This is a genomic window from Porphyrobacter sp. HT-58-2 (assembly GCF_002952215.1).
GTDB lineage: Bacteria > Pseudomonadota > Alphaproteobacteria > Sphingomonadales > Sphingomonadaceae > Erythrobacter.
The window spans coordinates 337,775-395,445 of record NZ_CP022600.1; the positions used below are offsets into that span (position 1 = coordinate 337,775).

Consider the following 57,671-nt stretch of genomic DNA (forward strand, 5'->3'; position numbering starts at 1 on the left):
CAGGCTCCACCATTTCGAGTACGCAGGCGATGTTCTGTTCCACCGTCATGCCGCGAAAGATGCTTGTTTCCTGCGGCAGGTAGCCAAGGCCCAGGATCGCGCGGCGATACATCGGCAGCTTGGTCACGTCCTCGCCATCCATCAGGATGCGGCCCGAATCGGGCTTCACCAGGCCCATGATCGAATAGAAGCAGGTGGTCTTGCCCGCGCCGTTGGGGCCGAGAAGACCGAGGACCTCGCCCTTCGCCACGGTCAGCGAGATATCGGTCAGCACCGAGCGCTTGTCATAGCTCTTGGCGATCGAGATCACCTCCAGCCCACTGCCTGTCGGCTGGGGGATGTCCTCGCGGGGCGGATTGGTGAGGGCTGCAGTGCTCATGGTGTTCCGGCTTCCTTAGCAGCCCTGAAGCCTCAGAAAAGGGGCGCAAGCCATTTGGCAGGATTTTTGCTTAATCAGCGCCTGCGACTGTGCCGCGCCCAAGCGGCTGATCAAAGCCCGTGCAATTCCCGTGCCTTGCAGTGCGCCTGATGCGTGCCGCGCAACAAAATGGCGGATTTCTGCGCCTTCTTGCAAGACTGTGTCAGCTTTGCGATAGTGCCGTCAAACACAGCAGACCGTTGGGGAGCGGCAGAGATGGTGAAATCGGGCGAAAGGGCCAAAGCCGAAGTCCTGTCGGCGGGTCGCACCCGCGACTGGCGCAAATCGATGAGCGACCACGTCGCTTATGGCCTGCTGGTCTATACCGGGCTCCAGATCTTCGTGACGATCAAGGCCCTGTCGGAAGGCTCATCGACAGCGCTGCCTTATCTGGCACTGATTGTCCTGGTTGCGGGGATCATCCCGGTGTGCCGCTGGTTCGAGAAACGCTGGGCCGACCTGGATGATGTACAGGCCGCCGACCGGACTTACGCCCCCGCTTTCAAACGCGATGTCATCACGCTGTGGGCCGTGGCGATCGGCCTGCCTTTCGCGCTGACGCTGATCTTCAAGATGCTTCTGAGCATTTTTTGAGTTCCGCACGCCATCCGGCGTGCGAAATCCTCGCTCACACGGCCTGAAGGCCGCATCGCTGCGGGCGGCCGTTTGGCCTTGCCGTCGCTACGCGACCGGTGTCAACGCATCCCGTAACTGTTAACACCGATCCGGCCCGCAGGGCCGCGAGCGCAAGCGCGCGAGCCGCAGGTGCCCCGTGGCGCACGCCACGGGAATAGCGCCGAGGATGCAGCCGCGGAGGCGGCTGCACTACTTGGAAGCGTACCGCTCGATCGCTTCAATGGTGATCCGCCGCGCCTCGGCTGCATCGCCCCAGCTGCCAACACGCACCCACTTTTCGGCTTCCAGATCCTTGTAATGGGTGAAGAAGTGCTCGATCTGCTGGAAGATGATTGAGGGCAGGTCGTTGGTTTCGACCACATCAGCGTAATACGGGAAGGTCTCGTTCACCGGAACGCAAACCAGCTTTTCATCGCCCCCCTGCTCGTCTTCGAGGTTGAGCACCCCGATCGGCCGCGCACGGACCACGCAGCCCGGAATGAAGGGCGAGCGCGAAATCACCAGCGCATCGAGCGGGTCGCCATCGGGCGACAGCGTGTGCGGGACGAAGCCGTAATTGGCCGGATAGCGCATCGGGGTGTGCAGGATGCGGTCAACGAACAGCGCGCCGCTTTCCTTGTCGAATTCGTACTTCACCGGCTCGCCGCCGGTCGGTACTTCGATAATGACGTTGAGATCGTTCGGCGGGTTCTTGCCGGTCGGGATCTTGTCGATGCGCATGGCTGTTCTCTTTTGTGGCTTGCGATTGAGAGAGGTAACGCGCCGCCCCTTAATCGGTGCCGCAGGATTGCGAAAGGGGCTCCTTCGGCCTAATCGCGCGAGCCTATGAGCAAGAAGACACCCCAAGCGATCAGAGGCACCCAGGACATCTTCGGCGCGGACGCCGAGGCCTTCGCCTTCGTGGTCGAAACATTCGAGCGTGTGCGGCGGCTCTATCGCTTCCGCCGGGTGGAAATGCCGGTGTTCGAAAAGACCGAGGTGTTCGCGCGCAGTCTGGGCGAGACCACCGATGTGGTGTCGAAGGAGATGTATTCCTTCGAGGACCGCGGCGGCGAGAGCCTGACCCTACGCCCCGAATTCACCGCCGGGATCGCGCGCGCGTTCCTTACCAACGGCTGGCAGCAATATGCGCCGCTGAAGGTCGCCACCCACGGCCCCCTGTTCCGCTATGAACGCCCGCAAAAGGGCCGCTACCGACAGTTCCACCAGATCGACGCCGAGGTGATCGGCGCGGGCGAACCGCAGGCCGATGTCGAGCTGCTGGCGATGGCGGATCAGCTGTTGAAGGAGCTCGGCATCAACGACGTGACCCTACACCTCAACACGCTGGGCGACGGGGCGAGCCGCGAGGCGTGGCGGGCGGCGCTGATCGAATACTTTCGTGCGGTGAAGGATCAGCTGTCCGAGGAATCGCAGGAACGGCTTGAGAAGAACCCGCTACGGATCCTCGATTCGAAGGATCCGAGGGACAAGCCGTTTCTGGCGGATGCGCCGAAGATCGATGCGTTTTTGTCGGAGGAGGCGAGCGCTTTCTTTGCAGCGGTGACCAGCGGGCTGGATGCGGCGGGCGTGAAGTGGGTACGGGCGGAAAGTCTTGTGCGCGGCCTCGACTACTACCGCCACACGGCCTTCGAGTTCATCCCCGACGAGGGCAGCGCCTCAGCAGCGGCCCTGGGGAGCCAGAGCACTGTGCTGGGCGGGGGGCGTTATGACGGGCTGATGGAATCTCTGGGGGGCGCGCCGACGCCTGCGGTGGGCTGGGCTGCGGGGATCGAGCGGCTGGCGATGCTGGTGGGGGCGCGGGAGGAGGCACAGGTCGATGTTATCGTCGTGGTAGAGAACGACAGCTTCGTTGCTCAGGGGATCACGGCTCTCCAGACCCTTCGCGCGAACGACTTTTCAGCCGACATGATCGCCTCGGGCTCACCACGGAAACGCTTTGATAAGGCGTCAAAAATCAATCCTAGGGCAATACTGTCAATTGGGGGGGAAGGAATCCGATCCGCACCAGTTCGAAGCAGCGAGGAAGACCTCACAAACCGGGTTGCCGACCTGATTTTTGGGTCTGGCATCCTCAACGAACGTTAGCCCCCCCGCCCCGGGCTTGACCCGGGGCCCCGCTTCCCTTTTTCCGCCGCTCGAGTAGATAGCGGGGTCCCGGATCAAGTCCGGGACGGTGAGTAAGAACCAGCACCATGCAAATCCCCCCCGAACGCCTCGAACAGATCGCGCACCGCTTTGCGGAGCTGGAAGCGCGCATGGCGTCGGGCACGCTGGAGGGCGAGGCCTTTGTCCGCGCTTCCCGCGACTACGCGGAACTGGAACCGGTGGCGAAGATCGCCGCCGAGGTGAAGGCCGCGCGTGAGGAGATGGCGGGGCTGCAAGAGATGCTTGCCGACCCGGAAATGAAGGCGATGGCCGAGGAGGAACTCGCCCACCTCAAGGCCACCCTCCCCGATCTCGAACGCCGCTTGGCCATCGCCCTTCTCCCCCGCGACTCCGCCGACTCCAAGCCCGCGATGCTCGAAATCCGCGCCGGCACGGGGGGCGATGAAGCCGCGCTGTTCGCCGCCGACCTCTACCGGATGTATGAAAAATACGCCGCCGAGCAGGGCTGGAAGGTCGAGCCGGTCAGCATCAACGCCTCGGACATCGGCGGCTACAAGGAGGTCATCGCCAACGTCACCGGCACCGGCGTGTTTGCCAAGCTGAAGTTCGAAAGCGGCGTCCACCGCGTCCAGCGCGTGCCCGTGACCGAGAGCGGCGGGCGCATCCACACCTCGGCGGCGACCGTCGCGGTGCTGGCTGAACCGGACGAGGTCGATGTGCAGATCGAGGATAAGGACCTCAAGATCGACGTCTACCGCGCGTCCGGAGCAGGCGGGCAGCACGTCAACACCACCGATTCGGCGGTGCGGATCACCCACCTGCCCACCGGCACCGTGGTGACATGTCAGGACGGGCGCAGCCAGCACAAGAACCGCGAAAAGGCGATGCAGGTGCTGCGCACGCGCCTCTACGACGCCCAGCGCGAGGCGACGCAAGGCGCCGAGGCCGAGGCGCGCAAGGCGATGGTCGGCAGCGGCGACCGGTCGGAGCGCATCCGCACCTACAACTTCCCCCAAGGCCGGGTGACCGATCACCGCATCGGGCTGACGCTGCACAAGCTGGAAGAAGTGCTCGCCGGGCCGGGGCTTGGCGAACTGATCGACGCCCTGATCGCCGAGGACGAGGGCAAGCGGCTGGCGGCGCTGAGCGAGTGAGGAACGATCCTCAAGCACCGTTCGTGTCGAGCGTAGTCGAGACACCTGCGCCAAGACCTCTCGACTACGCTCGAGGCGAACGGAGGACAGGATGACCGCAGGCGAAGCCATTCGCGCCGCCGCCGAGCGTCTCGCCTCCGTCAGCGACACCGCGCGGCTCGATGCAGAATTGCTGATGGCGCATCTGTTTGGAACCACACGCTCGACGCTGCTTTTGCGCCATATGCGCGAGCCCGCGCCCGAGCCATTTGCCGCATTGGTGGAGCGGCGCGCGAGCCACGAACCGGTCGCCTACATCACGGGTGAGGCGGAATTCTACGGGCTGACGCTGAGGGTAACCCCCGCCACCCTGATTCCCCGCAGCGACAGCGAAACACTGATCGAAGCGGCGCTGGATTGCATGGCCACGCAAGGTCGTGCGCTTGATCTTGGCACGGGCAGCGGGGCATTGCTGCTGGCAGTGCTGGGCGAGCAGTCAGGCTGGACGGGTTTGGGCATCGACGCTTCGGCGCAGGCGCTGGCCGTGGCGCAGGGTAATGCCGAAACGCTCGGGCTGGCTGATCGAACAGCCTTCGACCGGCGCGACTGGCGCACCCTCGGCTGGGCGGACGATCTCGGCACCTTCGACCTCGTCCTGTGCAACCCGCCCTATGTCGAAAGCGATGCGGTGCTCGACCGGCAGGTGGCCGCGTTCGAGCCTGCGACGGCGCTGTTTGCAGGCCCCGACGGGCTCGACGATTACCGCATCCTGATCCCCCAGTTGCGCGCGCTGATGAACGACACCGCGCTTGCGGTGCTGGAAATCGGGGCGAATCAGGCCGATGCGGTCAGCGCACTCGCGGATGCGGCCGGCTTTGGCGTAGAGCTGCGCCGCGACCTCGCGGGTCGCCCGCGCGCGCTGATCCTGCGCTAACCAAAAAGCGCAGCGGGGCTTGGCAAACGCCTTTAGCATCGCTACGTCGGTGGCTGGCCAGACGACCTGCGAAGGGCGCAAGTCGCTGGACCAAGCTCCTAAACTCAGCTGATCTGGCCGTCAGGGTAAGCCCCCGGCAGCCCGCAGCGCGGAGCGCGCGGCATGTTTTGGGCAAAGCCCGGCATCGCGCAAGGGCAAGGGGTCTGTGGGCCACGCGTGCAGTGATTTTATCGCGCGAGGCCGCTGATAAGGAACAACTTCCTTGAATAACAATCGCAACAACCGGCGTCGCGGTCGCGGCAACCGCAATCAGGGTGGCAATGGCGCCCAATTGAATCGGATCGACAGCCGGGCGCGCGGCAATGCCCCGCAGATGCTCGACAAGTACAAGAAGCTCGCACAGGATGCCCAGCACAACGGCGACCGGGTGCAGATGGAGTATTATCTCCAGTTTGCCGATCATTACTTCCGCGTGATCGCCGACAACAAGGCGCGGGCCGATGAACAGCGCGGCGGGCGTCGCAGCGACGAGCGCGAGCAAAGCGAGGATTTCAGCGACGACGATCTCGATTTCGACCGCGGCCGCCGTAGCGAACGCCCCATCCGCCAGCGGCAGGACGAAAGCGAGTCCTTCGTCGCTGGCGACGTCGAGGAAGGCGAGCCGGGGCAGGAGGGCGAGAGCTTCCTCGCCGATACGCCGGATGATGACCGCGACGACACGCAGCAGCGCTCGTCCGGGACCCGCCGGCAGCGCAAGCCCAGAGATGGCGGGCGTGAGGGCGGGCGTGACGAGAATCGCGGCGACCGTCAGGAGCGTGGCGAAAAGCGCGGCGACAAACCGGCACGTGGCCGCAAGCCGCGCAAGAGCGCCGATGATGGTGCTCCGACCGGCATCGATTCGTCGATCCTTCCGCCCTCGATCCGCGGGGATGACGCGGGCGGCGACAGCGGCGCGCTCGAAACCGTCGACTGATCGCCATGATGGAGCGGCTGGCGGCATTGCCTGCGCTGGCCCAGCGTCGCCCGGCGCTTGCGGCGATTGTGCTCGGCGCGCTGGCCGCCTGCGCCTACCCTCCGCTCCATCTCTGGCCGCTTGGGATGGCCGCGCTGGCAGGGTTCGTGTGGCTGATCCACTCTGCCGATAACTGGAAACAGGCACTGTGGCGCGGCTGGTGGTTCGGCTGGGCGCATCTGACGCTCGCCAACAACTGGATCGCCACCGCCTTCACCCATCAGGCGCAGATGCCCGAGTTTCTCGGGTGGGTCGCGGTACCGCTCCTGTGCATCTACCTCGCGTGGTATCCCGCGCTTGCCGCACTGGCGGCGCACCTGCTGGCCAGGAAGCGACCGCCATGGGCGTTCGGCATCGTGCTGGCGGGAGCATGGATCGTCACCGAATGGCTGAGGGGCTGGGTGTTCACGGGCTATCCCTGGCCGCCGCTCGGGCTGATGCTGCTGGGCGGGTGGGACACGCCGGGGGCAGCGATAGTGCTGCCGTTCATGGGAACCTATGCCTTTTCGGGTCTGACCCTGCTGCTGGCCGCAGCCCTGCTCGTCAACGCCCTCATCCGGCGTTGGGCCGGCGTGCTCGTGCCACTAGCCGGGATCGCCTTTGCCATGCACGCCCCGATCCGGCCTGCGATCATCGACAGCAAGCTGCGCTACACCCTCGTCCAGCCGCACATTCCCCAATCCGAGATCAACGACCCCTCCAAGTTCGAAGAGCAGTTCATCCGTATCGCCAACCTGACCTTGCCGGGACGGGATCAGTCGCGGCTTGTTCTGTGGCCCGAAAGCGCCATCCCCGACTACATCGAGGATGGTTATCCGCGGCGCTACTATCTTCAGATGACCGCGGGGGCTGATCCGGTGTTCGCCCGCGAGCGGATCGGGCGGGTGATCGGCCCGCAATCGACCGTGCTGACCGGGGTGGTGAACCTCAACATCGGCAAGCGCGCCGATGGCTCCCCTGGAGCGGTCAGCGCCCGCAATTCGGTCGCCGCGCTTGACGGCACGGGCGCAATCATCGCCGGTTACGACAAGGCGCATCTGGTGCCTTATGGCGAATACCTGCCGATGCGCCCGCTGCTGGAGCCGCTCGGCCTTTCGCGGCTGGTGGCGGGGAGCATTGATTACCTGCCCGGCCCCGGCCCGCGCACGCTTGAACTGGGCAAACAAGGCAAGGCCGGGATTCAGATCTGTTACGAGATCGTGTTTTCGGGCCATGTTGCTGACCGGACTAATCGCCCCGATTACATCTTCAACCCTTCGAACGATGGCTGGTTCGGCTGGTGGGGGCCGCCGCAGCATCTCGCGCAGGCGCGGATGCGGGCCATCGAGGAAGGCCTGCCGGTGCTGCGCTCCACTACTACCGGGATCAGCGCGGTGATCGACGCAAGCGGCGTGGTGCGCGGGACAATCGGCATGGGCAAGGCCGACAAGCTTGAAGGTTTTGTCCCCAAAGCTGCCCCTCCGACCCTGTTCAGCCATTGGGGGCACACGCTGACGTTGGCCTGGGCGGCGATTATGCTGGTGCTGGGTCTGGCTCTGCCGAGAGTGCTTGCGCTTGCCCGCGCGCGCGGCTAGGGCGGTCGGCAAGAAAGCGGGACATAAAGGTTTCCTTATATCTCTATAAGGTGCCGCATTCCTGCTCCGACCCGCCCATTCCAGCCCCCGGGGGACATCATGCGCACCAATTACCTGTTCACCTCCGAAAGCGTCTCCGAAGGCCATCCCGACAAGGTCTCCGACCAGATTTCCGATGCGATCGTCGATCTGTTCCTGTCGAAGGACCCCGAAGCGCGCATCGCCTGCGAGACCCTGACCACCACCCAGCTGGTGGTGCTGGCGGGCGAAATCCGTTGCAAGGGCGTCTACGAGAACGACGAATGGGCGCCCGGCGCCAAGGACGAAATCGAACAGGTCGTGCGCCAGACGGTGAAGCGCATCGGCTATGAACAGGATGGCTTCCACTGGGAGACCCTGCGTTTCGAAAACAACCTGCACGGCCAGTCGGCCCACATTGCGCAGGGCGTGGATGCGGGCGACAACAAGGACGAAGGCGCGGGCGACCAGGGGATCATGTTCGGTTATGCGACCGACGAGACCCCCGATCTGATGCCGGCGACGCTCTATTACAGCCACAAAATCCTTGAGCGTATGGCCGCCGATCGCCATTCGGGCGTTGCACCCTTTCTCGAACCCGACGCCAAGAGCCAGGTGACGCTGCGCTACGAGGAGTCTCTCCCGGTCGCGGCGACGGCGGTGGTTGTCTCGACCCAGCACAAGCCGGGTTACTGCCTGACCGGCGAGCACGCCGATCCAGCCAAGTACCGCGAGCTGGAAGCCTATGTGAAGCGCATCGTGTCCGAGGTGATCCCGCCGGTGCTGCTCCGCGAGACCAAGTATTACATCAACCCGACCGGGGCCTTCGAAATCGGCGGGCCGGACGGCGATGCAGGTCTTACGGGCCGCAAGATCATCGTCGACACCTATGGCGGCGCGGCCCCGCATGGCGGCGGCGCATTCTCCGGCAAGGACCCGACCAAGGTTGACCGTTCGGCGGCCTACATCACCCGCTATCTTGCCAAGAACGTGGTCGCTGCCGGCCTTGCCACGCGCTGCACCATCCAGATCGCCTACGCCATTGGCGTGTCAGAGCCGCTGAGCCTCTATGTCGACACGCACGAAACCGGCACCGTGGGCGACGACAAGATCGAACAAGCGATCCTAGGCATTGCCAAGCTGGGCGGGCTGACCCCGCGCAGCATCCGCACGCACCTTGGCCTCAACAAGCCGATCTATCAGCCGACCGCCGCCTATGGCCACTTCGGCCGCAAGGCAGAGGGCGATCTGTTCCCGTGGGAGCGGCTTGATCTGGTGGACGATCTGAAGGCTGCCTTCGCCTGACACTGAGCGGGGCGCAGGGCCGCATCAGCGGCTACGCGCCTCGCGCCAGCGCCCCCAGGATACGCCAGTGACCAGCCCGGCAAAAGCGCCGGGAATGGCGAAGAACAGCAGCTCGGCCTCCATCCTGCCGCCCAGCGCTCCGTTGATGACGAGTGGAACCAGCGCGCCGAGGATCAATCCCGTCAGCGCATAGGTGCCGCCGTGCTCTCGCCTTTGCTCGCTGAGGAAGAACGTCAGCGGCAGGCCGAACAGCAGCGCCGAACCCAGCACCATCGCTCCGGACAGGAACAAGGGATAGGCAAACAGCACGACGATTTCAAAGATGCTGGCTTCGGCCATGTAGCTGAAGGCCATCGGCACGAAGATCAGCGCCATATAAGGCGCCGCGCCCGCCAGCGTTCCCCAGCCCACGGCCCGCGCAAAAGCGATCATTGCGTCTTTCATCATTGCCTCCTGTGATGGGAGGGAGCGGCTCGAAAGCCGCTCCACCGGGGGGATCAGGCCTCGCCCGCTTCGGGCCTTGCCTGGGCTGCCCACTGCTCCTCGCGGAACCAGGTGCCGACCTTGCGGCCGAACTTGGCAATGGCGTTCATGTTGAAGAAGTGCATGATCCCGAGTGCCACCACGACGATGCCGAGCTTGGTCGAAAGGAAGCGGATCATGTCCGCTGCCGTTTCAGGCGATTGGCCAAAGCGCAGGGTCAGCAGGATCCAGCCGAGATTCACGAGATAGAAGCCCACCACCAGCAGGTGATTGGTCGATTCCGCCAGCGTCCGGTCGTGCCCGAAGCATTCCACAAGGAAGACGAGACCGTTCTTCGACAGGGTCTGCGCGACCCACACAGTCAGGCCGATGCTGACGATCAGGTAGGCGACATAGGCATAGATATCGTACATCTTTCACTCCTGTTCTTTCTGGAATTACCGAAATCAATTCATGCAAGCGTGCTCCAAGAGGGGGTTCTCCTTCGTCAGGGGTTCAGATCAGGACTTGTCGCCGCCACCAGGCAAGAAGCGGGCGATGCCACGGCCCAGCTTCATCAGCCGCACAAGGGTCGGCTTGGGCAGGTGGCGCACGTCGGCGTACCAACCGGTCAGCGTGCCGATGAATTCGTGCATCCGCCCGATCCGCTCGCGCACATGCACCGGCACCTCGCCGCGCGCCTTCACGCTGTCGGTGAGTTCGCCGAGCAGGCGGATGGTCGGATCAAGCTCGCGCTTCTTGCGCTCTTCGGCGAGACGCATCAGCACCTCCCAAAGGTCGGTTTCGGCAACGAAGTGATCGCGCCGGTCGCCTTCGATATGGACGCGGCGGACGATGCTGTAGCCCTGCAGTTCCTTCAGCCCGGTCGACACGTTGGAGCGGGCCAGACCCAGAACCTCGCAGATTTCCTCGGCATGGAGCGGGCGGTCGCTGAGATAGAGCAGCGCGTGGATCTGCGCGACAGAACGGTTGACGCCCCATGCCGTCCCCATCTCCCCCCAGTGGAGGATGAAGGCCCGCGCCTCGGGAATGTCCATCGGGTTGGTCACGACTCACCACTACCTTTCGCAATTTCTGAAAATACAGAAATTCGAGATGCGCGCAAGCGGAAAGCCTAGGGCGTGTCATTCCCGTGGATCGGCGAGGGTCGATCGAGCGCCAGTTCGGCGTCGGAGAAGGTGAAGGGGCTGCGTACCCCGGCCATCCCGCCCAGCTCCACCCTAAGGCCCCGCGCCACCACCTGCGGATCGGCAAACACCTCGTCCAGCCGGTTGATCGGCCCGGCGGGAACCCCGGCGGCGTGACAGGCATCGAGCAGGCCCTGCTTGCTCCACCCGGCGCAGGCCACTGCAATTGCGGCATCGAGCGCCGCCGCGTTGGCCGTCCGGTCGCCATTGGTCACGAAGCGCGGATCGGTGGTCAACGCCTCAAGCCCGAGCACCGTCATCAGCTTGTGAAACAACCCGTCATTGGCAGGGGCCAGGATCACGTGGCCATCGCTTACCGCGAAGACACCATAAGGCGCGACCTGCGCGTGGGCATTGCCCATCCGCGGCGGGTTGTGGCCGGTGGTGAAGAAGTAGGTCGCCTGATTGGCGAGCAGGCCGACGCTGCAATCGAGCAGGCTCATGTCGACCTGCTGCCCCCTGCCTGTCCGCGCCCGCATCAGCAGCGCCGCCTGCACGCCATTCGCCGCCCATACCCCGGTGGCGAGGTCGCTGATCGAAATGCCCATCTTGACCGGGTGCCCTTCCGGCTCGCCGGTCAGCGACATCAGCCCGCTCATCCCCTGCGCGACGAAATCATACCCTGCCTCATGCGCTCTCGGCCCGGTCTGGCCGAAACCGGTGATCGAGCAATAGACCAGTCCCGGATTGGCTGCCGCAAGGCTGGTGTAATCCAGGCCGAACTTGGCGAGGCTGCCGGTCTTGAAGTTCTCGATCACCACGTCCGCCTCGGCGCACAGCGCGCGCACTCGCGCCAGATCGTCCACGTCGGCAAAATCGGCGATGATCGAGCGCTTGCCGCGGTTGCAGGCGTGGTAATAAGCCGCCTCGCGATGAACTTTGCCGTTCGCGTCGGTGCGCTCGACCCAGGGCGGCCCCCACAGGCGGGTGCCGTCGCCTTCCGGGCTTTCGACCTTGATGACGTCCGCACCGAGATCCGCGAGGATCTGCCCGCAGAATGGCCCCGCCAGCACCCGCGCAAGCTCAACCACCTTCAGCCCCGCAAGCGGCGCATTGGCATTGCGGGGTTCCGCCAGCCACATCGCCTCAGTCCCCCAGATGGGTGTTCAGGAACGCGGCTGCATCGGCCAGCACCGGGCCTTTCTCGCGGAAGGGGGCGGAGAGCGCCATGACGATTTCCTCGTGATCGAGCGGGCCGTAATTTGTCACCTGTGCCGTCGCACCGAGAGCCGTCAGCCGCGCCCCGAGGTTGTTGGCGTTCTTCGGGCGCACCGTCTCGTCGCCGTCCGACGTCACCAGCAGTAAGGGCGGGGCGTCGATCCGCGCATAGGTGATCGGCTGGGTCTCGGCCGGGTTGGGCCATTCGCTGAAGGCGGCAATCGCGCGGTCTGAGGTAAAGGGGTGGAAGTCATAGGGGCCAGAGAGGCCCACGCCTGCCTTGATGAAGTCGGGCGCAACGCCAACCGCTGCCAGCCGCTTGGCATCCAGCGCCAGCATCACCGCCTGATAGGCACCCGCCGAATGCCCCATCACCGCCACTCGCTCAGGATCGCCGCCATGCTGCGCGATGTTCGCCTGCACCCAGGCGACGGCCTCGGCCCCGTCATCTAGGAAGGCGGGGAACAGCACCTTGGGCACCTTGCGATAATCGGGGATCACCACGATGAAGCCCTCGCGCGCCAGCGCCCGACCGGCGAAGGCATAGGAGCCGCGGTCGCCCTTGGCCCAGCCGCCGCCATACCAGAAGATCACCACCGGGAGCGGCGCTTTGGTCTGATCGTTGGGCGCCCAGATATCGAGCCGCTGGCCATGGCTACCGAACGGCACCCCAGTCGCTACGGGGTAGGAACCTGCGCGCCCGCCCGCCAGCCGGTCATAATGCGACAGCAGCCGTGGGGGCGAGATGAAGGCGAACATGCCGCCGCTTACCAGCACGAGCGCAAGAACGCCGAGCGCGAGCGCACGCAGCATCAGGCCACGTAATGTGCCGTGGTGCAGGCAGCGATATCAGCTGCCGTCACGCCCGGCGCGGTCTCGATCATCCGGAAGGGCGAGGCATGGTCGGCACGCTGGAACACCGCGAGGTTGGTGATGATCATGTCGACCACCCCGGCCCCCGTCAGCGGCAGTGTGCATTGCGGAATGAACTTCGGCGAGCCGTCCTTGGCGGTGTGGTCCATCACCACGATGATCTTTTTGACCCCTGCGACAAGGTCCATCGCCCCACCCATGCCCTTGATCATCTTGCCCGGGATCATCCAGTTGGCGATGTCGCCGTTCTCGGCCACTTCCATCGCGCCCAGCACAGTCAGGTCGATATGCCCGCCGCGGATCATCGCAAAGCTGGTGGCGCTGTCGAAATAGGCGCTGTGCGGCAGTTCGGAGATGGTCTGCTTGCCGGCGTTGATGAGATCGGGATCGACCTCATCATCATAGGGAAACGGCCCGATGCCGAGCATCCCGTTCTCGCTCTGGAGCGTCACCATCATCCCTTCGGGGATGTGGTTCGCAACCAGTGTCGGGATGCCGATGCCGAGGTTGACGTAATAGCCGTCCTTGAGTTCGCGCGCGGCGCGAGCGGCCATCTGGTCGCGGGTCCAGCCGGTGGGAAGCGTCGTCATCGCAATTACTGTCCTTTTTCGGTCAGCAACGGCTGGATCAGGAACCAGCCATCACCAATCAGAGGCTCGAGACCGGCTCCGGCCTCAGGGCTCCGCAGATACTTGAAGCGCATGTCGAAATCGGACCGCTCGTCCCCGGCGATCGCAATGATGCAGGTAATCCCGGCGAGGTTGTCCTTGCGCTGCTGCTTGGTGTCGCCCTCGTCGCGGCTCAGCGATATGATGTCCTGCCCGCGCGGGTCGAGACCCGCCCGCTCCAGCGCGGCGCGCAGCGCACCGGACTGATTGACCGGAAGATCGGAGAACCAGGCAATCTCCACCCCTGCCTCACGCAACACTGCCAGACCGAGCGCGAGGCCAGGTTGGCTGACGGGATTCGCAGGAGGGCTGAACGTGCCGCCTGCCGGATCAAGATCGATCAGCGCAACCATCTGCTCGCCGACAACGCAGCGCCGCCGCTTGCCATCCAGCGCGACCGGATCGCTGAGCACGGCCGAAAGCAGGTCGGCCCCACTCTGCGCTCCCCGCGCCGATGCCTGCCCATAGCGCACGAATCGGGCAAAGCTGCCCTGATCAGCCGGGATCGGGGTGCGGGGATCGGGATAGGCGGTGACCGGTGCAGCAACCGCCACAGGTGCCGTCACCGCAGCCGCCGGGCGAGGGGGCGCAGCGGGTGCCGATGCAACCGGCATGGCAGCGGGCGCGGATGGAGTCACGGGGCCAGTAACCGGAGCAGATACCGGAGCCGCCACCGGCGCAGGTGGAGGAGCGGAAACGGGTGCCGGTGCCGGCCTTGGGGCCGCGCTTGCAACAGGCTGCGGCGGCGCAGCAGACGGCGCGGCAACTGGGGGGGCAGTCGCCACTGTGACAGTCGGAACCGGTGCCTTGGCGGCGGGCGCCGGCACGGGTGCTGGCACAGGAGCAGCAACAGGCGCAGGGGCTGTGTTGGCAGGGGCCGGTCTTGCAGCCGGATCCTTGCCATCCAGCTGGCTACCCACAACCCCCGCACCGGCCAATGCCGGAATGGCTGCGGCCACACAGCCCGAAAGCGACGGTGCCGCAAGCACCAGCAGCGGCATCAAGGCAAGCCTCTTGTCCATCACGCAGTCTCCCTCTCCCTGACGGTGCGGAACTCGATCTTCTTGTCATAAGGCGCGCCGCAGACGATCCGGTTCACGAACACGCCTGCAAGATGAATCTGGTCGGGATCGAGCGCGCCCGCCGGCACCACTTCCTCGACCTCGGCGACACAGATCTTGCCGCAGGTCGCGGCCGGCAGGTTGAAATTGCGCGCGGTCTTGCGGAACACAAGGTTGCCGGTCTCGTCGGCTTTCCACGCCTTGATGATCGACAGGTCGGCGAAGATGCCGCGTTCGAGGATGTAGGTCTGCATCACCCCGTCACGATCGGGGAAATCCTTGTGCTCCTTGCCCTTGGCAACTTCGGTGCCGACGCCAGTGCGGGTGTAGAAACCGGGAATCCCCGCGCCGCCTGCACGCATGCGTTCAGCCAGCGTACCCTGCGGACAGAACTCCACCTCCAGCTCGCCAGCGAGGTATTGCCGTTCGAACTCCTTGTTCTCGCCGACATAGGAGCTGATCATCTTCTTCACCTGCCGCGTGCGCAGCAGTTTACCGATGCCCTCGTTGTCGATCCCGGCATTGTTGCTGGCGAAGGTCAGTCCCGTCACGCCGCTGTCACGAATCGCGTCCAGCAGGCGCTCGGGCAGGCCGCACAGGCCGAAGCCCCCGGCGGCGATCAGCATGTCGTTGCGCAGCACGCCTTCGAGCGCGCTGGCGGCGTCGGAATAAAGCTTGGTCATTGCAGCCTGCCTGCCTTGAATGGTGTCGCGCAATGGGGCGCCCCAAAGCGCGGGAACGGGCCTGTGATTAGAGCGTTACCCGGCCTCTGTCACGCCTGCGTGCGCCATCCGGAGCCATAAAGTCGAATCACCTTTCATGTTGCATCGCAACAGTTTCTTGTGGCCAAAATCTGCCCAATCTTTGAGCGACTGCCTCCAGTTTGGGCAGAAATTTGCATGATTTCGCACAAAATCGCACATTTATGCGGATTAGTTGCATTCTTTGCACTAAACTTTGGTGTTTTCGCACTTGCACAAAGGATCGACCTGCGCCATTTAGAACCTGCCTTTCAGGCATCCTCTCCCAAACTTTTCCAGCCCGGCACTCGTTGCCGGGCTTTTTTCTTGTCGGCACGAACGTCCGGAATGCGCAGGCAGCACCCCGTAGCGCTGATTGCATTCGTCTTTCGCGGTTCCTAGCTATCGGTTCAGACACGCTAACCACAGCTTCACAGGGATTGCCCGATGGCCGACGCCGAAACCGCCGCCACAGCCCGCACAGTCCGGCTTCAGGTCGCACCTGCCCGCCAGGAGGAATCGGGGGCTGGTATTGCCCGCATGCCGCGTTCCGCGTTCCAGAAGCTTGGCATCACCGAGGGCGATGTGGTCGAAATCCGCGGCAAGCGCGTCACCGCCGCCATCGCCATGGCCGCCTACCCTGAAGACGATGCGCTTGATGTCGTCCGGCTCGACGGGCTCCAGCGCGGCAATGCGCATGGCGGCTCGGGCGAGCATGTCGAGATCGCCCGCGGCGAATCCCGCCCTGCCACCCGCGTGGTCTTCGCCCCGGCCCAGCGCGAGATGCGCCTTCAGGGGCCGACCCAGGCGCTGAAGCGGAATTTCTTCCGCCGCCCACTGGTCGCTGGCGATCTGGTCGCCACCACCGGGCAGCAGCCGGTGCAGAACATGCCGGCCGACGTGCGCCAGCTGCTGCGCGCGCCCGCTTATGCGCTCACGCAGATCCGCCTCACTGTCGCCTCGACCACCCCCAAGGGTATCGTCCACATCGACGAGAATACCGAAGTCGAACTGCGCGCCGAGTTCGAGGAGCCGCGCGATGGGCGGGCGGTCGTCAACTATGACGATGTCGGCGGGATGGAGGAAACCATCCGGGCCTTGCGCGAGATGGTGGAACTCCCCCTACGTTACCCCGAACTATTCATCCGCCTCGGGGTCGAGCCGCCCAAGGGCGTGCTGCTTCACGGCCCGCCGGGCACGGGCAAGACCCGCCTCGCGCAGGCGGTCGCCAATGAAAGCGACGCCGAATTCTTCACCATCAATGGCCCGGAAATCATGGGCTCGGGCTATGGCGAAAGCGAAAAGCGCCTGCGCGAAGTGTTCGAGGAAGCGACCCGCGCCGCGCCCGCCATCATCTTCATCGACGAGATCGATTCGATCGCCCCCAAGCGCACTCAGGTGCCGGGCGAGGCGGAGAAACGTCTCGTCGCCCAGCTGCTCACCCTCATGGACGGGCTGGAAAAGCGCGCCAACCTCGTGGTGATCGCCGCCACCAACCGCCCCGACGCCATCGACGAGGCATTGCGCCGTCCGGGCCGCTTCGACCGCGAGATCGTGATCGGCGTCCCCGACCAGCGCGGTCGGAGAGAAATCCTTGCGATCCACACCCGCGGGATGCCGCTGGAGAGCGCAGTCGATCTCGACGAACTCGCCCGCGTCACGCACGGCTTTGTCGGGGCGGACATCGCCGCTCTGGCGCGGGAAGCTGCGATTGAAGCCGTACGCCGGATCATGCCGCGCCTCGATCTCGATGAGCGCACGATCCCGCCCGAAGTGCTCGAAGATCTCTGCGTGACCCGCGACGATTTTCTCTCGGCATTGAAGCGCGTCCAGCCCTCCGCGATGCGGGAGGTGATGGTGCAGGTGCCGAATGTCGCATGGGACGATATCGGCGGCGCGGGCGAGGCGATCGACAAGTTGAAAGAGGGGATCGAACTCCCGCTCAAGAACCCCGACGCCTTCCGCCGCCTGGGCATCCGCCCGGCCAAGGGCTTCCTGCTCTATGGCCCGCCGGGAACGGGCAAGACGCTGCTCGCGAAGGCGGTTGCCAAGGAGGCCGAGGCGAACTTTATCTCGATGAAATCCAGCGACTTGCTGTCCAAGTGGTATGGCGAGAGCGAGCAGCAGATCGCCCGGCTGTTCGCGCGCGCCCGCGCGGTGGCGCCCTGCGTGGTGTTCATCGATGAGATCGACAGCCTCGTCCCCGCGCGCGGGTCAGGTCAGGGCGAACCGCAGGTCACGGGCCGCGTGGTCAACACCATCCTTGCCGAGATGGACGGGCTGGAAGAGCTGCAATCGGTGGTGGTAATCGGCGCGACCAACCGGCCGACGCTGGTCGATCCGGCACTGCTGCGCCCCGGCCGCTTCGACGAGCTGGTCTATGTCGGCACCCCCGACAAGGCGGGTCGCGAGCATATTCTGGGCATCCACACCGGCAAGATGCCGCTCGGGGACGATGTCGATCTGGCTGGGATTGCGGCCCAGACCGAACGCTTCACCGGGGCCGATCTTGAAGATTTGGTGCGCCGCGCCGGCCTTGCAGCGCTGCGCCGGGTGGGCGGCGAGGTGCGCGCGGTCGAGGCCCGCGATTTCGACACCGCGCTCAAGGATTCGCGCGCCACGGTGACGCCGGAGATGGAGAGCGAATACCTCAAGATGCGCGGCGAACTGAAGAAACGCGCGGCGGCGGTGCAGCCGATCGGGTTCCTCTCGCCCGACATGCTGACCCCGACCCGGGAGAAGAAGCACGATTGACGCTCGCCGATTGTTTCACGTGAAACATGCGCGCGGCGTGTGCGATTTGTGGCTCGCCAAGGCAGTGCGAAGGCGCGCAGAGACGGGTCTAACCGCGGCCAGAGAAGGGTCTGGAGCGACCTGACCCCGCTCTGGTCTAGTGTGCCGCGTCCCAGCTCAGCCCGGTGCCGATTTCCACGCCCAAAGGCACCGTCAGCTCCACAGCAGGCAAGGCCGCCTCGGCCATCACCTGCCGAATGATCGGGGTGGCCGCTTCGACGCGGGCTTCGGGCAGTTCGAACACCAATTCGTCGTGCACTTGCAACAGCATCCGCACATCATCGAGGCCCGCATCCGACAGCGCCGGAAGCATCCGCGCCATCGCGCGCTTGATGATGTCCGCGCTGGTGCCCTGAATCGGCGCGTTGATCGCTGCGCGTTCTGACCCCTGCCGTTCGGCTTGGTTCTTGGAATTGATCCGCGGGAACCACGTCTTGCGGCCGAACAGGGTTTCCGAATAGCCTTTTGCCCGCACGCTTTCGAGCGTCTCGTGAATATAGCGCTGGATGCCCGGAAAGCGCTGGAAATAGGTGTCGATCATCGCCTGCGCTTCCTCTGGCGTGACTTCCAGACGACCCGCCAGACCCCAGCGACTGATGCCATAAAGGATTGCGAAGTTGATCGTCTTGGCCCGCGCACGGGTGTCGCGGGTGACTTCGCCGAACATCTCGGTCGCGGTGCGGGCGTGGATGTCCTCGCCATTGGCAAAAGCCTGCTTGAGCGTATCGACCCCTGCCATATGCGCGGCAAGCCGAAGTTCGATCTGCGAATAGTCCGCCGCCAGCAGCACATTGCCGGGCTCGGGCACGAAGGCCTCGCGGATCTGGCGGCCGATTGCGGTGCGCACCGGAATATTCTGCAGATTCGGATCGGTCGAGGACAGGCGACCGGTCTGCGCACCGACAAGGCTGTAGCTGGTGTGAACCCGCCCGGTATCCGGGTTGATCGCTTCCTGAAGCGCATCGGTATAGGTCGACTTGAGCTTCGCCAGTTGCCGCCATTCGAGCACCTTGCGGGCAATGGGCGCACCTTCCTCCACGGCCAGCTTTTCCAGCACCGACACATCCGTCGAATATTGCCCGCTCTTGCCCTTCTTGCCGCCCTTGTAGCCGAGCTTGTCGAACAGGATTTCGCCCAGCTGCTTGGGGCTGCCGACAGTGAATTCCTGTCCGGCAAGGGCGTGGATTTCGCCCTCCAACCGCCCGATCTCGACCGCGAATTCCTCCGACAGCTTGGCCAGTCGCGCGCGGTCAACCTTGATGCCTTCGCGCTCCATGCGGGCGACCACCGGGATCAGCGGGCGGTCGACGCGTTCATAGATCCGGCTCCCGCCCTCGACCGACAGGCGCGGCTTCAGGTGAGCGTGCAGCCGCCAGGTGACATCCGCATCCTCGGCGGCGTAGGCCGTCGCGCGGTCGAGCGGCACTTCGGCGAAGGAAATCGCCTTCTTGCCGGTGCCGCACAGTTCCTTGAACGGGATCGGGGTGTGGCCGAGGTGGCGCTGGGACAGCTCGTCCATCCCGTGGCCGCCTCCCATGCCTTCCTCGCCCCGCCCGGCGTCGAGCGCGAAGCTGATCACCATGGTATCGTCGATGGGGCTGACTGCGATGCCCTGCCGGGCAAGCACGTTGAGGTCATACTTGCCGTTCTGGAAAATCTTGAGAACGGCCTCATCTTCCAGCAGCGGCTTGAGCAGCGCGATCGCATCGGCCAGCGACACCTGCTGCGGCTTTTGCGCGAACATGTCGTCGCCGCCATGAGCCAACGGGATGTAGCAGGCATCATTGGGGCCGAGCGCGAGGCTGACGCCGACGAGATCGGCGCGGATCGCATCCAATGAACTCGTCTCGGTATCGACCGCGACAGCCTGCGCCGCGCGGGCGCGGGCGACCCAGGCTTCGAGCCGTTCGCGCGTCTGCACCGTCTCGTAGGCGGCGTGATCGACGGCGGGAAAATCGGGGAGGGGCTGGCGGTTCGCCTCGGCACTGCCGTTCGCGCCGGCGGTGCTGGGCTTGGGCGGGTTGAGATCAGTCGAGCGCGCTGGGCTGCCCGCCCCCGCATCCAGACGCCGCAACAGGGAAGTGAAGCCATGCTCCTCAAGGAAAGCGGCGAGCGGCCCCGGCGGGACGGGGCCAAGCTTCATCTCCTCCAGAGGCTGGGGGAGGTCGCAGTCCTCTTTCAGCGTAACGAGGACTTTGGAAAGCTCGGCATCACCGCGCCCTTCTATCAGGCGTTCCTTGAGCTTGCTCGCCTTCATCCCCGGCGCGGCATCGAGCGCGGCGGTCAGCGAGCCGTGTTCGGCGATCAGCTTGGAGGCCGTCTTCGGCCCGATCCCGAAAATCCCCGGCACATTATCGACCGCATCTCCCATCAGCGCCAGCACATCGCCGACAAGTTCAGGGCCAACGCCAAACTTCTCCTCGACCTCGGGCAACCAGATGCGCTGGTTTTTCATGGTATCGAGCATGTCGATCCGGGCGCCGTCCACTTCCGAGATCAGCTGCATCAGGTCTTTGTCAGAGCTGACGATGGTAACGTCCCAGCCCTGTTCCTGCGCGCGGCGGGCATAGGTGGCGATGAGGTCGTCCGCCTCCAGCCCCGGCACTTCGATACAGGGCAGGCTGAAGGCACGGGTGGCGTCACGGATCAGCGGGAATTGCGGGACAAGATCCTCGGGCGGCTCGGGGCGGTTGGCCTTGTAATGCTCGTAAATCCCGTTCCTGAAGCTCTCGCCGCTGGCATCGAGGATCACCGCCAGATGCGTCGGCCCATCGGCGGCATCGAGATCGGCCGCCAGCTTCCACAGCATCGTCGTGTAGCCATAGACGGCCCCGACCGGCGTGCCTTGCGGGTTCGTCAGCGGCGGCAGGCGGTGATAGGCCCGGAAGATGTAGCTGGAGCCATCGACGAGATAGAGGTGGTTCTTATCGGCCATGCCGCCTGCTAGCAGGCACCGCGCGCTGCGGGTAGGGGTTTGGCGCAGGCGGGGGCTGGCTATTCCTGCTGTGGCAAATGTGGCGAAAATGCGGCAGAATTGGGGCGCTGCGCCTTATTTCCTCTTGTGTTGAGGCTTTTCCATGCCTATTCAACGGCCCGAACCGGACGCAGAGACCGGTCTCGGCGCTCTTCTGGAAGGGGGGGCGTGTCATTCGCAGACGCACCAGGATTTCGAAAGGATTTCATACCATGCGCAAGATCATTCTCGCCGCCGCCATCGCCACCTCGGCTCTGGGCCTCGCCGCTTGCAGCGAAACCGCTGAAACCGAAGCCGGCGAAGCCGTCGACGCCATGGCTGCCGAAGCCGAAGGCGCTGCTGACGCTGCCGTTGAAGGCGCTGCCGACGCTGCTGAAGCTACCGAAGCTGCTGCGACCGAAGCCGCTGACGCCGCGACCGAAGCTGCCGACAAGGCTGCCGAAACCGCCGAAGCTGCTGCTGCCGCTGCTGCCGAGTAATCGGACGGCGTCGGCCCGCTCAGGCGGGCTTGGCCAAAAAAAGGGGCGGTGCCGCAAGGCGCCGCCCTTTTTCGTTGCCTGCGTGACGCGCGAGAAACCGATCAGCCGCCGGTGGCGTAAGGAGCGCTCACCCAGTTGCGCGTCGGGTTGGACTGCGCTCTTGCGGCAAAGCCGTCATACAGCGCGCGGGCGATAGCGGCGATGCGTTCCTCGCGGGCGAGCTTGGTGCCCTGCCCCGTCACATAGATCGCCACCGCAATCACCCGGCCATCGGGACATTCGATCAGCCCGACATCGCTGGAAGTGTTGTTGAGCGAACCGGTCTTGTGGCTTACCCGCGCTTCCAGCGGGATATGCGCCGGGATGCGGCGCTTGCCCGTCACCGTGCGGCTCATCGCGCCAAGCAGCACCTGGCGGCTCTGATCGGAGAGGTATTCGCCGCGATAGAGCCCGGCCAGCAGCTGCGCCATTGCGCGCGGGGTAGCGGCATCGCGGCTGTCGATGTGGGTCGCGGGGTTATATTCCCCATCGTCGCGCACCAGTGTCGCGATGTCGCGGTTGATCGAGAACTGGTTGATGCCCTGACGGCGCATCCAGTCATTGACCGCGGCAGGCCCGCCCACCGCCGCCAGCAGCGCATCAGTGGCCGGGTTGGACGAGCGGGTGATCATGATCTCAATGAGGTCGATCGCCTGCATGTACTGCCCTTCGCGCACGGGGGCGCGGGCGGATGAGAACTTGGCCGAGCGCACCGGCAGCAGCAGCGGGAATTCCGAGGTCAGCGAATAGCGGCCCTTCTCGACCAGCTCGAGATAGGTCGCAGCGACCGCAACCTTGCTGGTCGATGCCATCGGAAACAGCTGATCGCCCAGCACCATGACTTCCTCGCCGGTGGCAAGGTCGATTGCGGCAACACCGATGCGGCCCATGGCCGGATTGGCGAGTTCGGCGATGCGCTGTTCGAAGCTTGAAGCGTAGATCGCATCAAAGCTCTGCGGGTTGCGCGCCTGCGTGCCGAATGCGCTGTCGAAGCTCGCCTGCAATTCCTCCTGGCTGGCCGCGGCAGGGCTGGCCGCAACCGCAAACGAAGCAGCAAAGCCAGTGACCAGACCAAGGAGCCGGCGGGGAAAAATGCGGGGGCGTGCCATGCTGACAAGCTACTCCATCAGGGTTGCGGCGGGCTTAATGCAGCACTTATCCACACCCGATTCGCCGCGACAACCCCTCATTTTGCCGCGTGCGGTGAAAGGTGCGCGCTGCACGACAGGGCCAGAATCCGGCCTGTCATGCGCCTGCTCGACCGGAATAGCGGTTTCGTCGAATGCCGTCTTGCAGGCGAACGGCCGGGCTTGACTGCCCGGCGCAGGGCGGCAGTCTGGGCGTCAAGCATTCCAACAGAGGGACTCCCATGACCGTTCTCGCCTCCCAGCGCTGTTCGCGCGCTGCCCTTGCCGCCTTGCTCCTGTCCGCATCGGGCATCGCCTACGCGCAAAGCACGCCGCAAGGCGCGCAGATCGTCCAGCCCGGCGCGCCTGGTCAGGCCTCGAAAACGCTGACCGCCGAACAGGCGACCAAACTGGCGCAGGCGAGCTACACCGCATCGGACGTCACCTTCATGCAGCACATGATCGTCCACCACCGTCAGGCGCTCGACATGGCGATGCTGGTCAAGGATCGCACCAACACCGAGGAACTCGTGCAGATCGCCGGACGGATCGAAGCCAGTCAGGCAGACGAAATCGCCTTCATGGAAACATGGCTGAAGGAACGCGGCGAGCCGCTCGAAGACCCGAAGATGAAGGGCCACGGCGCGCATATGCATCACATGATGGCCGGCATGGCGAGCCCCGATCAGATGAAGGCGCTCGCCGCCGCGAACGGCGTGGAGTTTGATCGGCAGTTCCTCACCCTGATGATCGCTCACCACGAAGGCGCGGTCGACATGGTCGAAAAGCTGCTCGATGAAGACGGCACAGCCGCCGACCCGGTGCTCTACCAGTTTGTCGGCGACATCGATTCCGAACAGACCGGCGAGATCGAGCGGATGGACAAGCTGCTGGCGGGCCTGTCGGACGATCCGCGCAGCGGGCTTGCCGCCGGGCATGACAATGCCGGGGAAGCGATCCTCAACCTCGTCAAGGTCGCCAGCCTGCCCAAGCCCGCAGGCTTCTTCAACCCCGCCAACCCGGCCGACCTGCGCCCGCCGGTGCCGCCCAAGAAGGGCAAAGACGACAAGAAGAACGAGCCCAAGGAAGAGGCGACGCCCGCTCCCGCTCCGGCAGAAGGCGAGGCCGATGCCGCCGCCACGCCGGCACGCGACGAGGAGGACGATCTCACCAAATTCGCCGAACGTTCCCCGCTGCTCGACTTCGCCAATACCGACATTGCTTTCTTCGACGACGTGATGGTGGCGGGTTCGTACCACGGGTTCAACATCTACAAGCTGGGGCTTGACGGCGTGCCGAACCTGATGAGCTCGGTCGTCTGCCCCGGCGGGCAGGGCGATGTCTCCGTGGTCGGCAACATCCTGGTCATGAGTGTCGAGCAAACCCGTGGCCGTATTGACTGCGGGCTGGACGGCGCGCCGGGCAAGGTCTCGGAAGAACGCTTCCGCGGCCTGCGCATCTTCGACATTTCCGATCTCGCGCGTCCGCGTCAGGTTGGCGGGGTGCAGACCTGTCGGGGGAGCCACACGCACTCGATCGTCAGCGCCGACGATACGCGCCTGATCGTCTACAATTCAGGCACGGCTGGCATCCGCGAGGAAGAGGAACTGGCAGGCTGCATCAGCGGTCGCCCCGGCGATACCCGCACCGCGCTGTTCTCGGTCGATGTGATCGAGATCCCGCTGGCCGATCCCTCCAAGTCACGCATCATCAAGAGCCCGCGCGTCTTTGCCGATACCGAGACCGGCGAGATCGCGGGTCTGTGGCGCGGCGGTGATCACGGCGATGGCACCCAGCGTACCTCGCCGACGGATCACTGCCACGACATCACCGTGTTCCCCGCACTCAAGATCGCGGCAGGCGCGTGTTCGGGCAACGGCATTCTGTTCGACATTGCCGACCCGCTCAATCCAAAGCGCATTGATGCGGTGACTGACACCACCTTCGCCTATTGGCACTCGGCGACCTTCAACAATGACGGCACCAAGGTGATCTTCACCGACGAATGGGGCGGCGGCGGGCGGCCGCGCTGCAAGGCGTCCGACCCCAAGACCTGGGGCGCCAATGCGGTCTATGACATCGTCGATGGCAAGCTGGTGTTCCGCGCCCACTACAAGATGCCCGCGCCGCAATCCGACAAGGAGAACTGCGTCGCCCACAACGGCTCGATCATCCCGGTGCCGGGCCGCGATCTGTTCGCGCAGGCATGGTATCAGGGCGGCCTTTCGGTGATGGACTTCACCGACAGCGCCAATCCGAAGGAAATCGCCTATTTCGATCGCGGGCCGATCGATTCCAAGCAGATGGTGCTGGGCGGCTACTGGTCGGTCTACTGGTACAAGGGCCACATCTACGGCACCGAGATCAGCCGCGGGATCGATGTTTTCGCCCTCGCCCCGAGCGAACACCTGACCGAGGCCGAGATCGCCGCCGCCAAGGCTGCGAAGTATGAAGACAACCGCTTCAACCCGCAGACCCAGACCCGCGTGACGTGGGATGATGCGGTGATCGAAGCGGCCGAGGCCAGCCGCAAGGGCGGATAGGCCTTCCGGGCATGGTCGCTGTCCGTCTCGCGTGTCGGGACGGACAGCACCTCCGGCAGCGGAAATCGCCCCCTATTGCAGGGTGACGATTTCCTCGCCGCCGTCGTGGCGGCCATAGAACTGCATCAGCTGCACCAGCAACTCGCAGCGATCCTCCAGCGTCTCGGCCTCCAGCAAGGCCTGCTTGCTGGCCGGATCGAAGGGCGCGATCTGCGATACGCCATTGATGAGCGAGCGATCATCAAGCCGCCCGACCGAGTCCCAGTCGACCGAATAGCCCTGCGCATCCGCGAAAGCCCGCGCCTCACGCTCAAAGCCGCCGCGCTGGGCGTGGGACAGGGTTTCGTCCTCGTCCTCGTCATAGACCTCGGCCTCGATCTGGCGATAGGCCGTGGTCACATCAAGCTCGCGCACCAGCCGGAAACGCGCGGCGCCTTCGAGGATGAGGTTGTAGCGGCCGTCATCCATCGCCTGAATCTCGCCGATCCGTCCGACGCAGCCGACCTTGTAGAGCGGCGCGCCTTCCACCGGGCGCTGCGGCTGGATCATCGCGATCTGGCGGTCGCGGATCAGCGCATCGGCCACCATCGCGCGGTAACGCGGCTCGAAGATATGGAGCGGCAGCTGCATCCCCGGAAACAGCACCGCGCCCGTCAGCGGGAAGATGGCAAGGCGTTTCGTCATCCGAACAATACGCGGGAAAGACGGCGGCGGACGCCGACCACCCATTCGTCCTCCAGCCCGGTCGCCTCGAAGATCTTGAGCAGCCTCGCCCTGGCCGCCCCCTCGTTCCATTCGCGGTCGGCGGTAATCATGGCGAGCAGCGTGTCGGCCGCCTCGTCGCGCGCGCCTGCGGCAAAGGCAGCCTCGGCCAAGGCGAACTGGGCGTCCATGTTGGCCGGGTCAGCCGCAGCAGCAGCGCGCAGGGCCGCAAGCTCACCATCGTCGACACGGGTTCCGGCAAGCTCCAGCGCAGAGCGGGCCGGGGCAATCGCGGGATCGGTGGCAAGGCGCGGATCTGAATCGATCACCTCCATGACCTGCCGCGCCTGATCGACTTCGCCCAACTGCAGCAGCGCGCGCACGAGCCCCGCATGGGCAGGTGCATTGCCCTCGGCAAATTCGGTGATCTGCGCAAAGATGCCCGCCGCGCGCTGCGCATCGCCGGCAGACAGCGCTTCTTCGCCCAGCTTGACGAACTGAGCCAGCTCTTCGGGCGAAGGCCCCTGCGGCGCGCCGGACGCGTCGGGCGGCATCACACCGCCTTCGACCGGCAACTGGCCAAGCAGCTGGTCGAGAATCCCCTTCAATTGCGATTCGCTGCGGGCATTGGTCAGATCGGCAATCGGCTGGCCCTGGAACATGGCATAGACCGTCGGGATCGAGCGCACCTGAAACTGCGCGGCAATGAATTGCTCCTCGTCGACGTTGATTTTCGCCAGCACCACGCCCTTGTCGGCGTAGTCGGCGGCGACCTTTTCCAGCACCGGGGTCAATGCCTTGCACGGCCCGCACCATTCGGCCCAGAAATCGAGGATGACGAGCTTCGTCTGCGAAGGCTCGACCACCGTCTTGCGGAACCGGTCGACCGCCTTCTGTTCATCGATGCTCAAACCCATGCTGGCCAAGATGTATGCTCCTGCTGTGTCTGCCCTGTCCGGGGCGCCTTTTGCCCCAATGTGGGGCGTGCTGCGCGGATGTGAAGCGCGCGATTGTGCTGGCGGTCAAACCATATGCGATCAACCCCCAATCGCGCCAATTTTGCGCTTGCAGGGTGTGAACGTCGCTGCTAATCGCGCCGCCTCTCCGGCAGGAACGCGGCGATTCAGCCCTTTCTGTCAGCGCCAGTGAGCGGGCGTAGCTCAGGGGTAGAGCACAACCTTGCCAAGGTTGGGGTCGAGGGTTCGAATCCCTTCGCCCGCTCCATTATTCTCGACATCGTCATACACAGGCCCGACGTGGGCAATCCTGTCTGGCGCTTCGCCGCCGTCCGTCGACCTGTCATCGCCATCCGCCAGATTTGCGCTTGCATTCATCGCACAGGACGCTAGGCGCGTGATACGTTATCTCATACATAGCGCGTCAACAGACCAACGGGAACACCCATGATCAACACCACTATCCGCCTCGCATCCTCTCGCTTGGCACTCGCCAGCGCCTTGGGGCTTGTCGTCACGGCTACACCGGCCCTCGCCGAAAACGCCGAAGCTGAAGCCGTCGCACAGCAACCTGCCGCAGGCGCAGCGGTGGAGGATGATCTCCACAACCGTCAGGCCGATGATCAGGGCAATATCATCGTTAGTGCCTCGGGCCTGAAGGAACTGGACGTGCTCGCCGGCACCAGCGTGCTCGAAGTGCGTGAAATTCAGCGCGACGCCGTAACCGGCCAGATCGGGGAACTGCTGACGAAGCTGCCGGGCGTATCGGCCACCAGCTTTGCCCCTGGCTCCTCGCGTCCGGTGCTGCGCGGTCAGCAGGGCGAGCGCGTGCGCGTGCTGGTTGACGGGGTCGGTACGGCGGATGTTTCGAACACCTCTGTCGACCACGCCACTTCCATCGAGCCGATCACCGTGGAACGCATTGAAGTGCTGCGCGGCCCGGCCGTGCTGCTCTATGGTAGCCAGGCAATCGGCGGCGCGGTCAATGTGATCGACAAGCGCATCCCGACGCGGATGCCGGATGAGGACTTTCACTTCGACGGCTTTGCCGGGATCGACAGCGCCACCAATCTGCGGACCGGTGCGGCCAGCCTTGATGTCGGCCTGACCAACAATCTGGTGTTTCATGTCGACGGCTCGTGGCGCAAGACCGGCAATGCCGACATCGGCGGCTTCCAGCTCTCCCCCGAACTGCGCGCCGAACTGCTTGAGGAAGCGGCGGAAAAGGACGCCGACGGCGAGCCGGACGAGGCCGCCGAATTCCGCGAGGCCGCAGGCCAGCGCGGCTTCATTCCCAACAGCGATGTCGAAAGCTGGACAGTCAATGCCGGGCTCGGCCTGATCCTTGGTGAGAGCACCTTCGGAGCATCGATCGGATATTACGACACCAATTACGGGGTCATCAAGCGTCCCGGCCTCAAGCACGAGCACGGCGGTGACGGCGAGGAAGAAGAGGAGAAGGAAGAAGAAAACGTCCGTATCGACCTCCAGCAGTTCCGCGCCGACTTCAAGGGCGATGTCTACCTCGGCGACGGGGCGTTTGAACGGCTCAAGCTGCGGGTCGGATACTCCGACTACACCCACACCGAATTCGAAGGGCCGGGCGAAGTCGGCACGGTGTTCGACAGCACCAGCGTAGAAGCCCGCGCCGAACTGGTGCAGAAGGCAAGCGGGATGCTGCGCGGTTCGACCGGCATTCAGTACCTTCACCGCGATTTCAGCGCCGTGGGCGCCGAAGCCTATGTTCCGCCGAACCTGACCGATCAGCTTGCCATCTTCACGCTGCAGGAATTCGGCACCGGCCCGATCCAGATCGAAGCCGCCGCCCGCGCAGAGTTCACCGATGTCGAGGCGCAGACGCTGGGCATTGCCCGCGATTACGAGACGTTCTCCGGCGCACTGGGCGTGGTCTATCAGGGCATCGACGGCGTACGCATCGGGATCAACGGTTCACGCGCCGAACGTGCGCCCTCGGCCGAGGAGCTGTTCTCGGACGGCCCGCACATCGCCACGCAGGCCTTCGAGATCGGTGATGCCGACCTGCGGACCGAGCGCGCCTGGGGCCTTGAAGCCTATGCCCGCGGCAAGATCGGTGCCGGTACGTTCAACCTTACGGCCTACAAGCAGTGGTTCGACAACTTCATCTTCCTTGAAGAAACCGGTCTGGAAGAAGATGACCTGCCGGTGTTTCAGTATCTCCAGCAAGATGCCGACTTCTGGGGCTTTGAGGCAGAACTCAACTACCCGATCATCGACACCGGCAGCTTCCGCCTGCTGACCGACCTGCGCGCCTCCTATGTCGAGGCCGAACTGGCCGATGGCACCGCCGTTCCGCGCATCCCGCCGCTGAGCCTGCTCGGTGCGCTGGAAGCCCAGACCGATGCCTTCGACGTGCGCGGCGAAGTGCAGTGGTTCGACGATCAGAACCGCGTCACCGGCTTCGAAACCCCGACCGAAAGCTTCACCCTGGTCAACGCGCTGATCGCCTGGCGTCCGCTGGCGGACAACCGCAACGTCACCGTGCAGATCGCGGCCGACAACATCTTCGATGTCAACGGCCGCCGCCATGCGAGCTTCACCCGGGACTTCGTGCCGCTGCTCGGCCGCAACTTCCGCGCGAGCGTGCGCCTGAGCTTCTGAGTCTCTCCGCATCCCGCTTCTGGCGAGGGTCGCAATCAGGGGCAGTCGGCCAGATATGTCTGGTGTCCGGCTGCCCCTTTTTTCATGCCCGCCCGATCAGTCCTCGACCGCAAAGGTCAGTTCGGCGTGTTCTTCCAGCCGCTTGACGAGATCTTCGCCAAGGAAGCTGCCCGGCGTCCCCACCCCGCCCGGCTTGGTGCAAGACAGCAGCGCGATCCCGGTCTCGCTCAGCATCCGGCTGGTCGAGCCATAGCCCGGATCATAGCGGCCCTTGACCCCATATTGCAGGCGCTGGCCATCAGCCATGTCGGCCACGAACACCACGTCATAAAAGCCGTTCTCGCGCTCCTCCTTGGTCGGCCCTTCGCCCGGCTTGGGCGGTTTGGCGCCGAAGGGGTTCTTCATGAACTCCACCGCCGCATTGGCCGCCGCCTTGCCGACATCGCCGGGGCTGGTCAGCATCATCTCGTCATATTGGAAATCGGCGCCATAGGGGTGGCCGAGCAGGAAATTGGTGCGGTGGACATTCTTGGTGTTGATCGGCGCCATCACGAAGGGCGCGGACCACTTGCCGAGATCCTCCTCATAGCTCGGGATCATGCCCGAGGGCTGGTCCGGCCCCTCGAAACCGGGCGTGAGCGCAAAGGGATTGCGCAGCACGTTGATGATCGAGACGTCCTTGGCCGCCGCCTTCATGGTCGCGCCGAGGCTCGCCGCCGTCCCGCCAGAGAACGTCCCCTGCATCGCGCGGACCCGGCCCCGGATGCGCGGAGCGGGCTTGCCGAAGCGTTCGACGCAAGCCTTCTGGGTCATCATCACGCCGAGATCGAAGGGGATGGAATCGAACCCCGACGAGAAACAGATGCGTGCGCCGCTCGCTTCGGCGGCGGCCTGATGCTCGGCGATCTTGGCCGCCATCCATGCCGGTTCGCCGCACAGGTCGGCATAGTCAGTGCCGGTCTTGACGCAGGCCGCCACCAGCTTGTCGCCATAAAGCTGATACGGGCCGACGGTGGTGAGGACGACCTTGGTCCGCGCGCACATCGCTTCAAGGTCGGCATCGTCATCGGCATTGGCGACCACCAGCGGGGTGGAAGCGGGCGCGCCGATCAGGTCGCGGACCTCCTCCAGCTTGGCAAGGCTGCGGCCCGCCATCGCCCATTTGGGGCCGTCATCGCGGCTGCCATAGTGGCTGGCGAGATATTCTGCGACGAGGCGGCCGGTGTAGCCGGTGGCGCCGTAAACGATGATGTCGAATTCGCGGGTGCTCATGCTGGTTCTCCCTTGGCTTGGGTCATGCCATGCAATCACGCGGCGCAGGTGTCAAAGGCGATGCGGCGCGGGAGCGGATCACTTGACAAACTTGACACCCTGTCAAGTTCGCCCCCGCAAGGAAAACGCAAGAAATACCGGCGTTTGCGAGACAATCGCGGCGCTTGACGGACAGGGGTCAGGGGCCTGTCTTGCTGGTCGGTGGCTGTTTTGGGGCGCATGGCAGCGAAGCTAGCCTCGGCCAAGTGCAGTAGGAAAGCGCGCTAAAGCCGCGGCCCTAGAGTCTGGGAAGCGTCACCCCGCGCTGGCCCATGTATTTGCCCGCGCGGTCCTTGTAGCTCGTCTCGCAGCGTTCATTGCCCTTGAGGAACAGGAACTGGCACGCGCCTTCATTGGCATAGATCTTGGCGGGCAAGGGCGTGGTGTTCGAGAATTCCAGCGTCACATGGCCTTCCCAACCCGGCTCCAGCGGGGTGACATTCACGATGATCCCGCAGCGCGCATAGGTGCTCTTGCCCAGACAGATCACCAGCACATCTTCCGGCACGCGGAAATATTCGACCGTGCGGGCCAGCGCGAAGGAATTGGGCGGGATGATGCAGACATCGGTCTCGCGGTCGACGAAGCTCTTGGGATCGAACTGCTTGGGATCGACCACCGAAGAATCGACATTGGTGAAGATCTTGAACTCCGGCGCCACGCGCGCGTCATAGCCGTAGGACGACAGGCCATAGGAGATCACCCCGTCGCGCCGCTGGGCCTCGACGAAAGGCTCGATCATGCCGTGTTCGAGCGCCTGAGCGCGGATCCATTTGTCGGAGAGAATCGCCATGCGCCTGTGATTCCCCATGGGAACAGGCCCAGCAAGAGGCGGGGCGGAATTATCCCGATGAGTCTGCCAAGGTTCAGCCCTGCGCGCGCTTATCCAGCCACGGGCGCAGCGGGAACAGCCATTGTTCCTTGATCGACAGGCGCCGGCGATCATCCTGCCCCACCACTTCGCTCTCCCCCTCCTTGTAGGTGCCGAACACGCGGTCCCAGAAGATCACGCTGTTGCCGTAATTGCAGCGCGTATCCTCATAGGAAAGCGCGGTGTGGTGGAGCGAATGGTTGCGGATGGTGGTGAAGAAGAACCCGAACCAGATCGGCGGATTGGCCCGGACATTGGCGTGGGCATAGGCTGCAATCGCACCCGAGGCCGTGATCGCGGCGAACAGCGCGTTGAGATCGACATCGAGCAGCGCAATAACGCCAAGGCTGATCAGGAACAATTCGATCGGATTGCCGATGAAACCCTTCATCGCGTTGAGCTGCGTGATGTGGTGATGCGGCGCGTGAGTCAGCCACAGCGGGTACCAGTTGTGCATCGCGCGGTGCATCCAGTACTGGCCGAATTCGAAGGTGAACATCACCACCAGCACCTGCACCAGGAACGGGCTGTCGGCGAGCCAGGGGGTGGCAATGCCGAGCGTCTCCTTCAGGTCGCGCATCGGGCCATTGACGAGCGTTTCGCTGAGGAACCCGATCACGCCGTAACCGAAGGCGACATAGAACACGTCTGTCGCCAGTTCGCGGCCATTGATGCGCCAGCCTTCATGGCGTTCGAACACCAGTTCGAGCAATTGGACGAAGGCGAGCGTGCCGAGCCCGACAGCGATGATTGCCCAGCCGCCCTCCACCCACGCAGCAGGCGCAAAGGCCCAGAAAGCCCAGATCGCCGCGACAGTCGCGGGCGGGAGCAGGTTGATGAGCGACTGTTTCACCGGATCGTCCCCTGATTGCCTTACGCATTAGGGCTGCGTCCCTGACAGGGAGAATACGCCATTGTGCGTAACAGGTCGAGAGGAGGGGGTGTCGGCCATTGCCTGCAAAGGGCCAGATGCCGCCATTCGGGGGCCGCCCCCAATCCAGCCTTCGGCGTTACGCGCGGGCGGCGACTTCCGCGGCGTCGAAGTAGTGGATGCGAAGCTCTCTGAGCAGCCCGTCCTCGAAGCACCCGGCCTCGCAGATCGTCTGGGTGAAGGGCGCGGAGCCGTCCTTCGGGTGCATGGTGAGGCGGATCACCATCACCGCGTGAGTTTCGCCCCCGGTGCAATCGAGCATTTCCAGCTTCGTATCGGCCCATGTGCCATACATGGCGGCGGCGCAGCGTTGCAGCGCGTCCTTGCCCCGCCACTCGCCCGCAAAGGGGAGCGAATTGGCTTCGTAGAGCACGAAATCGGGATGGATCAGTGCCTCGACCGCTGCCCAGTCGCGGGTGCCGGCGGTGGCATAGACCTTGGCCAGCATTTCACGGGGACTGAGTCCTTGTTGCCCTACCGCTTCGCTACTTGAGGGCATTATTCCTCGATCGTCCCGATCAGATCGCCGACCTTGTAGACCGCGCCTTCCTCGCCGGTCGGGTGGATGATCCCGCTGGCCTGGGCTTCGATCTCGGTGGTGCTCTTGTCGGTCTCGACGGTGTAGATGATCTCGCCCTTTTCCACGCGCTCGCCATCGCCGAACATCCATTCGACGAGGGTCATTTCGACCGCGCTCATGCCGAGCTTGGGGATGCGGATTTCGGTGGCCATTGTCAGAGCTTACCCATCGCAAGTTTGATCTGTTCGACAATCTGCGGCTTGGTCGGAATCCACGCCTGTTCGAGATGCGAGGCGAAGGGCACCGCCGAGAACGTCCCGCCGATGCGCCGGACGGGGCCTTTGAGGTCGTCCCAGCACTTTTCCTGGATGTTCGCAGCCAGTTCCGCGCCGGTGCCGAAGGGGCGCACGGCTTCGTGCAGGGTCAGCGCGCGGCCGGTCTTGCGCACGCTCGCCAGCACGGTCGCCTCGTCGTAAGGGGCGATGGTTCTGAGGTCGACGACCTCGACACTGATCCCTTCCTTGGCGAGTTCGTTCGCCACGTCGAGTGCATCGAGCACGGTGCGGCCATAGGTAATGATCGAGATATCGCTGCCCTCGCGCGCAATCGCCGCCTTGCCGAGAGGGACGCGGTAACCCGGGCCGGGATCTTCGGCCTTGAGGCCGTAGCACAGGATGTTCTCGATGAAGATCACCGGGTCATTGGCATCGATGCTCGCCCGCATCAGCCCGCGCGCGTCGGCGGGGTTTGAGGGGGTGACGACATGGATGCCCGCGACGTGGGCAAACCACGCTTCGAGCATATCCGAGTGCTGACCGCCGAAGCCGACGCCGACGCCGGTGGTGGTGCGGATCACGATCGGGCACGGGGTCTGCCCGCCCGACATGAAGCGCAGCTTGGCGGCGTGGTTGACGATCTGGTCCATGCACACGCCGACGAAGTTCATCAGCATGATCTCGGCAATCGGCCGCTGTCCCGCCAGCGCCGCGCGCCCACCGCCGCACCGATGATCGCGGTTTCGCTGATGGGCGTCGCGCGGATGCGGTGTTCGCCATATTTCTCGGTGAGGCCCGAGGTGACCTTGAACACCCCGCCGCCCTGCTTGGCGGAAACGTCCTCGCCAAGGCAGAACACGCCCGGATCGTCGGCCATCGCCTCGTCGATCGCGAGGTTCAGCGCCTGGGTCATGGTGATCTGGGCCATCAGGCGGTCTCCTCCAGCACGTCCTTGTAGATTTCATCGGTATCCGGCAGCGGCGCGGCCAGAGCATGTTCGACCGCAGCATTGATCTGCGCGTCGATATCGGCAACGATGGCGTCCAGTTCCTCCTCGGTGAACTGGTGCTCCAGCATCACCTTGCGCAGCTTGGGCAGCGGGTCTTCGGCCTTCATCTCGGCGATGTGCTCGGGCGGCATGTAGCTGAAGTCGCTGCCGAAGAAGTGGCCCATCATACGGTAGCACATGGCTTCGACCAGCGTCGGGCCTTCGCCGCGCCGCGCCCGGTCGACCGCTTCCTTCACCGCGGGGTAGATCTGGTGGACATCATTCCCGTCCACCGTCACCCCCGGCATCCCGTAGCCTGCCGCACGGCTGGCGATATTGGGGCTGTCGGTGTGATCGGCGTAAGCCGTGTGTTCGCCGTAGCGGTTGTTCTGGCACAGGAACACGACCGGCAGCTTGTAGAGCTGGGCCATGTTCATCGCTTCGTGGAAGCCGCCGATATTGGCCGCCCCGTCACCAAAGCTCACCAGCGTCACGCGCCCGTCGCCGTTGTTCTGGCTCGCCATGGCAAGGCCGTTGGCGATGGGGAGGCCCGATCCGACCACGCCGGTCGTCACCATGATGCCGGTTTCCGGATCGGTGATGTGCATGGTGCCACCCTTGCCCTTGCAGGTGCCGGTCGCCTTGCCGAGGCATTCGCCCCACCACTTTTCCATCGGGATGCCCTTGGCGGTCTGCTCGCCCTGCCCGCGATAGGTGCAGACGACGTAATCGTCCTGTTCCAGCGCCGCCATCGCCGCCGCCGAGACCAGCTCCTGCCCGCGCACGCAGTAATACATCACCGCCACCTTGCCGCCCATCAGCAGTTCGCGGAACTTCTCGTCGGTGCGGTTCACCTTCATCGTGCGGGTGTAGATGTCGAGCAGCTTATCGCGGTCGATTTGCGCCATGTGTGTCACCTCAAAAATTGCCGTTCGTGTCGAGCGAAGTCGAGACACCTCGCGCCAAGCCCCTCGACTACGCTCGAGGCGAACGGAGGTTTGCTCTTAAAATTGGACGCGCTGGGTGAACCCGCCATCCACCACCAGATTCGCGCCGGTCATGTAAGGCACCGCCGGGCTCGCCACGAAGACGATTGCCTTGGCGACCTCGACCGGCTCGCCGAAGCGGCCCGTGGGCATCTTGGCGAGGGTCGCGTCGAACAGCGGCTTCATGTGCTCCTCGATCACTTCCCAGTTGCCGCCCTTGTAATAGATCGCGCCGGGGCTGACGGTGTTCACCCGGATGCCCTTGGGCGCCAAGGCCTGCGAAAGCTGCGAGGCATAGGTGATCAGCGCCGCCTTGATCGCGTTGAAGGGGTTGGGGGCGATGAAGGTTTCGAGCGCGGCGGTGGAGGACAGCATCACGATCGATCCGGTGCCTGAGGCTTCGAGATAGGGCGTCAGCGTCTCGACCGCAAAAGCCGCGCCTTTCAGGTCCATGTCGAGGCACGCCTGCCAGTCCCCCGCCCCGCCGGTGCCGGACGCGCTGGCAGTGTGGACGAAGATATCGCATCCGCCGAGTTCCGCGACGGCCTTTTCCAGCCACGCCTGATAGGCTTCAGTGCCGCTCGCCATGTCGAAGACTTCGGCAAAGACCTTGCCGGGACCTGCGGCATCGATCTCGGCCTTGGCGGCTTCGATCTTGTCTTCCTTGCGGGAGAAGAAGGCGACATCCGCGCCCTCGGCGGCGAAGAGCTTCAGCGATTGGAGGCCAAGGCCATGCGCCCCGCCGTTCATGATGACTTTCTTGCCCTTCAATCCCAGATCCATAGCGCCTCTCCCCGGCTTTTGGTTGTGGGGAGAGGGGATAGCCCAGCAGGGCCGAGGGGCGTATCGTCAATTTTGTTGGGATCAGGCCACGTCGCGCGGCCATCGCTCCGCGCGCCCGGCGCAAGCGTGGTTGCGTTTCAACGGCTGCCCAGGGAGGTTCTGAGCCGCCGCTGGCCCGCCAATTTCCTGTTCTGCGAGAGGGATGCAAAGATCCCTGTCGCGATCAGGCCGTGCGCATCACAGACAGTCCGTCCCGAACATGACAGGCCTGTCCCACAATCGCATCAGCAAGGGCCAGCGGCGGCTACTCGATCGTCCTTTTTATGTTTTTCATGCGTCCCGAAGGAACGAAGCGAGCGTCCAGCGCCAGCTCATATCAAATCGTTTGCAATGCCGACAATCCGCAATACCCAATTTGGGCAAATTTTCCACCAAGGATCGTCAACCGGGCAGGCTATCCCGGACGGCAATCAGCGCATCGAACTTGCGGACGAGATAGTTGCGTATTTCCAGGGTGTAGTCGTCGTCGCCGGTCTGGGCGGGGAAATAGACGCCGCCCTTGCCGCGCTTGAGCAAGCCCCGACCGACCAGCTCGGCCACCCGGCGGCGCGTGGTTTCACGGCTCAGGCCAAGGCGGGTGTGGATGAACTTGACGCTGACCGGGGGGCGCTCGATATCCGGGAACACCTGCTTCTCGCCCCCGAACTGACGGGCGACATAGGGATCCTTTCTGATCTCCCGGGTGGATTCGGCGGCAACCAGGCAGATGATCGCAAGGTCGGTTGGGTCGAGATCGAGCTTGGCGGTCGCAAAGCAGGTGAAATCGCTGAGCAGTTCGATGATGAAGGAGGAGATGTAACGTGTGGCCTCGCCTGCCATGAGCCAGCCCCTTCATTCGGTCTTCGTTCGAACCGGCCATCGGCGGCCAGCCCGCCACACGAATGCAGCCGATCAACAGCGCATCACCGGCATATTATGAAGGAAGGACACCCCATCGGGCAAGTGTCTGGAGGTCTGGTGCTGCTGGGGAGGATTGAACTCCCGACCTCACCCTTACCAAGGGCGGGTTTCCGGACTTATGGGGAGGCGTGGGGACAAATAAGTCGATGATAAATGGTAATTTCATGTCCGCAGTTGTCCCTATGCCCCCGCTATTGTATTCCGTACTCATTCCGTACGGAATGCGATGAAGGAAAAAGGCACGTGGCACGCGATCTTAGCAGAGTGAAGGAACGTGACGGTCTGAAGGCCCAGCGGGAGCCCTACTGGCAACGGCTGCGCGCAGGATGCTTCATCGGTTTCCGGCCATCCAAAAAGAGCGGCGCTGGCACTTGGATTGCCCGCGTGTACGATGAGGACGTCCGTAAGTACCGCATGAAGGCGCTCGGCGACTTCGGCGCGGTGGCCCCAAATGAGCGTTTTGCACTGGCGAAGAAAGAGGCCGAAGCCTTCGCCGATCTGGTCGAGGCAGGCGGAGAGGTGCGCCGCGAAATCGAGACGGTCAAAGACGCGTGCGAGGATTACCTCACCGAGAAGCCCGGCAAGATCGCCGAAGGCGTTTTTCGGCGGCACATCTATGATGATCCCCTCGCCGGGGTGCGGCTCGACAAGCTGCGGAGGCACCACCTCAAGGCATGGCGGAAGCGCCTCGAAGATGCCCCAGCGATTGTGTCCCGCCCGAAAGATGGTCAGGCGCGCACCCGCAAGCGCTCTGCATCGACCGTGAATCGGGATATGGCGGTATTGCGAGCGGCGCTAGGCCGATTGCTCGCACCGGGCGCGCCGCGCAGCGAAGCCGCATGGCAAGAAGCACTGCGCGCTGTGAAGGATGCTGATGGTCGGCGAGATTTGTATCTCGACCGGACGCAGCGCCGAAAGCTGCTCGATAACATAGACGACGAGGCCAAGCCCTTTGTGCGAGCTCTCTGCCTCTTGCCATTGCGCCCCGGAGCCATGGCCGCGTTGACGGTGCGGGACTTTGACAAGCGTACTTCGGAACTGACAATCGCGAAAGACAAGAACGGGAAACCCCGACGCATTCAGATCCCGCCAGAGGCAGCGCGGCTATTCAGCGCGCAGGCGAAAGGGAAGCTGCCAGCCGCCCCCCTATTTATGCGGTCGAACGGGAAGCCATGGGATCGGAATAGTTGGAAACTTCCCATATCGGCGGCCGTCAAAGTTGCAGGCCTCCCGGCTGGTACGTCGGCCTACACGCTGCGGCATTCGGGCATTACCGACCTTATCCGGCTTGGCCTCCCCATCCTGACAACCGCACAGATAAGTGGGACAAGCGTGGCGATGATTGAAAAGCACTATGGCCATTTGGGGGAAAAGTCCGCGGTTAAGGCGTTGGGAGGGCTAACGCTGTGAAAGACGTTGTCCCACCCCATGGGAAATCGTGAGGCTTTGATATAAGTGATCGAGCGGCAAATTGACTTATCCAATGGGTAAGCGCGTTCTCGCGCAATGCGCGAAGGCAAGCCGCCCGGGCTGCAAAACGCCACAGGTGTGACACCTCCAATTAGCAGAAGGATGTCATTTCTATTTAGCGCCTACAATACGTCAGTTTGATAACATACATTATGTTAATAGCAACACCACAACTGTCCATGTACATTGTGTCCAGTGTGATGCTAAAACGCTTGCGGTCGCGGGGGTCTTTCAACAGTATCAGCGACCGTGTCCACTTCGTTCGCCACGACGCCCTGGCAGGCTGCGCGCATCGAAATGCCCGGCGGTCGCCGGTCGTGGACGGTATTGGATGATGATGGCGACGTCGTCGAGTGCCTTCGTCGCTGGATCGTCCATCTCGAGCAGACCCATGCGTCGCCGAACACGATCCGCGCTTATGTTCGCCATGTCGTCGACTTCGCGAACTTCCTTGGTGCCAATGGCGCCGAAATCCATGAAGCCACGGTCGCGCTGTACGATGGCTTCCTTGCATGGCGGCTTGCCCACCGAAAGCATGCACTGCCAAGCCCTCGGCTGATCCTGCTGCGGCAGCTGGAAACGCGGGTTCTGGCGCCATCGACGCGCAACCAGATCCAGCTGTCGATCAAATCGTTCTATCGCTTCTATAACGGCACCGACGACTTCGCGGTCGATACGGCCGAGGTCACGAAAGCCTATGACGGACACCAAATCTACAAGCCGTTCCTCGAGCATATCAGCCAGCGTCGCACGACGCGGCGCAAGGACCGCTATCTGTCGGGCGATCCCGGCCGGGTTCAGCAGCAGGTGCTCAAAAGGCGGCTGACACCTAGCGAGGTCCTGCGACTGATCGATGCGTGCGGGCTTGCGCGCGACGCGTTCCTGATCGTGCTGCTCTACAATACCGGTCTCAGAATCGGCGAAGCGCTGGGCCTGCGGCATGTCGACATCGATCTTGCCGAAAAGGTTGTCTGGGTCGTTCCGCGCGAAGACAATGCCAACGGCGCCCGTGCGAAATCCGGGCGGACACGCGGCGTGCCAGTCCACGACTACGTGCTCAACATGTACGTCGATTACCTCACCAGCGACGAATATCTGCCGGCCTTCGAATCCGGTGCCGAGTACGTCTTCGCCAATGTGAAAGGCGGCGTCATCGGGCACGCCATGAGCCTTTCCTACTCACAGAAGCTCGCGTGCTTGCTGGAGCAGCGCACCCATATCGACTTCAGCTGGCACATGTTCCGCCACAGCCATGCATCTGAGGCGATCGCAGCGGGATACAGCCTGCTCGAAGTGGCCGACCGGCTCGGGCATGCGAGCCCGCAAACAACGGCAGCGTTCTACCAGCACCTGTTCGCCTCAGAAATCCGCAAGCTTTACCTCAAGGGGCCCGACGAGGTGCATGAAAGACTTGAGAAACTTCGCGAAGCTGAGCTGCTCGGAAAGGATCTGCGATGGGCCTGACGCCGCTGGCACTTGTCGGCGGCACGCCGCACGATACCGATCGCTACAACAATTGGCTCGAGGCGCGCCTCGCGGAGATATCTCCCCTTCTCGTCGCCAATTCCGTTTGGTCGGACGCCATGATGGGTGAGGTGTTCGGGCATTCTTGGTTGAGCCAGACATACGCAAGCATGCTGCTTCAAGCCGCGGTTCCGGTACTCACCAACGAGATAAAAGCTTACCTGACGGCGTCTGTCCTCGACGATCGTAAGGCGGATGCTCACTGGTTCCAGCGCCGGATCCCCGTGATCCGCTATCTGGTTGAGGAAGGAGCAGATCTGCTTCAGCATTTTAGCGCGGGTTGTCTCGCCGACATCCCTCACCCTGGCTTTGCGCGATCAGATGACAAGGGCACGCGCCATTCGAACTCCCATAACGATGTAGTCCTGGAGCGATACGCCGCCTGGTATGGTTCGAACTATGGAAAGCGCAGGCAAAGCCAGACCCGCCAGTGGATCCGGGGCGACGAAGTCGTCACCGGCGAGTTCCGATCACCGGAAGTACAGCTGTTCGGCGATATCCATCGCTTCGCGATCATCAACCGTGCGCAGATGGCGCCGATGCCGGAACGCGACATCATCCTGCTCAACGATCTTTACAGCGAAGAGGACACCCGCTTCCGCGACAGGCAGCGCCGAAGCGACACATATCTGAACTTCCACTGCTTTGAGCCTTGGCTCCGCCCTTTGATGCGCGGCTTCCTTCTGGACAAGGTCGCGCACGGCGAACTTGCGCCGGGGACCCTTGTAAAAATGCCAGTCCGCTTGCGGCTCTTCGCGCAGTTCCTGCACATCGAGGGCATTGCCCAGCCCACGCAGGTTAATGAAGCGACGATGGAGCGTTACCTCGCATGGGGAAATGCACGCAATACCGCCGGCAAGAACTGGTACACCGACATCGTCCAACTCCTGCGCGCGGCGCCAGTCCTGCTACCCGGGCAATGGCCTCGGATCGCCCTCGACAAGCGTGCGGCACGGCGGATCCGCTACAAGCAGGCCCCGGATGACCCGCGCAACCGGCTTTACGCGTCGCGCGAGGGCGCCAATCGGGCGGCGCCCTCAGAAGCACTGGCCGCGATGGCAGCAAAGCTCGACGAACTGCCAGCGCCCATCCCCGCGATCTTTATGATCGGCATCACCACCGGTGCGCGGGCAGAAGACCTGCATGCCCTGCTCTTCGACTGCCTGCGGCCCGATCCGCACGACAAGCGCTTCATGCTGTTCACGTTCTGGCAGAACAAGGTCAGTCGCTGGAACACTAAGCCTTTACTGGCGACCGATCCCGCGCACCGGGCCATGATAGAGTTGATCGAAGCTCAGCAGAATGGCGTCCGGCAGCGCTATGGTCGGACCACAAAATACCTATTTCCCGCCTTCCACGGCAAACGGGAATCGTTCCTCAGCTACAACTGGACCCTACAGGAACTGAGGATGCTGTGCCTCAGGCACGGGATCGTCGATGGGGAAGGCAAGCCGTTCGACTTCTCCTGGCATCCGCTGCGCCACCATCGCGGGACGCAGATGGCGGCCGAAGGCCACGACATCTTGAGCATCATGTTCGAGCTCGGCCATGCTTCACCCGATATGGCGTCGATGTACGTCAACAAGCGCCTGGAAATCAAAAAGAACGCCTTGCTCCGCAAAGGCGGCGGCCAGTTCTTCACGATCGCGGGCAAGGTGGATGAGGCCGTCGGCGATCTTCTGCTGCGCAAGGAAACCATGCTGGCCACCCGCGTCTGCGGCGGGGCCTGTACGCTTCCTGGCCAGCTTGGTGAATGGTGCGAGCACGCCCACGCCTGCCTGACCTGCCGATTCTTCCGTGCAGATGGCGATGACCTCGAGCACTTCCGCTGCGAGCGGGCCGGGCTATACGCCGCGATCGAAGGTCTTGAGCAGGAAGCGCAGAACTACGAGGAAGGCGGACAGGCCCGCATGGCTGACATCACGCGCAAGCGCCTGCAACGCAACAAGGATGCGGTCCACAACACCGACACCATCATCCGTTCCATCGAGGAGCACGGCCTCTACAAGGGTGAAAAGCAACGCTACAGGCCGGCCGCTGCTCGGGAGGAAGCAACGTCATGACCTTGGGACCGGATCTGCGGATCGCAACACTCAACGACGCCCGCAGCCGTCGTAGCGCTGAAAAGCGCGCCGCGGTCGAGGACGCAATCATGCGTTTACGCGAAACCAGGCAGGCCGTGACGTTCGTCTCAGTGGCCCGTGAGGCGAAGGTCAGTCGCCAGTACCTCTACAACAACTTCGCCGATGAGATCGGCGAGGAACGCGCCGAAACCCGTGCGGAAACCCAGGTAATCGACGGCAAGAAGGTCCCGCTGCGAACGCCCGAGGAACACCGCCACATCGAAGCGGCACTCCGCAACAAGATCGAGCGACTTGAAACCGAGATCCGGGATGCGCGTGCCGAAAGGGCCAAGGCGGACCGAACAGCGGAACGTGAGCGCGGAAAGGCTGAGCACTGGCGTCAGCTTTACACGGCTGTCTTGGCGCGCGTGTCAGGTGAGCAAGGCCCCGAGAAGCTCCCCTCCCCTGAAGACTGAAGCACTGCGGTGTGATCAGGTTACGATCAAGGGAGTCGGAAGTGAGCCGCCTACGGCGTCTTGCACTTCCAACTCCCTTGATCGTCCAAATTATGAGCGAAACACAATGGACGGCCTATCGGTAACAAGCCGTTGTAAATGAAGCACAAGACATGATTTGGTATTGATATATGTTAAATGATGATCTATCCTACGATTATCTCGCCTGCCATCCAAAGTGCCATTGCGATCATCATCAGGTTCTCAGTCAGTGACACGAAACCAAGCGGTACGTTGCTCGATCCTCCGACGCATGCGCACTTGAGCTCGCGCTGGTCGATGTAGACCGCCTTGAACACAGAAACCGCGCCGATCGTGCCGATGAACAGGGCCACCGGGATCGAGACCCAATGTAGCACACCTGCCACCATCAGGACGCCGGCGAGACCCTCAGCGAAGGGGTAGATGCGCGCATAGGGGACCCAGCGCTGCGCCAGCAGGTCATAATTGAGGAACATGGTCGCAAATTTCTCGACATCTTGCAGCTTGAGCAGCGCCAGCACACACATCGAGAAGGCGATGAACCATTCTGCCACGCTGATGCTGACCGCTTGGCCGTCAGTCGCAATTCCGGTTGCGACTGCCATCAACGCCGTCATCGCGAATAGTGCAACAACCGGGCGATAGGTGGTGGCATTTGGGTCAGCGACTCTGAGGTTGAAAAAGCGGCGGAGGTCATCGTGGCCACCGATCCGCTGCCCATCAATGAAGGTTTGAGGGGTGGTAGCTACATCATGCTTGGCTTTGAAAGCATCGGTCTCTTCCCGCGTTGTCAGGTGATGGTCCTCCACCTGATACCCGCGCGAGGTGAGCAGATGCTTGGCCTTCAGGCCATATGGGCAGGTGTGGCCGGGCATGACCATGCGATAGAGCACTGCGGATTTTGCTGATTGCGGCACTGCGATTTCCTTTGATTCGCTGGCAATGCCGTCGCTATAAGCTCCGTACTATGATACGGAATCAAGCGGATTTATGAAAATCGGCGAATTCGCTCGTGCGGGCGGCGTAAACGTTGAAACGATCCGCTACTACCAGCGGCGTGGGCTCCTGATCGAGCCACCGCGCGGACAAGGGCCGCGGCGTTACGGGATCGATGACCTTGATCGCTTGCGGTCAATTCGCGCGGCGCAGATGGCCGGCTTCACCCTTGATGAGATTTCCACCCTGTTGGATCTCGAAACGTCTGATCGATCGGCAGCCCAGGCGCTCGCCAACAGTCGGATCGCGGCGCTCGATGAAAAAATTGCGACGTTGCAAACCATGCGCGGAGCCTTGGTCCGCCTGGCAGAGGCCTGTGCCGCCGAGGACACCGGGCCATGTCCGATCATCGCCGCCTTCAATCCGACCGCCACGGCCTGAACCGGAGCCAGCTGGCGGACAGTCTTCATTCAAATTCGCGTCCGTCACATCATTGGCGGCGACATCGTTCCGAAGACCGCAACCACTCCAGTCACCAAAAGCCCCAATGCCAGTTCGGCAAGAAGAGTCCGCCGCAAAGCAGCAAGGCGGTGGGCGGGACTGGTGACTGCTTGACCCATCCCTCGTGAAGCATCCCTGCTCACGCGTGCATGATGTGCTCCTAACGCGACCATTGCTGCCACGAGGGTCACTTTGATCGCCAGCAGCACGCCGTACGGTGCGGCAAGGGTCGCCGCAACGTTTGGTAAACCGAAGATCAGGTGAGCGTTGATTGTCCCGGTAACCGCAACAAGCGCAACCAGTGAGATCCCCATCGGTGCAAAAGCGCGCATAGCCTTCAGCACCGCATGCGCCTGTGTTTCGTCAGGATTCTTGTAGCTTCGGAATGTCAGAGCAACGAACCAACCGATGGCTCCAAGCCACAGGCCCGCGCTGACCAGGTGGATGCCGTTATTGAGGCGATGGAATAGCCCCCATTCCCCTTCGGTTGCAGCGGCATGACCACTCCAACCTAGGGTCACAAGTGCGCTACCATAGCAGCCCGCCGCAAAGACCAGCGCTGCCCGTTGGCTTCTGAGCGCAAGAACAGCGGCCAGGCCTGCAACGAGCAGCCCTGTTCGTACAATGAAGGCATACCCCATGTCGGTGCCCGTGATCATGGCTTTGATCATGGGCTGGTCGAGCTGGGCGACCGGCACACCCATCATCGCAGCGATCGACGTCAGCATGAGCGCCGCCGAAACCATCGGCGCAGCAAGTGCCGCCACAACGGCAAAGCTTGGCGCTCGGTCAGCCTTCAGCCAGCCGACGCTTCGCAGGCCAAGCAACCAGAAAGCCGACCACCCGAAAAGGCCCAGCAGCAGCGCATATTGCGCAACCCGCAAGGCTGGTTCGAAGAAACCATCGATCACCGGCTCAGCCGATGGTGAACGTGACGGTGCCCTTCATCCGGTGGCCGTCAGCCCCGGCCGCCTGCCAGCGAACCTCGTAGGTGCCTTTGGGCAGCGGCTTTGCCAAATTGAGCGTCATGGTCTTGTTGCCGTTCGACCATGCGGTCGTGAAGTTGCGGATCGCCATCTCGCCGTGGTTTGCCATGCCCGGCATTGCGGTCATGACGATGCTGGCTGCTGCGGTGGGCGGCAGCAGGGCTTCGCTGAAGGTCAATGAAACGGTGCGCGCGCTCGCGACAGTCGCACCCTCAGCCGGGGTCGACGCGACCACCTTGGTATGGGCCAGCGCGGCAGCGGGCAAAGCGAGCGGGGATGCCGCAATCGCCAAGGCAGCAAAGTATGATGCGATCTTCATGTGAGTTTATCCTTCGTGTTGATCAGAACCAGAAACGGATCCCGGCGATGAAGCTGGTAGCGGAGGGGTCTTCACCACGTGCCCGCGCGAAGTCGGCACTTTGGCCGGTCCGCCAGGACTGCTCGATGCCGATATAGGGCGCAAATTCGCGCCGTATCTCATAGCGCAGCCGCGCGCCGACCTCGATCTGGTCGAGCCCTGCGCCAATGCCGAGCAGGGGAATGTCCTGCGCCGACAGGTTTGCTTCGATGCGCGGTTGAAGGATCAGGCGCTGGGTGATGCGCTGATCGACCTCGGCCTCGATCCGTGCGGTGAGATCGCCGCGGTGCGACAGGAACAGCGCAGCATCGACCTCGAACATGTAGGGTGCCAGGCCTTGCACGCCGATCACGGCATGGGTGGTTGCCGGACCGGCAACATCCTGGCGAATGCCTGCCTGAAAATCCCAGAACGGCTTGAAAGCTTTCGAGAAGAGCGCTTGAACTTCAGCATCGTCAGGCGATGAGCCCCATTCGCCTTCGCCCTCGCTTTTGAACCAGAGTCGTTCGGTCGGGCCGCCGTAGTATCCCTGGATATCCCACAAATACGCGTCCTCGCCGCCGCGCACCTGGGTTTCCAGTCGGTCGCCCTGAAACCAGAACACCGGAAAGTCACCATGCGTCCTGCGCAGGTCGTTGCGCGAGGCTGCCATCGCCTCGGCGCCCCAGATTGCATCGGCGGCGCGCGGCGGTCCAATCCCGGCCTCCGGCGGCGGCGGAGTTTCCATGTCCGGGCCGGGCGAGGCGGTTCGCTCCCCCGTGCCCCCGCCATGGTCCATGGTGCTGTGGTCCATGCCGTCCATCGGCTCGGCCTTATTGTCCGCGGGATCGCCCATATCATGACCTGCGTGCGGATCGGCAGCATCAGCGTCGGCACGTCCGTCCATGTCGTGACTGGCATGCGGGTCGCTTGTCTCAGGGGCGGGTTGATCGCTCATATCATGACCGGCATGTGGATCAGCCTTGACCTCGGAAGGGGCCGGCTCGGGCATATCGTGACCCTGATGCTGCGCCAGCGCCGGTGCGGTGCTCAGCGACAGGACCATGGAAAGGGCGGTTTTCATTGCCCGCTCTCCGGCCCCATGACTGTCACGGTCTGCATCATCCCGCCATGCATGTGATAGAGCAGGTGGCAGTGGAACGCCCAGTCGCCCGGTTCATTGGCGGTGAGATCGAATTGCGCGCTCGCGCCGGGCTGGACGATCACCACGTTTTTGCGGGGCTGATGCGCAGCGTCCTCGCCATTGACGAGTTCGAAGAACATCCCGTGCAGGTGGATGGGGTGCGCCATCATGGTGTTGTTGACGAGCTTCACCCGCACCCGCTCGTTCCAGGCAAAGCGGATCGGAACGTCGCTGACAGCGGAATACATCCGCCCATCGAACGACCACATATAGCGTTCCATATTGCCGGTAAGGTGGAGCTCGAGCAGACGTGACGGCTCCCGCGTGTCGGCATTGGGCTCCAGGGCAGACAGCATCCGGTAATTGAGCACGCGATGTTCGACATCGCGTAAGCCCAGACCGGGATCGCCCATCTTGTCCACCGGAGCCATGGAGACCATGTCGATTCCTGGCCCCACCTTCACGTCGGGCGGCAACAGCAGCGTGTCGCGCATTGTCATGCCGTCCATAGAATGGCTGCCGCCGCCGTGAGAGCCGTGCCCGCCATCACCATGGTTCATCCCCATGTCGCCCATGTTGAGAAGTGGCGGCTTTCGCGGTGGAGGGATAGCTGCGCGCGCGCCGGGACGGCTCGCCAGCGTTGCGAGCGCCATGCCGGAGCGGTCCATGCTTTCGGCGATGATGGTATAGGCCTCGGCGTCGCGCGGGGTGACGATCACATCGTAAATCTCGGCGGTGCCGATCTGGAGCTCGTCAACTTCGACCGGCTTCACGTTCTGTCCGTCCGCCGCGATTACCGTCATGGCAAGGCCGGGGATGCGCAGGTTGAAGAAGCTTTGCGCCGCGCCGTTGATAACGCGAAGCCGCACTCGCTCGCCGGGCTTGAAAAGGTACTCCAACCCTTCCTTCGGCCCGCGTCCATTGGCGAGGTAAGTATATGTGGATCCCGTCACATCGGCGATGTCGGTCGCAGGCATCCGCATCTCGGCCCACATCCGCCGGTCGGCGGCGGTCAGCGGGTAATCGTCCGCCCAGCTGGTCTGCTGGTAGCTGAAATAGCCTTCGCCCTTGCGTAGCCGATCCATGATGAAATGCGGATCGAGCGGGGTGAATTCGCTTAAGAGAAGGATGTAATCGCGATCATACGCGGCAGGCTCGTCGCCCGCCGGGTCGATGATCAGCGGGCCGTAATGCCCCTGCTGTTCCTGAAGCCCCGAATGGCTGTGATACCAGTATGTGCCCGACTGCCGGATCGGGAATTCATAGGTGAAGGTCTGCCCCGGCTTGATACCGGGAAAGCTGATCCCCGGCACACCGTCCATGTGGAACGGCAGGAGCAAGCCGTGCCAGTGGATCGAGGTATCTGTATCGAGCGTGTTCGTGACGTTGAGGCGGACATTCTGCCCCTCGCGCAGGCGGATCATCGGCCCAGGCACCGAGCCGTTGACTGCGATCCCGTGCCCCTTGCGCCCCTGCACAGTACGAGGGCCATGGCCGACGGTAAGATCGATCACCGCGCCAGACACCTCGTCGAAGCCCACACGGATAGGCGCGCCGCCGCGCATGCGGTGGATCGAATGCCCTTGCGCCCATACGGGCATAGCGGCGAAGGCTGAGGCTGTCCCTAGTCCTGCAAGCAGGTGGCGGCGTGAAAGAGTTAGATGCTTCATGCCCACCATTACGCAGGCGTCCTGCCCACCCCTCAGAAATTCTTTCGGCCACCCTCGTTTGCCAGCAGCTCACTGAGCTTGCTACGCGCCCGATATAGCCGCGTTTCGACCGCTTTTTCGCTGATTCCAAGCACCTCGGCTGTCTCCGCCTGACCGAGGCCCTCGACCGTTCGCAGGATCAAGGTTTCGCGCAACCGTGCCGGCAGCCGCACTATTGCTGCATTGACCCGCGCGAGCTCGGTGCGGTCGGCCGCCTGCACGTCCGGCGCGATAGCATCGTCCGGCACGTCATGGGCCGCATCGATCTGAGCTGTGCGCCACAGCATCGTGCGCAGCCGGCGTCTGCGCCCCCAATCGCGGCATTTGTTCAGCGCAATCCGCCTGAGCCAGGTCAGGAGTGGCCGCGAACGGTCAAAGCGGCCCAGTGCGGCAAAGGCGGCAACAAAAGTGTCCTGTGTAAGGTCGAGCGCTTCCTGTGCATCGCCAGTCGAAGCGCGGATGAAACGATAGATCGGCTCACGGTAGCGGGCCAGCAGCTCCCGAAAGGCGTCCTGCCGTCCGGCAAGTGCCAGTGCCACCACTTCGGCATCGCTCTCATCTCCCAGCGAGCCGCTCACTTCGGATCGGGGGCGAGCGCCTTGGTCACTGCCCGATCAAATGCTGCAGCCTGATCAGGCCGCAAAACAGAACGCATTTCGAAGAGGTGTTCGAGCGTTTCCTTCTGCATCTCGCCCATGACGTGGTGCGTGTGATCGACTGCTGCTGTAACTTCGCGGCCGTAGCCGTGCTCGGCCTCCATCGCTTCGGCGAGATGGACATTTGCCACCTTCATTTCGCGTTCGAGAGCCTTGCGGCGAGCTGCAAATCGCTGTTCGATCGCCTCGATCTTCGCCGTCTGCGCGGCATCGAGATCGAGTTTCTCATGCAGGAATGCGTGCAGCTCGGTCTCGCTGCGCCTGTCATCGGCCACAAGCCACTGGCCCAGATAGTTCCCTGCCAGAGCAGCAACGAAGGCGACGACGGCAACCAGCGCCAGCCATGCAGGCCTTTTCACGGGTGGACGTCCAGTAGCGTTGAGGGTGCGAGCGGATTGTCTGCGGCAAAGGGCGCGATGGCTTGTGCTTGCGCAGGCGGTCCGCTCACGAATCCACCGGTGCCGAGACCCAGGAGCAAAGCAAAAGCCCCAGCCAAGGCGGTCGCGCGCCGGCCGAAAGATGCTTCGTGACGCTGCGCCGCAAACCCGGCGATCACAGCCTCATCAATCCGGTCGAGACCCGCCGGTAAGGGAAGGCTGCCGAGTTGTTGCAAGGTTGAATCGATATCGGACACAGGTCATCTCCGCATGGCTTCTGATATATACGCAAGCGACGCCTTCAGCCCTCACCAAAAAATGAGTGCGACTGCCGCGACTGGACTACGGAGCTTTCAAGCGTGAGCGGCGATAAAGGCAGAAGCGCATCGACAATCCATTCGAACGTGAACGGGGCGTCGAGATTCTACCGCCCCGTCATGTGCCTGGACGTTTTGCCAGTAACTATCGCTTGGGATTGCCCGAATACGGAGGTACTCTCATGACGATGCCCGACCGCCTCCTTCGCCTTTTTGCCTTTGCGATGATCGCGCTGCTGCCATTGCAGGCGAGCTATGCTTCGGTGAGTTGTGCTCCCATGGAAATGGAGATGAAGACGTCCCCGGCACCCAGCGACTGTGACGACTGCCGCAAAGACGTCGCGGACTCATGCCGCTCGTTTTGCGGAACGCTGTGCCAATCGCCTGTGGACGCCCGCTTGCTGAATTTCGGCACGCCGGGCCTGTCGGCCAACCTGCATTTCCCGTTCTTCTCGCATATCCTCGTCTTGGGATTAGGCGGTCCCGAACCGCCCCCACCGCGATTGGGTGATTGATCACGACGTTCAATCATCCAAAGGAGATAACAAATGAAAAAGTACCTTATTATCGCAGTCGGTCTGCTTGGTTTCAGTTCAGCGGCATATGCGGCCGAGCCGGAACAAGTGGCCAATCTCGCCATGGCTTGCTGCGATCTCGTGCTCGCATGCTGCGAGGAAGCAAAAGACTGCTGCCCGTAACGGCTAGCAGGCAGTAAACGGAGGGTGTCCGGTCAACAGACCGGGCACCCTTTCTTTTTGCATTAGATTCAACCCGTGCGCGGATCCTCCAAAACGTCCGGCAGTCACCGCGATCGAGAAAAAGTTGAAGTCGGGGCGCTTGGAAGCAGCTCTTGGAAATTGGCGAAACAGAAACGGTTTCTGTAGACTCGGCCAAACGTTGGCGCATGCAGGGTTATTCCGCATGACACCCGATCTTAGGCCTGCTAAACTGCGGCGTGCTGTTCCTTTCGCGCCTTGTCATGACACTGGTATTGTCAGCGCTCGTTACGGGCGTCACCCTCGAAGCCGGGGAACTGCCGGATGCGCGGGGGCTAGAGTGCGCCGCTGAATTTCATGACGAAAAGAGCAGCGGGAACGAGCAGGGCACGGCTGACAAGGCCCTCCCTCATCACCACGGCATCTGCCATTGTCCGGCGATCCAGGCTCCAGCTGATATCGGCGTTGCGCCCCGATTTGGCTCGCTTTCAGTGCCGCTGTTCGCGCGCTCCACGCCTCCGCTTGATTCTAGCGCGCCCGAACCGGGCCTGAGGCCACCAAACGCCTGACACATGACACTGGCCGGAGTTTCCGGCCGAGGTTATCTGTCAGGAGAATTCCAAATGAAGATCGTGCGAGCAGCCCTTCTGGCTGCTGCGACCTGTGCATCTGTGGTGCAGGCGCAACCGCAGGGGGATACGCAAAATATCCCCGCTGCCAAGGTATTTACTCTCGAGGAAGCTGTCGCGGCTGCCGGCGGCGCAGCACCCGCTTCCGAGGCTGCAGTAGCTGCAGTTGAGGCAGCTGAAGCAGGCCAAAGGTTGGCAGGCTTGCGCCCCAACCCTGTCGTACAAGTACAGGTAGAAAACATCGCTGGTTCCGGGCCTTACCGCGGCTTGAGAAGCGCTGAAACCACCATAGGCCCCGCTATTCCCATAGAACTCGGCGGTAAGCGAAGCGCCCGAGTTGCCGTGGCACGGGCGCAGCTGACCCGCGCGGAGATCCAGCAGGCGATCACTGCCGCCGATGTCAGGTTGCAGGTTACTCAACTTTTTATCGAGGCGGTAGCGGCCGAACGGCGTCTTGCCACCGCGAGAGACCAGGCCCGGATTGCCAACGATGCACTGCGCGCGGCAAGCATAAGGGTGCAGGCGGGACGAGCCTCGCCTCTTGAACGACAACGTGCAGATGTTGTAGTCACCTACGCGGAAGCTAATGTTGAACGGCAAGCTCGTCTGGCTGAAGCGGCCCGGATCAATCTGGTGCGCCGGATCGGGCAGCCTATCAGTGGCATACTTGATGAATCGGTGCTCGACATCCTCCCAGGCACAAATGTGTATGGACCGGCTGTGCCGGTGGACTCATCCGGCACCCTTGCCCTCGCAGCAGCAAACGCCGATTTCACGATAGCCGAAGCCGGCGTGCGGCTTGCACGCGCAAACCGGGTCCCTGACCTCAACGTCGGCCCCGCTATCCGCCGACTTGAGGCGACCAACGATCTGGCTGCGGTATTCACTGTCACCATCCCGATACCGGTTTTCAACAACGGGCGCGCGGCAATCGCTCAGGCGACCGCGCAGCAAACCCAAGCTGATGCTCTGCGCCGCTTGACGGCCCTGGATATCGAGCAAGCGATCACTGATGCGCAGGCCGAGGCGGCCAATGCAGCCACCACGGCGCGCGCCGCGGCGGGTCCGGCGTTGGCCAGCGCGCAGGAAGCCGCGCGCATCGCACGCATCGGTTACCGCGAAGGCAAGTTTGGACAGCTCGAATTGCTCGACGCCGAACGCACCCTTGCAGAGACGCGGGTCGCAGCGATCGATGCACTTGCCGCCTATCAGAATGCCCGAGCGCAATTGGAGCGATTGACCGCCCGTGCGCCCAATGCGGAGTACTAATCATGAAGAAGCATTATCTTGTTGGAGCGACGATCAGTGCGCTCCTTTTGGCAAGCTGTGGGGGCGCTGATCCATCCAAGGAGCAGACTGCTTCCGGTTCTGCAGACGCGAGCGCTGAAGCCGGCCATGCGAATGAAGGGCAAGTGACCCTCACGGCCGAGCAGATTGCTGCAGCGGGTGTCGAGGTGGGTCGTCCTGTCGTTGGCGGCGCCGGCACGATCGAACTACCGGCTATCATTGAAGGTGATCCGCAAAACACCCAGGTGGTTTCCGCGGCCATCGGCGGGCGTGTAGTGGCGCTTACACGCAATCTCGGTGAGACGGTCGGGCGCGGTCAGACAATCGCCGTAATCGAAAGCCGCGACGTCGCCCAGATGAAGGGCGAGGTCGAAGCCGCTCGGGCGCGCCTTGCTCTGGCCAATTCAAACCTTGCGCGAGAGCAACGGCTGTTTGACGAAAAGGTCTCGCCCGAACAGGATCTCATCACCGCTCGAACGGTTGCAACGGAAGCACGCATCGCGCTGACGCAGGCACAAAGCATGGTCTCGGCTGCGGGTGTCGGCGGCGCCGGCCTGAACCGGCTCGGCATCACAGCTCCGATTTCAGGCCAGATCATCGGCCGTCCGGTCACGCTGGGGCAAACGGTTGCGGCCGACGCCGAGCTCTATCGTATCGCCAATCTGGGTCAGGTGTCGATCGCGCTGAACCTCAAGCCTGAGGATGCCGGGCGGGTTCGGCCTGGCAATCTGGTGACTGTGAGGGCGGCGGGGCGCGAAGCGAGCGCCCGCATCACATTCGTCTCGCCAGCTCTCGACCCCCAGACGCGCCTCGTCCCTTCGATTGCCACGCTCAACAATGGCGGCGGACAATGGCGGGTTGGCGAGCCGGTCATGGTCGCCATAGAGCTCACGGGCAGCGGCGGTAGCGGCGCTATCCGCGTGCCATCAACAGCGGTCCAAAGCCTCGAGGGGAAATCGGTCGTTTTCGTCCGCACCCCCACCGGCTTCAAGGCAGTCCCGGTTCAGCTCGGAGACGCATCGGGCGATACCGTGATCGTCAAGTCGGGGCTGAAAGGCAACGAACAGATCGCCACCACCGGAAGTTTCACGCTCAAAGCCGAAATCGGCAAGGGCGAAGCCAGTCATGAGGATTGAGCCATGATCGCCCGCATTGTTACATGGGCGGTCGAGAAGCGCTGGCTCGTCCTGCTTCTCACCGTCATTGCCGCCGGCATTGGCGCATATTCACTCTACCGGCTGCCGATCGACGCCGTGCCGGATATCACCAACAACCAGGTGCAGATCAACGTCCGAGCGCCCGCGCTGTCACCCGAACTGGTCGAGAAGCAGGTCTCTTTCCCGATCGAAACGGCGCTCGCCGGGACCCCGGGTCTTGAATACACAAGATCCCTGAGCCGCAATGGCTTTGCCCAGATCACGGCCGTATTTTCCGACTCCACGGACATCTACTTCGCACGCCAGCAGGTGGGTGAGCGGTTGCAGGGGGTGCAGGAAAACCTCCCCGATGGTGTAAACCCCGAAATGGGCCCGATCGCGACCGGCTTGGGCGAAGTGTACATGTACACGGTCCGGCTAGACCACCGCGATGACGACAAGCACAAGCCGGGCGAACCGGGCCAGCAGCCGGACGGTAGCTATATCACGCCCGAGGGTGAGCGGCTGACGACCGAAGTCGACAAGGCGACCTATTTGCGAACGGCACAGGACTGGATTGTCACCCCTCTGCTCAAGGGCACCCCAGGCCTTGCCGGCGTCGATTCGATCGGCGGCTATGCCAAGCAGTTTCTTGTAGTGCCCGATGTGCAGAAGCTGGCCTCGCTTGGCATATCCCTGACCGAACTTGGCAATGCATTGGAGCAGAACAACACCAGCGTGGGCGGCGGCTTTGTAAACCGCAACGGCGAAGGTCTGGCGGTGCGTTCCGACGCACTGATCCGCAATGCCGCTGAATTGGGAAGAACTGTTATCGCGACACGCAATGGCGTGCCGATCACGGTCGAGCAGGTGGCCACCGTCAAGACGGGTCAGGCTATTCGCATGGGCTCGGCGTCGGAGAACGGAACCGAAGTTGTCGTCGGCACCGCGATCATGCGGATCGGAGAAAACAGCCGCATTGTGTCGACAGCGGTCGCCGAGAAACTCAAGACAATCAACGCATCCCTGCCCCGGATGTGGTGATCCAACCCGTCCTGAACCGCACGGAACTTGTCAATTCAACTATCTCAACGGTTGCCAAGAACCTGTCTGAGGGCGCCTTGCTGGTCATCGTCGTGCTCTTCATTTTGCTCGGCAATTTCCGGGCAGCGCTGATCGCTGCCTTGGTGATTCCGATCACGATGATGCTGACTGGTTTCGGGATGCTGCGTGTCGGCGTGTCCGCCAACCTGATGAGTCTCGGCGCACTCGATTTCGGCCTGATCGTTGATGGCGCCGTTATCATCGTCGAGAATGCCTTGAGGCGACTTGCCGAGCAGCAGCACCACGAGGGACGACTCCTCAGCGTCAAGGAACGACTGGCTACCGTCGCCTCTGCCGCCCGCGAGATGATCAGGCCATCTGTGTACGGGCAGGCCATCATTATCCTCGTTTACGTCCCCTTGCTGACCCTGACAGGCGTCGAGGGCAAGACCTTCGTGCCTATGGCGCTGACCGTCATCATTGCCCTCGCATTCGCGTTTGTTCTCTCGCTCACATTCGTTCCGGCGATGATCGCAATCTGGCTGTCCAAAAAGGTGGAGGAGAAGGATGGCCGCATCATCACATGGCTCAAGAAGCGTTATGAGCCTGGCCTTGAGCGGTCGATGAAGCGCCCGACGGTAACGATCGGAGCCGGTGTTGCCAGCCTTGTGGTGGCGGCACTGGCGTTCACCACCCTCGGCTCGGTGTTCCTGCCGCAGCTCGATGAGGGCGATCTGCTGATCCAGTCGCTGCGCATCCCGGCAACGTCGGTCCAGCAGAGTCAGGCAATGCAGGTGCCGATCGAGCGAATGATGTCGAAGCAACCCGAGGTCGCATTCGTCTATTCCAAAACCGGCACGGCAGAACTTGCTTCGGATCCGATGCCACCGAACGCGACCGACATGTTCGTGATCCTGAAACCGCGTGAGGAATGGCCCAACCCTGAGCTTCCCAAGGAAGAGCTTGTAAGCCGGCTCGAGAGCAATCTTTCGAAAATCCCGGGCAATGCCTACGAGATTACCCAACCCATCCAGATGCGATTCAATGAATTAATCGCCGGCGTTCGCGGTGACATAGCAGTCAAGGTCTTCGGCGACGACTTCAACCAGATGAATCGGACGGCCGAGGAGATTGCCGCCGTGCTGCGCCGAACCGAGGGCGCAGCTGATGTGAAGGTAGAGCAGACAACCGGTCTTCCCATGCTCGACATTCGCGTCAACCGCGACGCAATGGCGCGGCTTGGGGTCACGTCTCAAGACGTTCAGGATACGGTGACAGCCACGCTCGGTGGCCGGGTGTCCGGGCAGATCTTCGAAGGCGATCGCCGGTTTCCGGTGGTGCTCCGTCTCGCGGAGGCCCAACGCTCGGATATCAGCGTGCTGGAGCAGGTTCCTGTACCTGTCGCGGGTGGCGGTAGTGTGCCGCTTTCCAGTGTTGCCGACATCCAGGTGGTCGACGGACCCAATCAAATCAGCCGCGAGAATGGCAAGCGGCGTGTGGTGGTCCAGGCCAATGTCCGCGGCAGGGACGTAGGATCGGTTGTTGCCGATGCCCAGGAGGTCATCGCGAAGGAGATTCGCTTGCCAGCTGGTGTCTATCTGGAATGGGGAGGTCAATTTGAAAACCTCCAGTCAGCAAGCGAGAGACTGAAGCTTGTCATCCCGGCCTGCTTCATTCTGATCCTGGTGCTGCTTTACGGCGCATTGGGTTCGGCCAGAGATGCGGCGATCGTGTTCACCGGCGTGCCCTTTGCGCTGGTTGGCGGTGTCTTGCTGTTGTTCGCACGCGGAATGGACTTCTCCATTTCCGCCGCCGTTGGCTTCATCGCGTTGTCAGGCATCGCTGTTCTCAATGGCTTGGTCATGGTCAGTTCGATCCAGGATCTGATCCGCTCTGGGATGTCCCGGGAGGAGGCGGCCTATGTGGGAGCCATGCAGCGCCTGCGACCAGTCGTGATGACAGCCCTTGTTGCGAGCCTGGGGTTCGTTCCGATGGCGCTGGGCGCCGGCGCCGGTGCTGAGGTCCAGAAGCCCCTGGCAACGGTGGTAATCGGTGGCTTGATCTCGGCCACCCTGCTGACGCTGTTTGTCTTGCCGACGCTTTATGCCCGGTTCGGCCAGAAGACCATCAGACAGCCCGAACACTACAATGAGGCGTTCGAAGGCGCCGACCATGGTCAAACCATCGTGGAGACGTCGTCATGAAAAATCCAGCGGGGCGGTCGGTGATCGCCCCGCTTAACCTTGTCGCAACTGCACTGGAGGCCCGATTGTCAGTTTTGGCACGGAAGCCCTTCAGCACTTCAGATACCCAGAGCCAGCCCATGCGGAAACTCACGCCTTTGATTTTTATTGTTGCCGTAGCGGCGGGCTTTTCAGCGTGCTCGGGGGATCCGGAACAAATGCCGACGACGGAGCGAGATATCCACGCGTCGCAGATCCAGGACGGGTCCGCCCAATCGGGTCGACACCCATACCAATGTACTGATGGGCAAAGCCGGTTTGTGGACTTCAAGAACGAAGGTCTCACCATGGAAGTCCGCAAATCTTACGAAGGCGAGCCGCTTGTCCTGAATGCGCCTGCGCAGGGCTTTCAGTACCGCAGCGCTAACCTCAGTGCACATTTTCGGAACACCAATCTGGTCCTCGTCACTAGTGAAGGGGCAAAGGTTGTTTGCGAGCGAGGACGAAAAAGATGAGATTCTTGTCGATCATGAAGCAAGGTGAGCTTGGTGCACTCAAGCACCGCCGGGATCGGCTGCTGCCCCAAGATAGCACGTTGTCCGGCTGCCCTGCCCCTTGCGTACTCCAGAGCTTTGCGAGCCTCGTGGTTGGGGAGAGAAAGCCGTGATTGCCGTGAACGACAATGACAACTCGCAGGAGCGCCGCACGCTCTGGATCGTGCTGCTGCTCAATGCGGCAATCGCGGGGGGCTTCTTTGTTACCGGCGCTGTTGCAGATTCGAGCGCGCTGATCGCCAATGGCGTCGATAACCTGTCCGATACGGCCGTTTACGCGCTGAGCCTTGTAGCACTGACCCGGGGTCAGACATGGAAGACCCGCGCAGCGATGGCTTCAGGCGTCATGCTGCTGTTGTTTGCGGGGGGCATCCTGCTCGATGTCGGGCGGCGCTTTATCCAGGGGAGCGAGCCCATC

Annotated in this window: 52 protein-coding genes, 1 tRNA gene and 2 pseudogenes (2 of these 55 running past the window's edge); 24 read left to right on the forward strand and 31 right to left on the reverse strand. The window is 63.1% G+C overall.

The genetic code is table 11. The features are described from left to right. Positions 1-379, reverse strand: partial view of an LPS export ABC transporter ATP-binding protein gene (gene lptB / locus CHX26_RS01655; RefSeq protein ID WP_104940878.1) — the 5' portion only. The gene continues 398 nt to the left of window position 1, outside the view; the window shows 379 of its 777 coding nt (coding positions 1-379); its start codon is at positions 377-379; its stop codon lies off the left edge, out of view. A 168-nt stretch (positions 380-547) separates the two neighbouring features. On the opposite strand from lptB, the gene CHX26_RS01660 reads away from it, so the two are divergent. Beyond that, entirely contained in the window at positions 548-1,012 is a 465-nt protein-coding gene (locus CHX26_RS01660) for a hypothetical protein (protein ID WP_233997237.1), read from the forward strand. A gap of 231 nt (positions 1,013-1,243) precedes the next feature. On the opposite strand, the gene ppa is transcribed toward CHX26_RS01660, so the two are convergent. Continuing rightward, on the reverse strand, positions 1,244-1,774 hold the full coding sequence (gene ppa / locus CHX26_RS01665) for an inorganic diphosphatase (protein WP_104940880.1): 531 nt from the start codon (positions 1,772-1,774) through the stop codon (positions 1,244-1,246). A 105-nt stretch (positions 1,775-1,879) separates the two neighbouring features. Between ppa and hisS the strand changes: the two genes are divergently transcribed. From hisS to metK, 6 genes are all read left to right on the forward strand, one after another. Further along, entirely contained in the window at positions 1,880-3,142 is a 1,263-nt protein-coding gene (gene hisS / locus CHX26_RS01670; protein ID WP_104940881.1) for a histidine--tRNA ligase, read from the forward strand. A 107-nt stretch (positions 3,143-3,249) separates the two neighbouring features. Next, a complete protein-coding gene (gene prfA / locus CHX26_RS01675) occupies positions 3,250-4,317 on the forward strand; it encodes a peptide chain release factor 1 (protein WP_104940882.1) in 1,068 nt (355 codons plus the stop codon). 91 nt (positions 4,318-4,408) lie between these two features. Next, positions 4,409-5,230 carry a peptide chain release factor N(5)-glutamine methyltransferase gene (gene prmC / locus CHX26_RS01680; RefSeq protein ID WP_104940883.1) on the forward strand — a complete coding sequence of 274 codons (822 nt, stop codon included), beginning with the start codon at positions 4,409-4,411 and terminating at the stop codon, positions 5,228-5,230. A gap of 262 nt (positions 5,231-5,492) precedes the next feature. Next, the gene (locus CHX26_RS01685; RefSeq protein WP_104940884.1) at positions 5,493-6,203 is read left to right on the forward strand and encodes a DUF4167 domain-containing protein; all 711 of its coding nucleotides are present in this window, start codon (positions 5,493-5,495) and stop codon (positions 6,201-6,203) included. A gap of 5 nt (positions 6,204-6,208) precedes the next feature. Beyond that, a complete protein-coding gene (gene lnt / locus CHX26_RS01690) occupies positions 6,209-7,816 on the forward strand; it encodes an apolipoprotein N-acyltransferase (protein ID WP_104940885.1) in 1,608 nt (535 codons plus the stop codon). A 99-nt stretch (positions 7,817-7,915) separates the two neighbouring features. Continuing rightward, positions 7,916-9,139, forward strand: coding sequence for a methionine adenosyltransferase (gene metK, locus CHX26_RS01695; protein ID WP_104940886.1), 1,224 nt, complete (start codon positions 7,916-7,918; stop codon positions 9,137-9,139). A 24-nt stretch (positions 9,140-9,163) separates the two neighbouring features. Here the strand turns inward: metK and CHX26_RS01700 are convergent, their stop codons facing one another. The 8 genes from CHX26_RS01700 to CHX26_RS01735 all read right to left on the reverse strand — a co-directional run bounded on the left by CHX26_RS01700 (position 9,164) and on the right by CHX26_RS01735 (position 15,252). After that, entirely contained in the window at positions 9,164-9,583 is a 420-nt protein-coding gene (locus CHX26_RS01700; RefSeq protein ID WP_146107621.1) for a hypothetical protein, read from the reverse strand. Between the two features lie 53 nt (positions 9,584-9,636). Next, on the reverse strand, positions 9,637-10,035 hold the full coding sequence (locus CHX26_RS01705) for a hypothetical protein (protein WP_104940888.1): 399 nt from the start codon (positions 10,033-10,035) through the stop codon (positions 9,637-9,639). Between the two features lie 87 nt (positions 10,036-10,122). Next, entirely contained in the window at positions 10,123-10,671 is a 549-nt protein-coding gene (locus CHX26_RS01710) for a GbsR/MarR family transcriptional regulator (protein ID WP_233997238.1), read from the reverse strand. A 65-nt stretch (positions 10,672-10,736) separates the two neighbouring features. Then, on the reverse strand, positions 10,737-11,891 hold the full coding sequence (locus CHX26_RS01715; protein ID WP_104940890.1) for a CaiB/BaiF CoA transferase family protein: 1,155 nt from the start codon (positions 11,889-11,891) through the stop codon (positions 10,737-10,739). 4 nt (positions 11,892-11,895) lie between these two features. Further along, positions 11,896-12,780, reverse strand: a complete 885-nt coding sequence (locus CHX26_RS01720; protein WP_104940891.1) for an alpha/beta hydrolase — start codon at positions 12,778-12,780, stop codon at positions 11,896-11,898. Continuing rightward, entirely contained in the window at positions 12,780-13,430 is a 651-nt protein-coding gene (locus CHX26_RS01725) for a CoA transferase subunit B (protein ID WP_104940892.1), read from the reverse strand. Before CHX26_RS01725 ends, CHX26_RS01720 begins: the two co-directional genes overlap by 1 nt. Positions 13,431-13,435: 5 nt before the next feature. Further along, entirely contained in the window at positions 13,436-14,146 is a 711-nt protein-coding gene (locus tag CHX26_RS01730; protein WP_172449647.1) for a hypothetical protein, read from the reverse strand. 383 nt (positions 14,147-14,529) lie between these two features. Next, positions 14,530-15,252 carry a CoA transferase subunit A gene (locus CHX26_RS01735; protein ID WP_104940894.1) on the reverse strand — a complete coding sequence of 241 codons (723 nt, stop codon included), beginning with the start codon at positions 15,250-15,252 and terminating at the stop codon, positions 14,530-14,532. Positions 15,253-15,756: 504 nt separating this feature from the next. Here CHX26_RS01735 and CHX26_RS01740 point away from each other — a divergent pair. Continuing rightward, positions 15,757-18,063, forward strand: coding sequence for a CDC48 family AAA ATPase (locus tag CHX26_RS01740; RefSeq protein WP_104940895.1), 2,307 nt, complete (start codon positions 15,757-15,759; stop codon positions 18,061-18,063). Between the two features lie 136 nt (positions 18,064-18,199). Here CHX26_RS01740 and polA read toward each other — a convergent pair whose 3' ends face one another. Next, positions 18,200-21,037: a DNA polymerase I gene (gene polA, locus CHX26_RS01745; protein ID WP_104940896.1), complete on the reverse strand. Its 2,838-nt coding sequence runs from the start codon at positions 21,035-21,037 to the stop codon at positions 18,200-18,202. Positions 21,038-21,288: 251 nt separating this feature from the next. Between polA and CHX26_RS01750 the strand changes: the two genes are divergently transcribed. Next, positions 21,289-21,555 (forward strand): hypothetical protein, encoded by a 267-nt coding sequence (locus CHX26_RS01750; protein WP_104940897.1) that lies wholly within the window; start codon positions 21,289-21,291, stop codon positions 21,553-21,555. Between the two features lie 101 nt (positions 21,556-21,656). On the opposite strand, the gene CHX26_RS01755 is transcribed toward CHX26_RS01750, so the two are convergent. After that, positions 21,657-22,703 (reverse strand): serine hydrolase, encoded by a 1,047-nt coding sequence (locus CHX26_RS01755; protein ID WP_104940898.1) that lies wholly within the window; start codon positions 22,701-22,703, stop codon positions 21,657-21,659. Between the two features lie 260 nt (positions 22,704-22,963). Between CHX26_RS01755 and CHX26_RS01760 the strand changes: the two genes are divergently transcribed. Further along, on the forward strand, positions 22,964-25,264 hold the full coding sequence (locus CHX26_RS01760; protein ID WP_104940899.1) for a DUF305 domain-containing protein: 2,301 nt from the start codon (positions 22,964-22,966) through the stop codon (positions 25,262-25,264). A 72-nt stretch (positions 25,265-25,336) separates the two neighbouring features. Here the strand turns inward: CHX26_RS01760 and CHX26_RS01765 are convergent, their stop codons facing one another. Next, complete coding sequence (locus CHX26_RS01765; protein ID WP_104940900.1) at positions 25,337-25,948, reverse strand: LON peptidase substrate-binding domain-containing protein; 612 nt, start codon at positions 25,946-25,948, stop codon at positions 25,337-25,339. Then, positions 25,945-26,883, reverse strand: a complete 939-nt coding sequence (locus tag CHX26_RS01770; protein WP_104940901.1) for a tetratricopeptide repeat protein — start codon at positions 26,881-26,883, stop codon at positions 25,945-25,947. Before CHX26_RS01770 ends, CHX26_RS01765 begins: the two co-directional genes overlap by 4 nt. Before the next feature lie 232 nt (positions 26,884-27,115). Between CHX26_RS01770 and CHX26_RS01775 the strand changes: the two genes are divergently transcribed. Together CHX26_RS01775 and CHX26_RS01780 are read left to right on the forward strand one after the other, a co-directional pair. Next, positions 27,116-27,190: transfer RNA gene (locus tag CHX26_RS01775), tRNA-Gly, on the forward strand. 179 nt (positions 27,191-27,369) lie between these two features. Beyond that, a complete protein-coding gene (locus CHX26_RS01780) occupies positions 27,370-29,562 on the forward strand; it encodes a TonB-dependent receptor (protein WP_104940902.1) in 2,193 nt (730 codons plus the stop codon). Positions 29,563-29,658: 96 nt separating this feature from the next. Here the strand turns inward: CHX26_RS01780 and CHX26_RS01785 are convergent, their stop codons facing one another. From CHX26_RS01785 to CHX26_RS01825, 9 genes and pseudogenes are all read right to left on the reverse strand, one after another. Continuing rightward, positions 29,659-30,834, reverse strand: coding sequence for a saccharopine dehydrogenase family protein (locus CHX26_RS01785; RefSeq protein WP_104940903.1), 1,176 nt, complete (start codon positions 30,832-30,834; stop codon positions 29,659-29,661). 277 nt (positions 30,835-31,111) lie between these two features. Further along, on the reverse strand, positions 31,112-31,666 hold the full coding sequence (gene dcd, locus CHX26_RS01790; protein WP_067407156.1) for a dCTP deaminase: 555 nt from the start codon (positions 31,664-31,666) through the stop codon (positions 31,112-31,114). A 73-nt stretch (positions 31,667-31,739) separates the two neighbouring features. Further along, a complete protein-coding gene (locus CHX26_RS01795) occupies positions 31,740-32,597 on the reverse strand; it encodes a sterol desaturase family protein (RefSeq protein WP_104940904.1) in 858 nt (285 codons plus the stop codon). 157 nt (positions 32,598-32,754) lie between these two features. Next, on the reverse strand, positions 32,755-33,123 hold the full coding sequence (locus CHX26_RS01800; RefSeq protein ID WP_172449648.1) for a nuclear transport factor 2 family protein: 369 nt from the start codon (positions 33,121-33,123) through the stop codon (positions 32,755-32,757). A gap of 50 nt (positions 33,124-33,173) precedes the next feature. Next, positions 33,174-33,407 carry a biotin/lipoyl-containing protein gene (locus CHX26_RS01805; RefSeq protein WP_104940906.1) on the reverse strand — a complete coding sequence of 78 codons (234 nt, stop codon included), beginning with the start codon at positions 33,405-33,407 and terminating at the stop codon, positions 33,174-33,176. A gap of 2 nt (positions 33,408-33,409) precedes the next feature. Further along, positions 33,410-34,398 (reverse strand): annotated as a pseudogene (locus tag CHX26_RS01810) (alpha-ketoacid dehydrogenase subunit beta). Next, a complete protein-coding gene (locus tag CHX26_RS01815; protein WP_104940907.1) occupies positions 34,398-35,366 on the reverse strand; it encodes a thiamine pyrophosphate-dependent dehydrogenase E1 component subunit alpha in 969 nt (322 codons plus the stop codon). Before CHX26_RS01815 ends, CHX26_RS01810 begins: the two are co-directional and overlap by 1 nt. Positions 35,367-35,462: 96 nt before the next feature. Then, entirely contained in the window at positions 35,463-36,227 is a 765-nt protein-coding gene (locus CHX26_RS01820) for an SDR family NAD(P)-dependent oxidoreductase (protein WP_104940908.1), read from the reverse strand. 441 nt (positions 36,228-36,668) lie between these two features. Beyond that, positions 36,669-37,106, reverse strand: a complete 438-nt coding sequence (locus CHX26_RS01825) for a DeoR family transcriptional regulator (RefSeq protein ID WP_104940909.1) — start codon at positions 37,104-37,106, stop codon at positions 36,669-36,671. Positions 37,107-37,430: 324 nt separating this feature from the next. Between CHX26_RS01825 and CHX26_RS01830 the strand changes: the two genes are divergently transcribed. The 4 genes from CHX26_RS01830 (at position 37,431) to CHX26_RS01845 (ending at position 42,720) form a co-directional block, all read left to right on the forward strand. Continuing rightward, the gene (locus CHX26_RS01830) at positions 37,431-38,597 is read left to right on the forward strand and encodes a tyrosine-type recombinase/integrase (RefSeq protein ID WP_104940910.1); all 1,167 of its coding nucleotides are present in this window, start codon (positions 37,431-37,433) and stop codon (positions 38,595-38,597) included. A gap of 309 nt (positions 38,598-38,906) precedes the next feature. Next, positions 38,907-40,121 (forward strand): tyrosine-type recombinase/integrase, encoded by a 1,215-nt coding sequence (locus CHX26_RS01835; protein ID WP_233997239.1) that lies wholly within the window; start codon positions 38,907-38,909, stop codon positions 40,119-40,121. Then, a complete protein-coding gene (locus tag CHX26_RS01840; RefSeq protein WP_104940911.1) occupies positions 40,112-42,244 on the forward strand; it encodes a tyrosine-type recombinase/integrase in 2,133 nt (710 codons plus the stop codon). The genes CHX26_RS01835 and CHX26_RS01840 overlap by 10 nt, the downstream gene beginning before the upstream one ends. Then, positions 42,241-42,720, forward strand: a complete 480-nt coding sequence (locus tag CHX26_RS01845; protein WP_104940912.1) for a DUF6262 family protein — start codon at positions 42,241-42,243, stop codon at positions 42,718-42,720. The genes CHX26_RS01840 and CHX26_RS01845 overlap by 4 nt, the downstream gene beginning before the upstream one ends. Before the next feature lie 185 nt (positions 42,721-42,905). Here the strand turns inward: CHX26_RS01845 and CHX26_RS01850 are convergent, their stop codons facing one another. Further along, complete coding sequence (locus CHX26_RS01850) at positions 42,906-43,622, reverse strand: glutaredoxin family protein (RefSeq protein ID WP_104943185.1); 717 nt, start codon at positions 43,620-43,622, stop codon at positions 42,906-42,908. 109 nt (positions 43,623-43,731) lie between these two features. Here CHX26_RS01850 and CHX26_RS01855 point away from each other — a divergent pair, with 109 nt between their 5' ends. Continuing rightward, on the forward strand, positions 43,732-44,118 hold the full coding sequence (locus tag CHX26_RS01855; RefSeq protein ID WP_104940913.1) for a MerR family transcriptional regulator: 387 nt from the start codon (positions 43,732-43,734) through the stop codon (positions 44,116-44,118). A gap of 44 nt (positions 44,119-44,162) precedes the next feature. On the opposite strand, the gene CHX26_RS01860 is transcribed toward CHX26_RS01855, so the two are convergent. Genes CHX26_RS01860 through CHX26_RS01890 form a run of 7 tightly spaced genes read right to left on the reverse strand, consistent with a single transcriptional unit; the run spans position 44,163 to position 49,644 of the window. Continuing rightward, on the reverse strand, positions 44,163-45,089 hold the full coding sequence (locus tag CHX26_RS01860; RefSeq protein WP_104940914.1) for a CopD family protein: 927 nt from the start codon (positions 45,087-45,089) through the stop codon (positions 44,163-44,165). A 4-nt stretch (positions 45,090-45,093) separates the two neighbouring features. Beyond that, positions 45,094-45,483, reverse strand: a complete 390-nt coding sequence (gene copC / locus CHX26_RS01865; RefSeq protein WP_104940915.1) for a copper homeostasis periplasmic binding protein CopC — start codon at positions 45,481-45,483, stop codon at positions 45,094-45,096. Positions 45,484-45,505: 22 nt separating this feature from the next. Then, positions 45,506-46,585 (reverse strand): copper resistance protein B, encoded by a 1,080-nt coding sequence (locus tag CHX26_RS01870; RefSeq protein ID WP_172449649.1) that lies wholly within the window; start codon positions 46,583-46,585, stop codon positions 45,506-45,508. Next, the gene (locus tag CHX26_RS01875; RefSeq protein ID WP_104940916.1) at positions 46,582-48,324 is read right to left on the reverse strand and encodes a copper resistance system multicopper oxidase; all 1,743 of its coding nucleotides are present in this window, start codon (positions 48,322-48,324) and stop codon (positions 46,582-46,584) included. Before CHX26_RS01875 ends, CHX26_RS01870 begins: the two co-directional genes overlap by 4 nt. A 23-nt stretch (positions 48,325-48,347) precedes the next feature. Beyond that, positions 48,348-48,932, reverse strand: a complete 585-nt coding sequence (locus CHX26_RS01880) for an RNA polymerase sigma factor (RefSeq protein WP_146107623.1) — start codon at positions 48,930-48,932, stop codon at positions 48,348-48,350. Further along, entirely contained in the window at positions 48,929-49,369 is a 441-nt protein-coding gene (locus CHX26_RS01885; RefSeq protein ID WP_104940917.1) for a Spy/CpxP family protein refolding chaperone, read from the reverse strand. Before CHX26_RS01885 ends, CHX26_RS01880 begins: the two co-directional genes overlap by 4 nt. Beyond that, complete coding sequence (locus CHX26_RS01890) at positions 49,366-49,644, reverse strand: hypothetical protein (RefSeq protein WP_104940918.1); 279 nt, start codon at positions 49,642-49,644, stop codon at positions 49,366-49,368. The genes CHX26_RS01885 and CHX26_RS01890 overlap by 4 nt, the downstream gene beginning before the upstream one ends. Before the next feature lie 242 nt (positions 49,645-49,886). On the opposite strand from CHX26_RS01890, the gene CHX26_RS01895 reads away from it, so the two are divergent. From CHX26_RS01895 to CHX26_RS01920, 7 genes and pseudogenes are all read left to right on the forward strand, one after another. Continuing rightward, complete coding sequence (locus CHX26_RS01895) at positions 49,887-50,219, forward strand: hypothetical protein (protein ID WP_104940919.1); 333 nt, start codon at positions 49,887-49,889, stop codon at positions 50,217-50,219. Positions 50,220-50,252: 33 nt separating this feature from the next. Then, positions 50,253-50,402, forward strand: a complete 150-nt coding sequence (locus CHX26_RS15810) for a hypothetical protein (RefSeq protein ID WP_172449650.1) — start codon at positions 50,253-50,255, stop codon at positions 50,400-50,402. 641 nt (positions 50,403-51,043) lie between these two features. Beyond that, positions 51,044-52,318: a TolC family protein gene (locus tag CHX26_RS01900; RefSeq protein ID WP_104940920.1), complete on the forward strand. Its 1,275-nt coding sequence runs from the start codon at positions 51,044-51,046 to the stop codon at positions 52,316-52,318. 2 nt (positions 52,319-52,320) lie between these two features. Beyond that, complete coding sequence (locus CHX26_RS01905) at positions 52,321-53,472, forward strand: efflux RND transporter periplasmic adaptor subunit (RefSeq protein ID WP_104940921.1); 1,152 nt, start codon at positions 52,321-52,323, stop codon at positions 53,470-53,472. Positions 53,473-53,475: 3 nt separating this feature from the next. After that, positions 53,476-56,720 (forward strand): annotated as a pseudogene (locus tag CHX26_RS01910) (efflux RND transporter permease subunit). Next, positions 56,717-57,214, forward strand: a complete 498-nt coding sequence (locus tag CHX26_RS15545) for a hypothetical protein (RefSeq protein ID WP_146107624.1) — start codon at positions 56,717-56,719, stop codon at positions 57,212-57,214. The pseudogene CHX26_RS01910 and the gene CHX26_RS15545 overlap by 4 nt, the downstream one beginning before the upstream one ends. Before the next feature lie 148 nt (positions 57,215-57,362). After that, positions 57,363-57,671, forward strand: the 5' portion of a protein-coding gene (locus CHX26_RS01920) for a cation diffusion facilitator family transporter (RefSeq protein WP_104940923.1). The gene runs 303 nt beyond the window's last position; the window shows 309 of its 612 coding nt (coding positions 1-309); its start codon is at positions 57,363-57,365; its stop codon lies beyond the right edge, outside the window.

Coding starts and splice junctions, on each gene's coding strand:
- CHX26_RS01660 (WP_233997237.1), top strand. CDS start 548: ATGGCGGATTTCTGCGCCTTCTTGCAAGACTGTGTCAGCTTTGCGATA.
- ppa (WP_104940880.1), bottom strand. CDS start 1,774: ATGCGCATCGACAAGATCCCGACCGGCAAGAACCCGCCGAACGATCTC.
- hisS (WP_104940881.1), top strand. CDS start 1,880: ATGAGCAAGAAGACACCCCAAGCGATCAGAGGCACCCAGGACATCTTC.
- prfA (WP_104940882.1), top strand. CDS start 3,250: ATGCAAATCCCCCCCGAACGCCTCGAACAGATCGCGCACCGCTTTGCG.
- prmC (WP_104940883.1), top strand. CDS start 4,409: ATGACCGCAGGCGAAGCCATTCGCGCCGCCGCCGAGCGTCTCGCCTCC.
- lnt (WP_104940885.1), top strand. CDS start 6,209: ATGATGGAGCGGCTGGCGGCATTGCCTGCGCTGGCCCAGCGTCGCCCG.
- metK (WP_104940886.1), top strand. CDS start 7,916: ATGCGCACCAATTACCTGTTCACCTCCGAAAGCGTCTCCGAAGGCCAT.
- CHX26_RS01700 (WP_146107621.1), bottom strand. CDS start 9,583: ATGAAAGACGCAATGATCGCTTTTGCGCGGGCCGTGGGCTGGGGAACG.
- CHX26_RS01705 (WP_104940888.1), bottom strand. CDS start 10,035: ATGTACGATATCTATGCCTATGTCGCCTACCTGATCGTCAGCATCGGC.
- CHX26_RS01715 (WP_104940890.1), bottom strand. CDS start 11,891: ATGTGGCTGGCGGAACCCCGCAATGCCAATGCGCCGCTTGCGGGGCTG.
- CHX26_RS01720 (WP_104940891.1), bottom strand. CDS start 12,780: ATGCTGCGTGCGCTCGCGCTCGGCGTTCTTGCGCTCGTGCTGGTAAGC.
- CHX26_RS01725 (WP_104940892.1), bottom strand. CDS start 13,430: ATGACGACGCTTCCCACCGGCTGGACCCGCGACCAGATGGCCGCTCGC.
- CHX26_RS01735 (WP_104940894.1), bottom strand. CDS start 15,252: ATGACCAAGCTTTATTCCGACGCCGCCAGCGCGCTCGAAGGCGTGCTG.
- CHX26_RS01740 (WP_104940895.1), top strand. CDS start 15,757: ATGGCCGACGCCGAAACCGCCGCCACAGCCCGCACAGTCCGGCTTCAG.
- polA (WP_104940896.1), bottom strand. CDS start 21,037: ATGGCCGATAAGAACCACCTCTATCTCGTCGATGGCTCCAGCTACATC.
- CHX26_RS01750 (WP_104940897.1), top strand. CDS start 21,289: ATGCGCAAGATCATTCTCGCCGCCGCCATCGCCACCTCGGCTCTGGGC.
- CHX26_RS01755 (WP_104940898.1), bottom strand. CDS start 22,703: ATGGCACGCCCCCGCATTTTTCCCCGCCGGCTCCTTGGTCTGGTCACT.
- CHX26_RS01760 (WP_104940899.1), top strand. CDS start 22,964: ATGACCGTTCTCGCCTCCCAGCGCTGTTCGCGCGCTGCCCTTGCCGCC.
- CHX26_RS01765 (WP_104940900.1), bottom strand. CDS start 25,948: ATGACGAAACGCCTTGCCATCTTCCCGCTGACGGGCGCGGTGCTGTTT.
- CHX26_RS01770 (WP_104940901.1), bottom strand. CDS start 26,883: ATGGGTTTGAGCATCGATGAACAGAAGGCGGTCGACCGGTTCCGCAAG.
- CHX26_RS01780 (WP_104940902.1), top strand. CDS start 27,370: ATGATCAACACCACTATCCGCCTCGCATCCTCTCGCTTGGCACTCGCC.
- CHX26_RS01785 (WP_104940903.1), bottom strand. CDS start 30,834: ATGAGCACCCGCGAATTCGACATCATCGTTTACGGCGCCACCGGCTAC.
- dcd (WP_067407156.1), bottom strand. CDS start 31,666: ATGGCGATTCTCTCCGACAAATGGATCCGCGCTCAGGCGCTCGAACAC.
- CHX26_RS01800 (WP_172449648.1), bottom strand. CDS start 33,123: ATGCTGGCCAAGGTCTATGCCACCGCCGGCACCCGCGACTGGGCAGCG.
- CHX26_RS01805 (WP_104940906.1), bottom strand. CDS start 33,407: ATGGCCACCGAAATCCGCATCCCCAAGCTCGGCATGAGCGCGGTCGAA.
- CHX26_RS01815 (WP_104940907.1), bottom strand. CDS start 35,366: ATGGCGCAAATCGACCGCGATAAGCTGCTCGACATCTACACCCGCACG.
- CHX26_RS01820 (WP_104940908.1), bottom strand. CDS start 36,227: ATGGATCTGGGATTGAAGGGCAAGAAAGTCATCATGAACGGCGGGGCG.
- CHX26_RS01825 (WP_104940909.1), bottom strand. CDS start 37,106: ATGGCAGGCGAGGCCACACGTTACATCTCCTCCTTCATCATCGAACTG.
- CHX26_RS01840 (WP_104940911.1), top strand. CDS start 40,112: ATGGGCCTGACGCCGCTGGCACTTGTCGGCGGCACGCCGCACGATACC.
- CHX26_RS01845 (WP_104940912.1), top strand. CDS start 42,241: ATGACCTTGGGACCGGATCTGCGGATCGCAACACTCAACGACGCCCGC.
- CHX26_RS01850 (WP_104943185.1), bottom strand. CDS start 43,622: ATGGTCATGCCCGGCCACACCTGCCCATATGGCCTGAAGGCCAAGCAT.
- CHX26_RS01855 (WP_104940913.1), top strand. CDS start 43,732: ATGAAAATCGGCGAATTCGCTCGTGCGGGCGGCGTAAACGTTGAAACG.
- copC (WP_104940915.1), bottom strand. CDS start 45,483: ATGAAGATCGCATCATACTTTGCTGCCTTGGCGATTGCGGCATCCCCG.
- CHX26_RS01870 (WP_172449649.1), bottom strand. CDS start 46,585: ATGAAAACCGCCCTTTCCATGGTCCTGTCGCTGAGCACCGCACCGGCG.
- CHX26_RS01875 (WP_104940916.1), bottom strand. CDS start 48,324: ATGGTGGGCATGAAGCATCTAACTCTTTCACGCCGCCACCTGCTTGCA.
- CHX26_RS01895 (WP_104940919.1), top strand. CDS start 49,887: ATGACGATGCCCGACCGCCTCCTTCGCCTTTTTGCCTTTGCGATGATC.
- CHX26_RS15810 (WP_172449650.1), top strand. CDS start 50,253: ATGAAAAAGTACCTTATTATCGCAGTCGGTCTGCTTGGTTTCAGTTCA.
- CHX26_RS01900 (WP_104940920.1), top strand. CDS start 51,044: ATGAAGATCGTGCGAGCAGCCCTTCTGGCTGCTGCGACCTGTGCATCT.
- CHX26_RS01905 (WP_104940921.1), top strand. CDS start 52,321: ATGAAGAAGCATTATCTTGTTGGAGCGACGATCAGTGCGCTCCTTTTG.
- CHX26_RS15545 (WP_146107624.1), top strand. CDS start 56,717: ATGAAAAATCCAGCGGGGCGGTCGGTGATCGCCCCGCTTAACCTTGTC.